This is a genomic window from Streptomyces sp. NPDC006309, from assembly GCF_040613095.1.
Lineage (GTDB): Bacteria > Actinomycetota > Actinomycetes > Streptomycetales > Streptomycetaceae > Streptomyces.
Map to the genome: position 1 here is coordinate 1 of NZ_JBEXRO010000037.1, position 44,265 is coordinate 44,265.

Here is a 44,265-nt window from a genome sequence, read left to right on the forward strand (position 1 = left end):
CACCGGGCCCCGACCCGAGTACGTCCAGTACGAGAGTCAGGACCCGGCACGCCGAGAGCACGCACCTGACGCCGCAGAGCCCGCCCTCCGGGCGAGGCGGGAGTCTGACGACACGACCTAGCCGGCCTCAGTTGAGCTTGGACCGCGCGATGCGCGCCTCCTGCCGTACCTTCTCGGCGGCCGGCTCGTCGACCACCTCGATCAGATCGGCGTAGGTGTCCAGTTCGTCGGCGCCCGCCGTGAACCGGCCGCGCTGCACGAGCAGTTGTCCACGTTCGTAGCGCAGCCGCGCCGGATGCGCGGGGATGAGCAGCCCCAGTTCCACGGCCCGCAGGGCGACGTCCGAGCGTTCCGGCCGGGCCGCGGCCCACGCCCGGATGTTGTTCAGGACGCGCTGCACGACCTCCAGGGGCGCCGCCGGCTCCAGCGCGGACGGTTGCAGCGACGCCCCCGTGGCGCCCGCCACCAGCAGCTCGGCATCCGCCCCGGTCAGCACCCGGCCCTCGTCGAACGGATCGGCCAGCACCTGTTCCCCCGCCGACCCGAACCCGACCACGAAGTGCCCCGGCAGCGCGACGCCGTACACCGGGGCCCCGGCCCGGCGCGCGACCTCCAGCCACACCACCGACAGCAGGATCGGCAGCCCGCGCCGCCGCCGCAGCACCTCGTGCAGCAGCGAGGACTCCAGCCGCTGGTAGTCGCCGGGCGTCCCGCGGAACCCGTGGCGGGCACCGAGCAGCCGTTGCACGGCCTGAGCCCACGCGTGCGGGCCGCCCGGCCGGTACGGCAGCTCGCCCGCGAGCCGGTCCAGCTCCGCCTGCGCGGCGTCGATGCCGGCCTCGTCCAGGGAGCCGTCCGCCTCCGCGCCGATCAGCAGGCACAGGGCGGACAGGTCCGGCCGCTCGGACCGGGCCTCCTCGGTGAACCGCTGCCGCAGTTCGGCGGAGCGCTCCGGCGGCGGTGGGTACGGGGGCGGCAGATACGGGTGATGCATGGCAGGCTCATGCCCTTCCCACGGCGGTTCTACGAGCGTCTTCCCACGGCAGTTCTAAGGCCGTCCGGGAGCGGAGTGCGGCCGGGGGTCCGACGGCTCCCGATAGTGGTGGTACGCGTGGTGCGGTGTGAAGCCGAGCGCGGCGTACAGCGCCCGCGCGCCCTCGTTGTCCGTCTCGACCTGGAGCCAGGCCGCCGACGCGCCCTCGTCCAGCGCGCGCCGGGCCAGCGCGGCCATCACCTCGGTGGCCAGCCCCTGCCGCCGCCGGCCGGGGGCCACCTCGACCGCGGCGAACCCGGCCCACCGTCCGTCCACGACACACCGCCCGATCGCCGCCGGGGGCTCACCGGCCGCCGTACCGGGGACGGACGCGAACCACACCGACGGCCCTCCGCCACGCTCGGCCTCGCTCGCGCGGGGGGATCCGGACCCCAGCACCCGCAGGGCCGCCTCGCCCGCCCCCGCGCGCCCGTACCGCGCGAGCCACGCCTGGTCCACCGTCCGGGACAGCACCACACCCGCGCCCTCCGCCCGGTCCGCGACCGGAGCCAGGGCGCCGGTCCACAGCTCGGCGGTCACCTCCCGGGTCCAGCCGCGCCGCTCCAGCTCGGCGCTCAGCAGCTCCTGCGTGCCCTCGGCGCCGGTCGCGGTCTGCACGTAGGCGGGCAGGCCGCGCTCGCCGTACCAGCGTCGTACGGCGGCCAGGGCGGCGTCGAGGGGGAGGCCGGGATCACCGAGCGGCAGCACACTGTTGGCCCGCCGGGTGAAGCCCGTCCGCGGCCCGGGCGCCGGGCCCGGCCCGCCCGGCACGTCGTCCGCCGCCGCCCGCAGCTCCCACTCGCCGAGCCGCTCGCTCTCCACCGGCCGCCACGCGCGCGCGGCGATGTGCGCCAGCTCCGGGTAGGAGGCGGCGGGCCCCCGGCGGCGCGCCGGCGCGGCCGGGACGACCTTGCCCGCCACCAGCGCGGATTGCGGGATTCCGACCCGTTCCCCGTCCCGTCGTGTGATCATGAGCACGCCATCGTCCCATGATGTGAGAACACCGACCGTGTCGGTGAACTTCTCGGGCGCCGCACCGGGTTCGCCCAGGCGCCTGACGGAGACTCGTTTTCCCACGTCAGCTGGGGTGATACGGACTTCGAGGCGTCCACTCGCCGAGATTTCCACTGGTCAGTTCACCCCTCCTGTTCGGATCATGCTCCGGAACGGAGATACTAGGGGCGGGCATCGACGACGCCGCGCTCCCGCGCGCCAGGCGGCGGAGCCTGAGGAGGCCCGCCGGCGCCCTACCGAGGAGGAACGACAGCGTGACATACGTCATCGCGCAGCCTTGTGTCGACGTCAAGGACAAGGCGTGCATCGAGGAGTGCCCGGTCGACTGCATCTACGAGGGCCAACGGTCCTTGTACATCCACCCGGACGAATGCGTCGACTGTGGTGCCTGTGAGCCGGTCTGCCCGGTCGAGGCGATCTTCTACGAGGACGACACTCCGGAGGAGTGGAAGGACTACTACAAGGCTAACGTCGAGTTCTTCGACGACCTGGGCTCGCCCGGCGGTGCCAGCAAGCTGGGGCTGATCGAGCGCGACCACCCCTTCGTCGCCGCGCTGCCGCCGCAGGGCGAGTGACCGTCTGAGCGCCTGGCGGCCCTCGGGGGACCCCCGGCGCCGCCCCGGTCCCGTACGGCCCGATCGTCCCGATCACCGCCGTACGGGACCGAGGCGTTCGGCCGCCCCGACGAAAGTGAGCCACCCATCGTGTCCGCAGTCACCGACCGCCTTCCCGACTTCCCGTGGGACCGGCTGGCCCCGTACAAGCAGACGGCCGCGGCCCACCCGGACGGCATCGTCGACCTCTCCGTCGGCACCCCCGTCGACCCGGTCCCCGAGCTGATCCAGAAGGCCCTCGTCGACGCGGCCGACTCCCCGGGCTATCCGACGGTCTGGGGCACCCCCGCGCTGCGCGACGCGATCACCGGCTGGCTGGAGCGCCGCCTGGGCGCCCGCGACCTCACCCACCGCCATGTACTGCCGGTCGTCGGCTCCAAGGAACTGGTCGCCTGGCTGCCCACCCAGCTCGGTCTGGGCCCCGGCGACACGGTCGGCTACCCGCGCCTGGCCTACCCGACATATGAGGTCGGTGCCCGCCTGGCCCGCGCGGACCACGAGGTCTACGACGACCCGACCGAGCTGGACCCGTCGCGGCTGCGGCTGCTGTGGCTCAACTCCCCGTCCAACCCGACCGGCAAGGTCATCCCCCGGCAGGAGCTGGCCCGGATCGTCGCCTGGGCCCGCGAGCACGGGGTCCTGCTGGTCGCGGACGAGTGCTACCTGGAACTGGGCTGGGAGGCCGACCCGGTCTCGGTGCTGCACCCCGACGTCAACGGCGGCTCCTACGACGGCATCCTCGCCGTCCACTCCCTGTCCAAGCGCTCCAACCTGGCGGGCTACCGCGCGGCGTTCGTCGCCGGCGACCCGGCCGTGCTCGGCCCGCTGCTGGAGATCCGCAAGCACGGCGGCATGATGACCTCCGCGCCGACGCAGGCGGCGGTCGTGGCCGCCCTCGGGGACGACGCCCACGTCCAGGAGCAGCGCGCCCGCTACGCGGCCCGCCGCGAGGTCCTCCGGGCGGCCCTGCTGTCCCACGGCTTCCGCATCGAACACAGCGAGGCGAGCCTCTACCTCTGGGCCACCCGGGACGAGTCCTGCTGGGCCACCGTGTCCCGTCTGGCCGACCTCGGCATCCTGGTCGCCCCGGGCGACTTCTACGGCACGGCGGGCGAGAACTTCGTCCGCGTGGCGCTGACGGCGACGGACGAACGCGTCCAGGCGGCGGCGACCCGCCTGATGGCGTAGCCGCCGTAGCCGCCGTAGCCGCCATAGCCGCCACAGCCGCCGCACAGGCCGAAGGGGCCCAGGAAGGACCCTGGACCCCTTCGGCGCCGAGCCGGACGCTCAGCCGAGCGGCAGGCCCTTGGTCGGCAGGGACGACGTCGGCAGGGACGAGGTCGGCAGGCCGCCCTTGGTGAGCGACTCCGTCGGCAGCCCGCCCTTCGTCGCGCCGGCCGCGGCGTCCCCGAGGACACCGCCCGCGCTCCCGGCCACGTCCCCCGCGGCCTGCTGCGCCGCGGGCGCCGCCTTCTTCACGGCACCGCCGCCGGTCCGGCCCGCGGCCGGCACCGCCTGCTTGACGGCCTTGCCGCCGGTCTCGCCCGCGAGCGAGGTGGCGCCCTGCGCGGCACCGTCGACGGTCTTGCCGACCTGCGCTCCGTCCAGGGCGGTGAGGCCGCCCAGGTTCGGGGTGGCCGGGAGGTCCGTGGCCGCACCGGCGGAGCCGGCCGCACCGACCCCGGCAGCCGCTCCCGCTGCGACAAGCAGCGCGACACGGGCGATCCGGCGGGTCAGAGGGAGGGACATGATGCTCCATTCGACGGGAGGAAAACGGTGTGTCCGGGGCGGAGGTGTCCGGGCCCGTACGCCGTGACTACCGCTCGAGGGCCGCGAAGGTTGCGGACGGCCCGGGTAAAGAATGGATAACGCATCGCATTATCAGGTGTGGATAAAAACGGGCAAACAGTGTGGTCCGCGCGGTCCGCAGAAAGCTTCCGCCCCTTGCGTCCCAAGGGTTCTCCCGCCCCGCACCTTCCCCGGCCGGGCCGCCGGACGGCCCGGCACCGCGCAACCCGCCGGAGTGACCCGCCGAACTACTGTCCGGTCTCGATCCGCACGGCCCCCACGGCCCGCTCCGCGCCGCCGGCCCCCTGCGAACGGGCCCTGCCCCACGCCTCACCACCGCTTCCCGCGGTCCACACCCGCCCCGCGTACGACACCCGCCGGATGTGCAGCGCCGAGGAGTTGGCGACCGCCCACTGCGCCAGCTGCCAGCCCCGCGCCAGCTCACCGCGGCCGTTCGCGTCCCGCTTCGCGCCCCTCGGCACCGGGACGGTCACCGTCCGCCCGTGGGCGCTCGCCGTCACGCTCGGCGAGGGGGACGGCGACGGCACGGGCGCCCCGCCCACCTCCGCCCCGGTCTCCTGGAGCGCGTCGCGCCCGAAGTCCCGTACCAGCGCCGCCCGCACCGCGTCCGGTCCGGTCGCCGACGCCGTGCGCTCCGGGTGCCCGTCACAGGTCAGCGTGGCCGCCGCCCGTCCGGTCAGGGCCGCCGCCAGCAGCGAGGCGTCCGCCTCGTGCTTGGCGTACGCCTCCGGGTAGCCGCTGCGCTGCACCCGCTGTGCGGCCACCGTCAGCGGCAGGCCGGTGTAGTCCGGCACCTTCGCCAGGTGCGCGTAGAAGATGCCCGCCGCGTAGGCGGGGTCCATGATCTGCCGCTCGGTCCCCCAGCCCTGCGAGGGCCGTTGCTGGAACAGGCCCAGCGAGTCCCGGTCGCCGTGCGCGATGTTGCGCAGCCCCGACTCCTGGAGGGCGGTCGCCAGCGCGATCGTCACGGCCCGCTCGGGCATCCCGCGCCCGGTGCCGACGGCGGCGATCGTCGCCGCGTTCACCGCCTGCTCCGGCGTGAACTCGTACGACGCCCCGTCACCCGCGGCCGGGACCACCTCGCAGCCGCGCGCCCCGCCACCGGTGACGTACTGCACGACGAGGTACGCGGCGACACCGCACAGGACCAACAGGGCCGCCGCGACACGCAGGAGGCGGCCGCGGCGCTGCGGACGGGTGGGGGACGGCTCTGACACGCGTACAAGGTACTGGAGCCCGCCACCGGCCCGATCAGCGGTCGGCTCCGCGCGTCCGGCCGGCCCGGCGGACGGCGCGCTAGGGTCGTGGCCATGGCCGACACCTCGCTTGACCTCACGCTGGACGCCGCCGCGCTCACCGCGCGGCTCGTGGACCTCCCCTCGGAGAGCGGCACCGAGAAGCCGCTCGCGGACGCGATCGAGGCCGCCCTGCGCGCGCTGCCGCACCTGACGGTCGACCGCCACGGCAACAACGTGATCGCCCGTACGGACCTGGGCCGGGCCGAGCGTGTCATCCTGGCCGGCCACATCGACACCGTCCCGATCGCCGGCAACGTGCCCTCGCGGCTCGACGAGGACGGCGTGCTGTGGGGCTGCGGCACCTGCGACATGAAGTCGGGCGTGGCGGTCCAGTTGCGCATCGCGGCCACGGTCCCCGCCCCCAACCGCGACCTGACCTTCGTCTTCTACGACAACGAGGAGGTCGCCGCCGACCTCAACGGCCTCAAGCACGTCGCCGAGGCCCGTCCCGAGTGGCTGGAGGGCGACTTCGCGGTCCTGCTGGAGCCCTCCGACGGGGAGGTCGAGGGCGGCTGCCAGGGCACACTGCGGGTGCTGCTGAGGACCACGGGCGAGCGGGCGCACTCGGCGCGCGGCTGGATGGGCTCCAACGCCATCCACGCGGCGGCCCCCGTCCTGGCCCGGCTGGCGTCCTACGAGCCGCGCCGGCCGGTGATCGACGGCCTGGAGTACCGCGAGGGCCTGAACGCGGTGGGGATCAGTGGGGGAGTGGCCGGCAACGTCATCCCCGACGAGTGCGTGGTCACCGTCAACTTCCGCTACGCCCCCGACCGCACCGAGGAGGAGGCGATCGCGCACGTCCGCGAGGTGTTCGCGGACTGCGGGATCGCGGAGTTCGTGGTGGACGACCACAGCGGCGGCGCGCTGCCCGGCCTGTCCCACCCGGCCGCGGCGGCCTTCATCGAGGCGGTGGGCGGCCTCCCGCGGCCCAAGTACGGCTGGACGGACGTGTCCCGCTTCTCCGCGCTCGGCATCCCCGCGGTCAACTACGGCCCCGGCAACCCGCACCTGGCCCACAAGCGCGACGAGCGGGTGGAGACGGCGAAGATCCTGGCGGGCGAGGAGCGCCTGCGCGCCTGGCTCACCGCGTAGCGGCGCGCACGGCGCACGCGCGGCGGACATGCGTACGTCCCCCCTCCGTAACCCGCCTGGATCTAGGCTGACATCGAACTACCGGCAAGCGGAGGGAGCGCACATGGCTACCGGAAACCCCGAGGGGAAGAAGCAGCCGCCGGACGAGCAACGGCTCGGACCGGTCCTCCGACGGCGGGGACAGGTGACGGCCAGTACGACCGACCAGCGGCTGCTGGACGAACGCGCCCCCACGGACTGGGTGCACACCGACCCCTGGCGGGTGCTGCGCATCCAGTCGGAGTTCATCGAGGGCTTCGGCACCCTCGCCGAACTCCCGCCCGCCATCAGCGTGTTCGGCTCGGCGCGGACGGCGGTGGACTCGCCGGAGTACGAGGCGGGCGTCCGGCTCGGCCGAGGGCTGGTGGAGGCCGGCTGGGCGGTCATCACCGGCGGCGGCCCGGGCGCGATGGAGGCGGCCAACAAGGGCGCGTGCGAGGCGGGCGGCATCTCGGTCGGCCTCGGCATCGAGCTTCCCTTCGAGCAGGGGCTGAACGCCTACGTCGACATCGGCCTGAACTTCCGCTACTTCTTCGTCCGCAAGATGATGTTCGTGAAGTACGCGCAGGGCTTCGTGGTCCTCCCCGGCGGCCTGGGCACCCTCGACGAACTCTTCGAGGCCCTCACCCTGGTCCAGACCCAGAAGGTCACCCGCTTCCCGATCGTCCTCTTCGGCAGCGCGTACTGGGGCGGCCTGCTCGACTGGCTGAGGAACACCCTGATCGCCCAGGGGAAGGCCGCGGAGAAGGACCTGCTGCTGTTCCACGTGACGGACGACGTGGAGGAAGCGGTGGCCCTGGTCTCGAAGGAGGCGGGCCGCTGAGGACGGCCCCCCGGCCGGCGCCCCGCCCCGGGCCCGCTCTTGCGGGCGGCCCCGGGGCGGGGCGGGGCCCCTGGGACTACGCCAGGCCCCGGCGGGCCACCGCCGGTGGCCGGTGGCCGGCGATGGACGCCACCATGTCCAGTACCTGACGGGTCTCGGCGACCTCGTGGACCCGGTACACCCGCGCCCCGAGCCACGCGGACACCGCGGTCGTCGCGAGGGTGCCGATCAGCCGCTCCTTCACCGGCCGGTCCAGCGACTCGCCGACGAAGTCCTTGTTGGACAGCGACACCAGCACCGGCCACCCCGTGGCGACCATCTCGTCCAGCCGTCGCGTCGCCTCCAGACTGTGCCGCGTGTTCTTGCCGAAGTCGTGCCCGGGATCGATCAGCACCGACTCCCGTGGCACCCCCAGCGCCACCGCCCGCTCGGCCAGCCCCAGCGTCACCGCCAGGATGTCGGCCACCACGTCGTCATAGGTCACCCGGTGCGGACGCGTCCGCGGCTCCGCCCCGCCCGCGTGTGTGCACACCAGCCCGGCCCCGTACCGCGCCGCCACCTCCGCGAGCCCCGGGTCGACCCCGCCCCAGGCGTCGTTCAGCAGATCCGCGCCCGCCTCGCACACCGCCTCGCCGACCTCGGCCCGCCAGGTGTCGACGCTGATGACCACGTCCGGGAAGCGGCGCCGTACCTCGGCCACGAAACCGACCGTGCGCCGCGCCTCCTCCTCGGCCGTGACCTCCTCGCCGGGTCCCGCCTTGACCCCGCCGATGTCGATGATCGCGGCGCCCTCGGCCACCGCCTGCTCCACGCGCGCGAGGGCCGGTTCGTCGCGGAAGGTGGCTCCGCGGTCGTAGAAGGAATCCGGTGTCCGGTTCACGATCGCCATGATCACCGGCTCGTGCGGTCCGAATTCCCGCCTGCCCAGCCTGAGCATCCGCTGTGCCCTCTCCTAGTACGTCCCGCAGTACGGCCGCCTGCGACCCTAACCGCCGGGCGCGCATGGCACGATCGGACCCTGACACATTCAGCTTCCGGCACAGCGTCCGGTAACGAGCGTGGGGACCCCTCGCGATGGTGATGTTCTTGTTCCTGGTCGTCGCGCTGGCCGTCGTGGTCGCCGCGGTGTCCCTGGCCGTGGTGGGCGGCGGAGAGAGCGGCCCGCTGCCCGAGGCTGCGCCGGAGCGGCTGTGGGACCCGCTGCCCGCGGACCGCCCGGTGGGCCGCGCGGACGTGGAGACGCTGCGCTTCCCGCTCACCCCGCGCGGCTACCGCATGGCGGACGTCGACGACGCGCTCGGCCGCCTCGCCGCCGAACTGGCCGAGCGGGACGCCCGTATCGCCGACCTGGAGTCCGCGCTGGCCGGCGCGAGAGCCGCCGCCGCGCACGCCCGCACCGACAAGAGCGGCGGGGGGGAGGAGCAGCGATGACCGCCTCAGCCGCCCTGGCCGGACCGGACGGCGCGCTGCGCTGCCCCTGGGCCCTGTCCACCGAGGACTACGTGGCGTACCACGACGAGGAGTGGGGCCGCCCGGTCCGCGGCGACGACGCGCTCTTCGAGCGGATCAGCCTGGAGGCCTTCCAGTCGGGCCTGTCCTGGATCACGATCCTGCGCCGCCGCCCGGGGTTCCGCGCGGCCTTCGCCGGCTTCCGCATCGAGAAGGTCGCCGCCTTCACCGACGAGGACCGCGCGCGGCTGCTGGCCGACCCCGGCATCATCCGCAACCGCGCCAAGGTCGACGCGACCCTCGCCAACGCGCGCGTCCTCGCCGACTGGCGGGAGGGCGAGCTGGACGACCTCGTGTGGTCCCACGCCCCCGACCCGGCGGACCGCCCGGCCCCCAGGACCCTCGCCGACGTCCCCGCGATCACCCCGGAGTCCACGGCCCTGTCCAAGGCGCTGAAGAAGCGCGGCCTCAGGTTCGTCGGCCCGACGACGGCGTACGCCCTGATGCAGGCGTGCGGCCTGGTCGACGACCACCTGGAGACGTGCGTGGCCAGGGGCGCCCGCTGAGGGGCGTGGGACCGCCTCCGGTTACCGGCCGAGGTACTTCGGGCGCTCCTTGTTCACGAACGCCTGTACGGCGATGGCGTGGTCCTCGGAGCGCCCGGCCCGGGTCTGGAGCTCGTCCTCCTTCTCCAGCGTCTCGGCCAGCGAGTGCGTCAGCCCGTACGCCACCGCCTCCTTGATCGCCGCGTACGCCACCGTCGGCCCCCCGGCCAGCGCCCGCGCCGTCCGCTCCGCCTCGGCGCGCAGCTCGGCGGCGGGGACGACCCGGTTGGCGATGCCCAGCTCCAGCGCCTCCTGGGCGCTGATGCTGCGCGGGAAGAGCAGCAGGTCGGCGGCGCGGCTCGGGCCGATCACCCGGGGCAGGGTCCAGGAGACGCCGGAGTCGGCGGTCAGCGCCACACCCGCGAACGACGTGTTGAACGTGGCCGTGTCGGCCACCACCCGGTGGTCCGCGGCGAGCGCGAAACCGAACCCGGCGCCGGCCGCGACGCCGTTCACCGCCGCGACCACCGGCTTCGGCGCCCCGGCGAGGGCCCGCACGATCGGGTTGTAGTGCTCCCTGACCGTGCTCATCGTCTGCCCCGACCCGGTCTCCCGGTCATCGGCCAGCAGACCGATGTGCTCCTTGAGGTCCTGGCCCACGCAGAACGCCCGGTCCCCGGCGGCGGTCAGCAGGATCGCCCGTACGGCCGTGTCCGAGGCCGCGGATTCCGCCGCCTCCCGGAGGGCGGTCTTCGTCGCGATGTTCAGCGCGTTCATCGCCTCCGGGCGGTTCAGCGTGATCGTCGCGAGTCCGTCGCTCACCTCGTAGAGCACGGTGTCGGCCATGGGGTCCCCTCCGGTGTCGCGGCTGGTGACGTACCGCTCAGTACGCCCGCGTATGAGGACAGCATGACGGAGATCGCCGCCCGGGAGCCGGACCGGACGTGTGACCTGCGTCAAAGAAAAACACGGCGGAGCCGGCTGGCGGAGGTCCGTGCGGTGGCGCAGTATCGCAGTCACATCGCCGAATTGAGTGGTTTTGCTCGCGCGCGTTGCCCAAGCGATGCCGACCGATGTTGGTCATCGGGTCCTGCGATGCGGGATAATGGCCTGGAAGCAATGTGTTCGATGCCGGTGTCGCGTGTCCGTTCCGGACGGCGGGTGCCTCCCTCCGGGAGGTATCGGCAGACGATGAGCTGGTTTCAGGAAGGGGAACGAGCATGGCGGCCATGAAGCCGCGGACGGGTGATGGCCCGCTCGAGGTGACCAAGGAGGGGCGGGGCATCGTCATGCGCGTTCCGCTCGAAGGCGGCGGTCGACTCGTCGTCGAGCTGACCCCTGACGAGGCCGAGGCGCTCGGAGACGCGCTCAAGAAGGTCGTCGTCTGAGGTCCCAGCGATCAGTCCTTCCGGCTGCCCCGGCATCGTACGCGGTGTCGGGGCAGCCGCGTTCCAAGGCTCCCACCTGCGGTTCACCGCCCGGGGCGGCTGCGGCGGCGCCCTACGCGGAAAGGCTCGGGAGCCGGAGCGTGCCGCTCACCGCTTGACCGCGCAGAGCAGCCCGTCGCCCACCGGCAGCAGCGAGGGGATCAGCTCCGGGCTCTCCCGCACCGCGCGCAGCAGTTCCCGCAGCCGCAGCACCTCGGTCGGCTGCGGCCCCGAGTCGACGGTACGGCCGTTGGCGAAGACGCCCTCGAAGACGACCAGGCCGCCGGGGCGCAGCAGACGCAACGATTCGGCGAGATAGTCCAGGTACTCCAGCCGGTCCCCGTCGCAGAAGACCAGGTCGTAGCCGGCGTCCGCGAGACGCGGCAGGACGTCCAGGGCGGGGCCGGGGATGAAGCGGGCCCGGTTGCTGGCGAAACCGCAGATGCGGAAGGCCTGCCGCGCGGACTGCTGGTGCTCCGGCTCCGGGTCCACCGTGGTGAGCACCCCGTCCGGCCGCATCCCGTGCAGCAGATGGAGCCCGGACACTCCGCAGCCCGTGCCGATCTCCGCGACCGCCTTCGCGTCCACCGAGGCGGCGAGCAGTCCGAGCGCGGCGCCCGTGGCCGGCGACACCGAGCGCAGCCCTGCCTCGCGGGCCCGGTCGCGGGCCCAGCGCAGCGCTTCGTCCTCGGCGACAAAGGCGTCGGCGAACGCCCAGCTCGTCTGCCGGTTGCCGGTAATGACCCTCTCCTGTCCCCTGGTTGCCTGGGCGTGACTGTATCCGTTGGCGTCGGGAACCCGCAGATGGGACCGGGCGTTTACAGGGAGGAGCCGGTGGCCGGGGATGTGACGGGGGGCAGAGATGGCACAGGAGGCGGAGCAACTGCTGACGCAGCAGTATGAGCCGTATCAGCGTGTATCAAATTCTCGTAAAACCGCTTATCCGGAGCTAACGGGCGAGGTGGCTATGGTAGGGGCTCCACTGGACACCACCAGAGCCGACAGGGGAGGTGCGGCCGCACCCGGGGACCGGGCCGGAGTGCTGCGGCGCTTCCTAGGGTCGGCGGGCAGGCCGAAATCCGTGACCGACACCGCTGACAGCCACGCCTCCGGTCCCGCCGCGGGCAGGACCCAGACCGCCACCTTCGCCACCGACGCGGACGGGCAGGCGTGGACCCCGCCCACGTGGGACGAGATCGTCAGCACGCACAGCGGCCGTGTCTACCGCCTGGCCTACCGCCTGACGGGTAATCAGCACGACGCCGAGGATCTCACCCAGGAGGTCTTCGTCCGCGTCTTCCGCTCCCTGTCGACGTACTCGCCGGGCACCTTCGAGGGCTGGCTGCACCGCATCACCACCAACCTCTTCCTGGACATGGTGCGGCGCAAGCAGCGCATCCGCTTCGACGCCCTCGGCGAGGACGCGGCCGAGCGCCTGCCCAGCCGCGAGCCCAGCCCGCAGCAGCTCTTCAACGACGCCCACTTCGACGCCGACGTCCAGCAGGCCCTGGACACCCTCGCACCGGAGTTCCGGGCCGCCGTCGTCCTGTGCGACATCGAGGGACTGTCCTACGAGGAGATCGCCGCCACCCTGGGCGTCAAGCTCGGCACGGTCCGCTCCCGTATCCACCGCGGCCGGTCCCAGCTCCGCAAGGCCCTCGCGCACCGTTCCCCGGAGGCGCGCGCGGCCGAGCGGCGCTCCTTCCGCGCCCGGGTCCCCGCTCTGGGAGGAGGGGGCGCGACCGCGTGAGTGGATCTCGGCCGAAGCCTGTCGGGGAGCCGCACCTCGCAGAGCAGCATTTGGGAGACCGGCTCTCCGCCCTGGTGGACGGCGAGCTGGGTCATGAGACGCGTGAGCGGGTCCTCGCCCACCTGGCCACCTGCGCCCGGTGCAAGGCGGAGGCGGACGCCCAGCGCGCCCTGAAGAACGTGTTCGCGGAGGCGGCCCCGCCCCCGCCCTCGGCGAGCTTCCTGGCCCGTCTCCAGGGCCTCCCCGGGGGAGGTGACGGCGACGGCGGCGGCACGCCGTCCCCCGGGGGCGGACGCCACACAGCGGGCCCCGGCGCCGGAGCCTTCGGTGCGAGGCGCGGCGAGCACCTCCCGTTCGGGTACGCCCCCGCCCGCGCCCACGGCCGGCTGCCCGCCCCCGAGGAGCGCGCCGCCTCCGTGGACCGCGGCTTCCGCATCCATCCCGTCGGCCGCCCCGACGACGGCCGTCCGGCCTCGCGCGGGCTGCGGTTCGCGTTCGCCGCCGCCGGCGCTGTGTCGCTGGCCGCCGTCGCCCTCGGCGGCGTGACCACCGCCGTCCCCGGCGACCTGACCGCGGACGCCCGCGGTGGCCCCGGCACCGGCAGCGTGACGCCGGCCCGCTCGGCGGGCACCGGTGCGGGCGCGGCCACGCCGGACGGCCAGCGCCGCCGCCCGGTGGGACCGCTCTTCGCCCAGGGCGGTGCCCTGCTCGCACCGGCCCCGGCGGCCCCGACCTCCCTGTCCGCGCCGCTGCTGCCCGGACTGCCGTCCCCCGGCCCGGCGCAGGCCCGGACCGGTACGGCGGGGGGCCTGACGGTGCCGGTGCTGGCCGGCATGACCGCCGTGTCCCCGCTGATACGCCCGCTGGACCGGATCACGTCCTTTCCCGGCCTCCCGCTCGTCGACCGGGCGGCACCGCTCGGGGTCACGGGTTCCGGCCCGCTGTCCGCCGCCGACGCCGCCGTTCCCGACGCCGCCGCCGCCACTCCCGCCACGCCGTCCGCCTTCCCCGTCGGGCCCCGCCCCTCGCCCTGACCGGTCTTCGTGCCCCGGCACGGAACTGACCGAAGTCTCACCTCGCCGCGGTACCGGTCCGGCAGGAACGCCGGGTACCGTTGAGCGACCGAGGACATCGCAAGGAGCGTCAGGTGTTCAATGACATAGGGCCACTCGAGCTGCTCACGATCATCGTGCTGGCCGTGCTCGTCTTCGGTCCGGACAAGCTCCCCAAGGTCATCCAGGACGTGACGCGCACGATCCGGAAGATCCGCGAGTTCTCGGAGAGCGCCAAGCACGACATCCGCCAGGAACTGGGCCCCGAGTTCAAGGACTTCGAGTTCGAGGACCTCAACCCCAAGACCTACCTCCGCAAGCAGCTGGACAACGAGGACCTGGGGCTGAAGGAGATCCGCAACGGCTTCGACCTGAAGAAGGAGATGGCCGAGGTCACGGACGCGGTCAACGGCCGCGACAGCGGCTCGTCCACCACGTCGTCGTCCTCGTCGTCCACCTCCGTGCCGTCCGGTGGGCGCATCGACATGACCAAGAAGCCCGAGGTGGCCGGCGCGGACGAACGCCCGGTCTTCGACGCGGACGCCACCTGACGACCGCCTCCCCGCGCCGACACGCGCATGCGGGGGCATCCCGCGCACGTGACGCGTGTCATAGAGCGCACCCGTCGCACACGGCCTGAACAGGCCGTTCAAGCGACCCACGCGGCCGGTGCCTGCCCTGCCGCCGTCAGCGGTGTGGATATGCTGCCGAGTTGTTGTGCGGACCGGACGCGTACGCCCGAAGGGGGGCGGGCGACCCCGGTCCGACGAGAGCGAGGAGGCGTCCGGGCAGATGGAGACGACGAGTCGGGTGGGCGCGCAGCCGCCGGCCGCGGAGGGCGGACAGCAGCTCCCCTCCGCCCGGCGCACGGTCGACGGTTACCTGCGGGCGCCCTTCCCGTGGTACGGCCTCGACGAGGCGTTCGCGGGGCCGCGCTGGCTGATGCAGGTCGGCACGGCGGCCGACGGCGCCGTCGAGCACGGTTCGATCGGGCACGGCGACGAGCCGTCCGTGCGCGGTGATTCCGGTTCCGCCGGTGAACCGCGGGAGAAGTTCGCGGTCGTGGTGACCGTCGCCGCGCAACCGTCCCGGCGCAGCGCCGACGGCACGGGGCTGCTGGAGGCGACGTCGGTGTCCTCGGCGGCGTGGCTGGCCGGGGTGGGGCTGCTGTCCTTCACCTGGCCCGGGCAGATGGACCACACCCTGCGGGACGACTGGCTCGACCAGCAGACCGAGACCGCGTGGGCTCTGGCCGACGACCTCGACGGACCGGAGTGGTCCAGACTCTCCCTGCCGGTGGACGGGGTCGCGGCCTCGTTCTGTTACCGGGAGTCGGAGTTCGGCTGGGTGCTGGCCGGCACGACCGGGGCGGGCGTCCATCTGGGCGCGTACGGGCGGGGGATGAGCGCGTACGGGCTCGGGTTCGCCGTGGTGAAGGACATCGGCGCCTACGCATGACGAAGGGGCGCCGGCCGGAACCGGCGCCCCTCAGGCCGTGGAACACACGGAAGCCCGCCGTCCGCCGGCGGGAGCCGTCAGAACTTGTTCTTCGGCGTGATCCCCAGGGACAGCCCCGACAGCCCTCGCTGCCTGCCGCCCAGCTTCCCGGCGATGGCCCGCAGCGCGCTGCCCGCCGGGGAGCCGGGGTCGGTCAGGACGACCGGCTTGCCCTCGTCGCCGCCCTCGCGGAGGCGGACGTCGATCGGGATGCTGCCGAGGACCGGCACGGCCGTACCCGTCGTCCGGGTGAGGCCGTCGGCGACCCGCTGGCCGCCGCCCGTGCCGAAGACGTCGACCATCTCGCCGCAGTGGGGGCAGGGCAGGCCGGACATGTTCTCGACCACGCCGACGATCTTCTGGTGGGTCTGCACGGCGATGGAGCCCGCGCGCTCGGCCACCTCGGCCGCCGCCTGCTGCGGGGTCGTCACCACCAGGATCTCGGCGTTGGGGACCAGCTGGGCCACGGAGATCGCGATGTCACCGGTGCCCGGCGGGAGGTCGAGCAGGAGCACGTCGAGGTCGCCCCAGTAGACGTCCGCGAGGAACTGCTGGAGCGCGCGGTGCAGCATCGGGCCGCGCCAGACGACGGGGGCGTTGCCCGGGGTGAACATGCCGATCGAGATGACCTTCACGCCGTGCGCGGACGGCGGCATGATCATGTTCTCGACCTGGGTGGGACGGCCGTCGGCGCCCAGCATGCGCGGCACGCTGTGGCCGTAGATGTCGGCGTCGACCACACCCACCTTGAGGCCGTCGGCTGCCATCGCCGCCGCCAGGTTGACCGTCACGGAGGACTTGCCGACGCCGCCCTTGCCGGAGGCGACCGCGTAGACCCGGGTGAGGCTGCCCGGCTTGGCGAAGGGCACCTCCCGCTCGGTCTGGCCGCCGCGCAGGGCGTTCGCCAGCTCCTTGCGCTGCTCGTCGCTCATCACATCGAGGGTGACGCCGACGCGGGTGACCCCCTCGACCCGGGAGACCGCCTCGGTGACGCGCTGCGTGATGGTGTCGCGCATCGGGCAGCCGGACACGGTCAGGTACACGGTGACCGCGACCGCTCCGTCCGCGCCGATCTCCACCGACTTGACCATCCCCAGTTCGGTGATCGGGCGGTTGATCTCGGGGTCGTTCACCGTCGCCAGTGCCTCGCGCACCGCGTCTTCCGTAGCCATAGGACGATGGTACGGCGCGCCGAGGGGCCCGCGGGTAGCCCCTCAGCGGTCGTCTGCGTCACGTCCCGGCGACCGTTCCGCCCGCTCTGCCGGGAATACGACATGACTGTCGTGGCGTCTGCGCTCCTCCAGCTCCTTCACCAGGTCCTGGAGCTCCGAGCGGATCCAGTCCCGGGTGGCGACCTCGCCGAGGCCCATGCGCAGCGCGGCCACCTCCCGGGTCAGGTACTCGGTGTCGGCGATGGACCGCTCGTTCTGCTTGCGGTCCTGCTCCAGGTTGACCCGGTCGCGGTCGTCCTGCCTGTTCTGCGCCAGCAGGATCAGCGGGGCCGCGTAGGACGCCTGGAGCGACAGCATCAGCGTCAGGAAGATGAACGGGTAGTTGTCGAAACGCAGATGGGCGGGCGCGGAGATGTTCCACACCACCCACGCGATGATGACGATCGTCATCCAGACGATGAAGCGTCCCGTGCCCAGGAACCGGGCGATCCGCTCCGACAGCCGGCCGAAGGCCTCCGGGTCCCACTCGGGCAGCACCCGGTGGCGCGGCGTGCGCGGCTGGTCCAGCCGGGCACCGCGGGGCCGGCCGGCGGCCGTGGCGCCCGCCGGATGACGCTCCCGGGTCCCGGTCTCGCGCTCAGGAGCCATGCGTGGGCGCCTCCTCTCCCTCGTCCAGGTGGAACTCCGTCTCCCGCCAGTCGTCGGGCAGCATGTGGTCCAGTACGTCGTCGACGGTCACCGCGCCGAGCAGCGAGCCGGACTCGTCCACGACGGGCGCGGCCACCATGTCGTACGTGGCGAAGAACCCGGCGATGACCGGCAGCGCGGCACCCGGGGCCAGCGGCTGGAGGTCGTCGTCGACCAGCGAGCTGACCAGCGTGTACGGGGGGTCGCGCAGCAACCGCTGGAAGTGCACCGTACCCAGGTACTTGCCGGTCGGGGTCTCGTCCGGCGGGCGGCAGACGTAGACCTGGGCGGCGAGGGCGGGGGAGAGGTCCGGGTTGCGGACCCGGGCGAGCGCGTCGGCGACGGTGGCGTCCGGGCGCAGCACGATCGGTTCGGTGGTCATCAGACCGCCGGCCGTGTGCTCCTCGTACGCCATCAGGCGCCGCACGTCGGCCGCGTCGGCGGGCTTCATCAGGCTCAGCAGCCGTTCCTTGTCCTCCTCGGGCAGTTCCGAGAGCAGGTCGGCCGCGTCGTCGGGGTCCATCGCCTCCAGCACGTCCGCCGCGCGCTCCTCCTTCAGCTTGCCGAGGATCTCGATCTGGTCGTCCTCGGGCAGCTCCTCCAGGACGTCCGCGAGCCGGTCGTCGTCGAGGGCGGCCGCGACCTCGGCGCGCCGCTTGGACGACAGATGGTGCAGGACGTTGGCGAGGTCGGCGGGGCGCAGCTGCTCGAAGGTGGCGAGCAGGCTCTCGGCGCCCTGCCCGTGCTCCTCCAGGGAGAACCCGGTGACGGCCGACCATTCGGCGGTCAGCGTCTCGCCCTTGGCCCGCCGGAACGCCCCGGCCTTGCGTCCCTTGCGCAGGAAGACCCGGTCGACCTCCCAGTCCCGGCGGGCGGGCAGCTGCTGCACGGACACGTCGAGGACGGTGACCTCCTCACCGGTCTCCACCAGGGTCACGCGCCGGTCCAGCAGCTCGCCGAAGACCAGCCGCTCGGTGGGCCGCTGCTCGAAGCGGCGGACGTTGAGCACGCCGGTGGTGATGACCTGGCCGGACTCGACGCCGGTGATCCGGGTCATGGGCAGGAAGATGCGGCGCCGGGTGGACAGCTCGACGACCAGCCCGAGGACGCGCGGGGGCCGTCTGCCGACGCGCAGCATGACGACCAGGTCGCGGACGCGGCCCACCTGGTCGCCGGCCGGATCGAAGACGGGGACCCCGGCGATGTGCGAGACGAAGATCCGGGGGGCGCCGGCTGCCATGGCTCTGCTTCCTTTGCCTGGGAGTCGCGGGGGGACTGCTGGGGGTGTGATCTGCTCGGATCTACCCGCTCGGGTGCGCTTCAGGCTAGCTCGTACCGGTCGGAGACGCCCTGGTGGGCGGTCCGGACGATCCGGCTCCGTGGGGTGGACGGGGCACCGGTACGCTGCCGTACGCCGCTCAGGAACCGTCAGAAAGGCAGCTCCACCTGTGACTGCGATTCCCCGGGGCCGTACCCGCCGCACCGCGCTGGTGACCGCGACCTGGGCCCTGGCCGTGACCGGGGCGATGGCGCTGACGGGATGCGGCGGCGGTGACGATCCGGACGCGGGGACCAACGGGGTGGGCAAGCTGCCCGCCGCCCGGATCGAGTCCAGGACGCGGGCCGCGGCGGACGGTGCGGCGGCGGTACGGCTGTCGGGGACCGTGGTGACCAGCGGCCGCACGTACCGGCTGGACATGCGGCTCAAGGCCGACGGCGGGACCGGGTCGGTGACCTCGCAGGGGGTGGCCTTCCGGCTGCTGCGGATCGGGCAGGAGCTGTATCTGAAGGCCGGCGCGGACTTCTGGGACCACGCCGACGGCAACGGCAACGGCGGCGGCGACGGCGCGGTCGGCAAGCTCGGCGGCAAGTACGTGAAGGTGCCGCAGGGGGACCCCGCGTACAAGAAGTTCAGTGGCTTCACGGACAAGGACGTCCTCCTCGACGGTCTGCTGACGCTGCACGGCACGCTGGCGACGGAGGGCCACCACGACCAGGCGGGCGTCCCCACGATCCGCATCACCGGCGACAAGGGCTCCGGCGGCACGCTCGACGTGTCCCTCCGGGGCACGCCGTACCCGCTGCGCCTGGTCCGGGCCGGCGGCGCGGGCACGCTCCGCTTCTCCGACTGGGGCCGGAACTTCGCCCTCACCGAGCCGGCCACGTCGGACACGGTGGACTACGGCAAGCAGCTGCCGGCGTCCTGAACGAGCGGTCCCGGTCTCATGTCCGGGCCGGACGAGCCCCCGCGGCACCGGTGGCCACCGGCGCCCGGCCGCCCCCGGGCGGGCCCGGGCCGAGCAGCGGCGCACCTGGGACCCGTCCCCCGGAGCCTGCCGGGGCCCCGGGCGCGGCCGGCCGGATCCGGCCTGATCCACGAGAACGGCCCCCGGCGTGGCGCCGGCCGCACGGACCCGCGGTGCCGGACCAGGCCCGGCTCGTGGTGCGCACGGGCCGCCGCCCGTGCCTCACTTCCTCTTCCGTCGCTTGAACAGCAGCTTCGGCAGGGCCGCCGGGACCGGTCTGCGGGTCGTCGCCGGGGTCGGGACCGGACGTTCCGCCAGGCTGCCGGAGGGCAACGGCTCCCCGGCCCCCGCCGGCACCAGGCGCAGCACCCGGCATTCGCGGGCCCAGCGGGCCGGCATCCGCTCGCCGTCGGCGGCGTTCAGCCGCTTGCCCTTCAGCTCGGCGACGGCCGCCTCCCACTCCGGGGACCCGGACGCCAGTTCGGTCACGGCCGCCGGGAACGTCACGAGCCGGCCGCCCTTGTCCTTGCTGCGCACGGTCACCTCGGCGGAGCCGCCGTCGGCCAGCGCCTCCAGCGGCTGCTCACCGGGCCCGTCGCCGACCAGGCACACCGCGCCCTCGTGCCACACATGCCACAGCGCTCGCGCGGCCGGCGCACCGGCGCCCCTGACCCAGACGAGGCCGGACTTCTTCACGGCCTCCTCGATGAGGGCCCGGTCGAGCAGCTCACTAGTCATGCGCCCCAGCCTATCCAGGCCGCCCGGCCCCGCTCACAGCCAGCCGTTGCGCTTCAACGTGCGGTGGATGCCCAGACACAGGACGACCGTGACGCCCATGATCACCGGGTAGCCGTACTTCCAGTGCAGCTCTGGCATGTGGTCGAAGTTCATGCCGTAGACGCCGCACACCATCGTCGGTACGGCGATGATGGCCGCCCACGCGGTGATCTTGCGCATGTCCTCGTTCTGCGCGACGGACGCCTGGGCGAGGTTGGCCTGGAGGATGGAGTTGAGCAGTTCGTCGAAGCCCATGACCTGCTCCTGGACCCGGGCCAGGTGGTCGGCGACGTCCCGGAAGTACTTCTGGATGTCGGGGTCGATCAGCCGCATGGGCCGTTCGCTCAGCAGCTGCATCGGCCGCAGCAGCGGCGCCACCGCCCGCTTGAACTCCAGCACCTCGCGCTTGAGTTGGTAGATCCGCGCCGAGTCCACACCGCGCGAGACGCCGCCCTTGCGGCCCGGTGAGAAGACCTCGGTCTCGACCTCGTCGATGTCGTCCTGCACCGCGTCGGCGACGGCGATGTAACCGTCCACGACATGGTCGGCGATGGCGTGCAGCACGGCCGAGGGGCCTTTGGCGAGCAGCTCGGGGTCGTCCTGGAGCCGGTGCCGCAGGGCCCGCAGGGAGCCCTGGCCGCCGTGCCGGACGGTGATGAAGAAGTCCCGGCCGGTGAAGCACATGACCTCGCCGGTCTCGACGACCTCGCTGTTGGCGGTGAGCCGGTCGTGCTCCACGTAGTGGATGGTCTTGAAGACGGTGAACAGTGAGTCGTCGTACCGCTCCAGCTTGGGCCGCTGGTGGGCCTGCACGGCGTCCTCGACGGCCAGCGGGTGCAGCCCGAACTCGCCCGCGATACCCGCGAATTCGGCCTCGGTCGGCTCGTGCAGGCCGATCCAGACGAAGCCGCCGTCACGGCGCACCAGCCGCATCGCCTCGTGCGGGGTCAGCGGCGTGGGGGTCGGCACCCGGGCACCGTCGCGGTAGACCGCGCAGTCGACCACGGCCGAGGGCGTGCCCGGGTCGCGCGTGGTGTCGTACGAGGTGCCCGCGTCCTTGCGCAGCGAGACACGGGACGACGGGCGGACCACGGCGCGCAGGTCGCGGATCATCGACATGGGCGGGCTCCTTCGCAGGCGGGCAGCGAAAGCGCGCGGCGACGGGTGGAACTACCCGGAATGGGGACGTCCTGACTGCGGATGTTTGGCACGTCCACAAAGCGGGGAGCACCGCACCGTCGCGGTGGCGGCTTCGCTACTGATGCAGAACTGATTTCAGGTCAGACAGATCAGGCAAAGCGAGACGAAGTGCTCTTCCGAACGACGACGCGACAGGGAAGGCGACGGCCAGCCGGTAATAAGATCAGCAGCCGGAAGAGCGAGTGGTACTGCACGGTCGACTTCGATCCATGACAGCCCCACCTCCTCCGGCCGGTCCCTCGTAAGGGAGTCTCAACGGCGCCGGGACTCGACAGCGAGTCCGCCGGCGCCTGGAGGGCCTGGGGACACCCCTGACGGCGTGCTGCCCCGAACCACCGGCTCAGAGTACCAGCCGCCCGTACTGTCAAGGCGCCGCTTTGCCCGCAGCTGACGAGTTCTATGCTCGGCACATGGCTGACGTTCTTCCTCTCGTCGAGGCCCGGTTGAGCAGCGCGCTGGGCGAGCCGGACGCCCGGGCCGCGGTCACCTTCCTCGGCACGGACCGCATCGAGGTGCTCCGCTTCCGCGAGGGGGACGTCGTCCGGTACGCCACCTGCGGCATGTCCGCGCACCCCATGACGGATCCCACGGCGGTGCTCGCCGACCCGGTCGCGGGGCCCCGCGCCGAGCTGGTCCTGTCCGTCCGCGCGGGCCGCGCCGACACGGACAAGGTGCTCCGCCCGCTCGCCGTGCTGGCGGCCTCCCCCCAGGTGGAGGGGCTGGTGGTGGCGCCGGGCGCCTCGCTGGACGTGGGCGGGCCGCTGTGGCCCGGCGCCCCCTTCACCTCGGTGCTGGTGGGCGAGTCCGGCGGGCTGGTCGAGGACCTGGAGCTGGACGCCCCGATGGATCCCGTACGGTTCCTGCCGCTGCTGCCGATGACCCCGAACGAAGCCGCCTGGAAGAGGGTGCACGGCGCCCAGGCCCTTCAGGAGCGCTGGCTCACGCACGGGGCGGACCTGAGGGATCCCGTCCGCCGGTCCGTCCCGCTCGACTGACGCCGCGTGCGCCGGTGCCGCCGGCGCAAGGGCGGATCCGGTCAGTCGGCGAAGACGGTGACGCCGTCCTCGGTGGCGTGTTCCGGCACCAGTTCCGCGGCCTCGTGGGTGAGCGCCCGGCGCCGTACGACGACCACGAGCGCGCCCAGCACCGCGGTGACCGCCGCGACGGTGAACGGCGTGTGGACGTCGCTCCACTCCTCGATCTTCGGCGCGAAATAGGGCGCCGCGGCGGCGGCGAACCAGCGCACGAAGTTGTAGCCCGCGCTCGCCACCGGGCGTGGCGCGTCCGACACCCCGAGGGCCAGTTCGGTGTAGACGGTGTTGTTCACGCCGATGAAGGCGCCGGACAGGACGGTGCAGACGACGGCCGCGGTGTGGCTGCCGTAGCCGAGCACGAGGACGTCCGCGGCGAGCAGCACCAGCGAGCCGCCGAGCACCCTGAGTGAGCCGAACCGTGCCTGCATGCGCGGGGCGACGATCACCGAGAAGACGGCGAGCAGCACGCCCCAGGCGAAGAACACCGCGCCCGAGCGGTACGGCGTCATGTTCAGCACGAACGGCGTGAAGGCCAGCACCGTGAAGAACGTGTAGTTGTAGAAGAACGCCGAGACCGCCGCCGAGGCCAGGCCGCCGTGGCCGAGCGCCCTGAGCGGGTCCAGGACCGACGTCTTGCGGGCCGGCCGGGGCTGCTCCTTCAGGAACGCGGTGATGCACAGGAAGCCGACCGCCATCAGCGTGGCCGTGCCGAAGAAGGGGTAGCGCCAGCTGAGGTTGCCGAGGACCGCGCCGAGCAGCGGTCCGCAGGCCATGCCGAGGCCGAGCGCGGACTCGTACAGCAGGATCGCCGCCGCGCTGCCGCCCGCCGCCGCGCCGACGATGACCGCGAGGGCGGTGGAGACGAAGAGCGCGTTGCCGAGGCCCCAGCCGGCCCGGTACCCGACGAGCTGGCCGACGGTGTCCGAGGTGCCGGCGAGGCCCGCGAAGACGATCACGAGTGCCAGGCCGAGCAGCAGGGTCTTCCGGCCGCCGATGCGGCTGGAGACGAAGCCGGTCAGCAGCATCGCGACGGCCGTGATCAGGAAGTACGAGGTGAAGAGCAGGGACACCTGGCCGGCGGTGGCGTGCAGGCCCTGGGCGATGGAGGGCAGGATCGGGTCGACGAGGCCGATGCCCATGAAGGCGACGACCGAGGCGCCGGCCGTGGCCCAGACCGCCTTGGGCTGCCGCAGTAGGCCGCCGGCTCCCGCGTCGAAGGGGTCCATGTGCTTCTCCCGTTCTCGGGCGCAGGTGGTTGGTATATACACATAGTAAGTTAGCGCATCTAATTAATGCAAGCTGCATCTATGTCGTCCCGGCCGGGCTCCGGCCGGCACTTCCGTCCGGACGGGTGATCGTCCTTGACGCGGGCGGGCAGGGGTAGGACCGTGGAGCCCTATGAGGGGCGAACCCAGTTGCCCGAGGTGTGGTGGCCGGGTCAGGGCTCCCGGCCTCTTCGCCGATTCGTGGCAGTGCGACGTGCACGGCACGGTCCATCCGCTACAGCCCGTGATCCCGCCCAGCGTCGAGGCGCTCAACGTCGTGGTGCACCGCACCCAGGTGCCGGTCTGGATGCCGTGGCCGCTGCCGGTCGGATGGCTGTTCACCGGCGTCACCTATGCCGGGGACGACCGCAGCGGCGGCCGTGCGACCGCCGTGGCCTGTTCCGGCCCCGGCCCGCTCGGCGGCCCGGGCGAGATGATCCTGATCGCCGAGGAGCTCGGCGTCGGCCTCGGCGCGCGCTACGCGGGCATCGACGGCCCGGACCCGGGGTCGTACATGAACGTGGAGAAGCCGCCCCAGGCCAAGGTCCTGGCGGCGGGCCGCCCCACCCCCCTCTGGCATGTCTTCCGCACCCCGGACGACCGTGCCGTCTTCGCCGGCGAGGCGCTCGGGATGTGGCTGTGGGCGGTGATGTGGCCCGAGCAGTCGGGCCTGCTCATGTACGACGAACTGGTGCTGACCGATCTGCGGGACGCGGGGGCGGAGATCGACCTGGTGCCGTGCGGAGCGTTGTCGCCGCGCTTGCTCCAGCCGTAGCGTCCGCCGGTCCGGGCGGGTTTCCGGTCGAGGGCGGCCGCGGGTCCGGGGCGGGCCGGTCGCGCGGCTCGCGCCCCGCACGGAGTCGGCGCAGCGTCCCCGAAGGGAATGCCGTAGGGGGCGCGGGGGGTCTGCGGGTGTGACAGGTGGGCTCGGAAACCCCGGTATCCTTAGGCGTCCCGTTCCCTTCCGTCCCCTGCCTGGAGTCGTCGTGCGCATCGATCTGCACTGCCACTCCACGGCCTCCGACGGTACGGACACGCCGGCCGAGCTGGTGCGGGGCGCCGCCGCGGCCGGCCTCGACGTCGTCGCGCTGACCGATCACGACACCACGCGTGGGTACGGCGAGGCGATCGCCGCGCTGCCCGAGGGGCTCACCCTGGTCACCGGCGCCGAGCTGTCCTGCCGGGTCGACGGCGTCTCGATGCACCTGCTGGCCTACCTCTTCGACCCCGAGGAGCCCGCCCTGCTCGCCGAGCGCGAGCTGGTCCGGGACGACCGGGTACCGCGCGCGCAGGGCATGGTCGCCAAGCTGAACGCGCTGGGCGTGCCGGTCACCTGGGAACACGTCGAGCGGATAGCCGCCGGCGGCTCGGTGGGCCGTCCGCACGTGGCGTCCGCGCTCGTCGAGCTGGGAGTCGTACCGACGGTGAGCGACGCGTTCACCGAGGAGTGGCTGGCCGACGGCGGGCGGGCGTTCGTGGCGAAGCACGAGACCGACCCGTTCGAGGCGATCCGGCTGGTCAAGGCCGCGGGCGGGGTCTGCGTGTTCGCGCACCCGGCCGCCGCCAAGCGCGGCCGTACCGTGCCGGAGGCCCGCATCGCGGAGCTGGCCGAGGCCGGTCTGGACGGCCTCGAGGTCGACCACATGGACCACGACCCGGACACCCGGGTCCGGCTGCGGGGCCTCGCCAAGGACCTGGGACTGCTGGTCACGGGTTCCTCGGACTACCACGGCAGCCGCAAGACCGTGACGCTCGGCGCGTACACGACCGACCCCGAGGTGTACGGGGAGATCACCCGGCGGGCGACGGGCGCCTTCCCGGTGCCGGGCACCGGCGGAGCCTGACGGCCCCGAGGGCCGGCCCGCAGCACCTCACGCCCGTACTTCCTCTTCCGGCAAGGCCTGTACTTCCCCCATGTTCGACATCGCCGTCTTCGGCTCCCTGTTCCTGACCCTTTTTGTCATCATGGATCCCCCTGGGATCACTCCGATCTTCCTCGCCCTGACCGCCGGCCGGCCGGCCAAGGTGCAGAAGCGGATGGCCTTCCAGGCCGTCTGCGTGGCGGGCGGGGTCATCGCCGTCTTCGGCGTCCTCGGCCATCAGATCCTGAACTACCTGCACGTCTCCGTCCCCGCGCTGATGATCGCGGGCGGGCTGCTGCTCCTGCTGATCGCGCTCGACCTGCTCACCGGCAAGACCGACGAGCCGAAGCAGACCAAGGACGTGAACGTCGCGCTCGTACCGCTGGGCATGCCGCTGCTGGCGGGGCCCGGTGCCATCGTGTCCGTGATCCTGGCCGTGCAGAAGGCCGGCAGTGTGGCCACGCAGGTCTCGGTGTGGTCCGCGATCCTCGCGATCCACGTCGTGCTGTGGCTGGTGATGCGTTACTCGCTGCTGATCATCCGGGTCATCAAGGACGGCGGTGTGGTCCTCGTGACGCGGCTCGCCGGCATGATGCTGTCCGCGATCGCCGTGCAGCAGATCATCAACGGGGTCACTCAGGTGATCCGGGGGAGCTGAGCCGTCGTCGGCTCGGCTCCCCCGGAAAGCTTGAGTGGCGAACGCCCGCCGATCCTGGCGGACGCCGGCGCCCGGGCTACGAGGCCTGGGTCCCGGCCGGGCGGATCCAGAGGCGCTGCCCGATGGCGGCGGCCTGCTGCACGATCCGGTTGACGGAGGCGGCATCCACGACGGTGCTGTCCACGGTGGTGCCGTCGACCTCGTCGAGACGCCTGATTTCGAAGCGCATGGGCTTCTCCCTTCGTCTGGTCATCCTCCTGCGGAGAACTACTTGAGAGCACCGGGCGTGTATCCGGTCTCATGCAGAGTCAACGTGCTCCGTGTTACAAACATTCCCTACGCTAAAGAAATTTTTCGAACAACTAATTACTGACCGGTAAGCGGCACTCGTGGGACCGACCGGGACCGGTTGTGTTCGCAGCGTGACCACCGGGACAATGGGTGGCGATGAACGACGACCTGGCTGCCCTCGGCGCCCGCATCAACCGCACGAACGAGCTGCTGGAACGCATGCTCGCCGAAGTGGCCAAGACACCCTCCACCCACGCGATCTTCGTGGACGCCGGCTATCTCTACGCCGCCGCCGGCCGGCTGGTCGCCGGCACCGAGGACCGCCGGGCCTTCGACGTGGACGCCGAGGGCCTGATCGACGCGCTGATCGACAAGGCCCGCACGATCTTCGCGGACAGCCGGCTGCTGCGCGTGTACTGGTACGACGGCGCCCGCCGCCGCATCCACACCGCCGAGCAGCAGACCATCGCCGAACTGCCCGACGTCAAGATCCGGCTCGGCAACCTCAACGCCAACAACCAGCAGAAGGGCGTCGACTCCCTGATCCGCACGGACCTGGAGTCACTGGCCCGGCACCGCGCGATCAGCGACGCGGCCCTCCTCGGCGGCGACGAGGACCTGGTCTCGGCGGTCGAGGCGGCCCAGGGCTACGGCGCCCGCGTGCACCTGTGGGGCATCGAGGCCCCCGAAGGACGCAACCAGGCCGAGCCGCTGCTCTGGGAGGTCGACAGCCAGCGCACGTTCGACCTGGAGTTCTTCAAGCCGTACGTCTCCCGGCGCACGGCCGCCGCCTACGACGCCACCGCCGGCAACCGCCCCACCCGCGAGGACGTCCGCTTCGTCGGCGCCCAGATCGCGGCCAAGTGGCTCGTCTCCCGGGGCCGCGAAGCACTGGTCGAACTGTTCCCCGGCCATCCCTACCTGCCGGGCTCCGTCGACCAGGACCTGCTGGTCGAGGCCGAGGCACTGCTCCAGTACTCCATGCGCGGCCAGGCCGACCTCCGCCGCGCCCTGCGGGACGGCTTCTGGGACCACCTCCAGGGACAGTACTGACCCCGCGCGGCCCCACCGCCACCGGAGCGCGCGGGTCCTACCGCGGCCGGCGCGCGCTCGCGGTGCCGTCCCAGAAACCGGCGATCGCGCGGGCCGTCTCCAGCGGACGGTCGGTGTTGGGGGAGTGCTCGGCGCCCTCGACGACCGTGCGTCGGGCCCCCAGCCGCACCGCCATGTCGTCGAGCAGCGGCAGCGGCCAGGTGTCGTCCCGCGAACCCGACAGGACGTGGAACGGCAGCCCGACGGCCGCGAGTTCCGCGACCCGGTCCGGTTCCGTGCACAACTGGCGGCCGGTGGCGAGCAACTGGGCCGGTTTGGTGCCCAGCCAGCGGCGCCGCAGGTCGTCACGGTCGTCCAGCCCGTCGTCGAGCGAGGGCGTCCCGGTCTCCTCCGGAGCTTCCATCCCCTGGATCGCCTGCCACACCTCCGGCATGCCCAGCACGGCCAGCGCGTCCCGCAGCAGCTTCACCCGGTCCTGCTGGGCGGCCGAGATCTGCGCCGGGCCGGAGGCCATCAGGGTGAGCGACAGGAAGGGCGTGTGGTCGAGCAGAACGGCCGCGCGCGCGATCTGGCCGCCGAGGGAGTGCCCCAGCAGATGCACCGGGCCGCCGATCGCCTCCGCCTGCGCCAGCACGTCCCGCGCCAACTCCTCCTGCGCGTAGGCGGACTCGTCCGTCCCGGGGCCGTCCGACTCGAACTGGCCCCGCCCGTCCACGGCGACGGTCCGGTACCCGCGCGCGGCGAGCGGCACGTGCAGCGGGTTGAAGTCCTCCTTGCTGCCGGTGAACCCCGGCAGCAGCAGCGCCACGCCCCTGGGCTCGACGCCGCCGGCCACGGGCGCGTCCACCACGGCGAAGTCACCACGAGCCGTGCGAAGCGAGTACGCGCGTGCCCCGGGAGGCGGCACGAAGGAGGGAGGCCTGCTCATGGGGAGAGGTTATGCGGAACGCCGGCGGGGTGGGGCAGTGGGCCCGGCGTGTGGGCGGGAACGCCGATGGCCGGGTCCACCATGGTGAACCCGGCCATCGGACCGGCTGACGCTGCCGCTGGGGACGCGGCGCCCGGGTCAGGCCTCGGGGGCCTCCACGGACGCCGTGGCCTTGCGGGTCCGGCGCGGCTTGGGCGTCGTACCGGCGCTCTCCCCGGCCGCCTCGGCAGTGGACGCCGCGGTCTTGCGGGTCCGGCGCGGCTTGCCCCCCGGCTCCTCGGTGGCCTGCGCCGGAATCTCCGGAGCGGCCGCCTCGGCAACGGCCTTGCGGGTGCGGCGGGCCTTGGGGGCGGTGGCCTCGGCCGTGTCGGCGCTCGCGTCGGCGGTGGTGGCTGCCGTCTTGCGGGTGCGGCGCGGCTTGGGCTCGGCCTCGGTTTCGGCCTGGGGTGCTTCCGGGGCGGCTGCGGCGGTCTTGCGGGTCCGGCGCGGCTTGGCCTCGGTGGCTTCGGCGGTGTCGACGGCGCCCTCGGCGGCAGCCGCGGCCTTGCGGGTGCGGCGGGCCTTGGGGGCGGTGGCTTCGGCCGTGTCGGCGCTCGCGTCGGCGGCGGTGGCTGCCGTCTTGCGGGTGCGGCGCGGCTTGGGCTCGGCCTCGGTTTCGGCCTGGGGTGCTTCCGGGGCGGCTGCGGCGGTCTTGCGGGTCCGGCGCGGCTTGGCCTCGGTGGCTTCGGCGGTGTCGACGGCGCCCTCGGCGGCAGCCGCGGCCTTGCGGGTGCGGCGGGCCTTCGGGGCGGTGGCCTCGGCCTCAGGGGCGTCCGGCGTGACGACCGGCTCCGCGGCCTTGCGGGTACGGCGGCGCGGCTTGGCCTCCTCGGTGGCCTCGGCCGTCTCCGCCACGGTCTCCGCAGCGACCGCGGTCTTGCGGGTGCGGCGGGGCTTGGCTTCGGCGGCCTCGACGGCCGGGTCGGCGGATGCCTCGGCGGCGACCGCGCTCTTGCGGGTCCGGCGGGGCTTCGCCTCGACGGGCTCCGCGGTGGCCTGCGTCGGCTCCGTCGCGGCGGCCGGCTCGGCCGTCTTGCGGGTGCGGCGGCGCGGCTTGGTCTCCGCGGTCGGAGCGGCCTCGGGCGTCGGCTCCGCCACCGGGCCGACGGCGACCACGGGCTCGGTCACCGGCGCGGCCGCGTCGGCGGTCACCGGTGCCGGCTCGGTCACCGACTCGGACGTCACCGCGTCCGTCGTCGCCGACTTGCGGGTGCGGCGGCGGCGCGGCTTGTCCGTGGCCGAGCTGTCCAGGACGGCGGTGCCTTCCGCCGCGGCCACCGTCTCGGCGACGACATCGGCGATGCCGGTCACGTCAGCGGCCTCGGCGGCCGACGCGGACGCCGCGGTGGACGCCACCGGCTCCGGCGCCGCTCCGCCGCGGGTACGGCGACGGCGGCGCGGGGTACGGGCTCCCGCCGGGATCTCCTCCGCGGGCCCGGCCGTGGCCGCGGGTGCGGCCGTGGACGTGGGCTCGGTCACCGGGGTGCTCGGGGCGCCCTGGGCGGTGTCCAGCGGTGCGCCGTTGCGCGTGCGGCGGCGACGGCGCGGCGTACGGGCCGGACGCTCGCGCTCGGCCGGGGCCGGGGCCGACTCGGCACGGCCACCGCGGTCGGGGCGGTCGGTACTGCCACCGCGGTCGGGACGGCCGCGGCCGCGCGCGCCCCGCCCGCCGGTCTCGCCGAGGTCCTCCAGGACCTCGGCTCCCAGACCGGCACGGGTCTGCTCCGAGCGCGGCAGGGTGCCCTTCGTGCCCGCGGGGATGCCGAGCTCCGCGAACAGGTGCGGGGAGCTGGAGTACGTCTCCACCGGGTCGTTGAAGTCCAGCTCCAGCGCCTTGTTGATGAGCTGCCAGCGCGGGATGTCGTCCCAGTCGACGAACGTGATCGCCGTACCCTTGGCGCCCGCGCGGCCCGTGCGGCCGACGCGGTGCAGGTACGTCTTCTCGTCCTCGGGGGACTGGTAGTTGATGACGTGGGTCACGCCCTCGACGTCGATGCCGCGCGCGGCCACGTCGGTGCAGACGAGCACGTCGACCTTGCCGTTGCGGAAGGCCCGCAGGGCCTGCTCGCGCGCGCCCTGGCCGAGGTCGCCGTGGACCGCGCCGGAGGCGAACCCGCGGCGCTGGAGCTGCTCGGCGATGTCGGCGGCCGTGCGCTTCGTACGACAGAAGATCATCGCCAGTCCGCGGCCATCGGCCTGGAGGATGCGGGCGATCATCTCCGGCTTGTCCATGGAGTGCGCGCGGTAGACGAACTGCTTGATGTTCGCGACCGTCACGCCCTCGTCGTCCGGCGAGGTGGCGCGGATGTGCGTGGGCTGCTTCATGTAGCGGCGAGCGAGGCCGATGACCGCGCCGGGCATGGTCGCGGAGAACAGCATGGTCTGGCGCTTGGCCGGCAGCAGCTTGATGATCTTCTCGACGTCGGGCAGGAAGCCCAGGTCGAGCATCTCGTCGGCCTCGTCCAGGACCAGGCTCTTGATGTGGCCCAGGTCGAGCTTCTTCTGGCCCGCGAGGTCCAGCAGCCGGCCCGGGGTGCCGACGATGACGTCGACGCCCTTCTTCAGGGCCTCGACCTGCGGCTCGTACGCCCGGCCGCCGTAGATCGCCAGGACGCGCACGTTGCGGACCTTGCCGGCCGTCAGCAGGTCGTTGGTGACCTGCGTGCACAGCTCGCGCGTGGGGACGACGACGAGGGCCTGGGGCGCGTCGGTGAGGGCGTCGGGGGTGGCGCGTCCGGCCTCCACGTCGGCGGGGACGGTGACGCGATCGAGGAGCGGCAGACCGAAGCCCAGCGTCTTGCCGGTGCCCGTCTTGGCCTGGCCGATGACGTCCGTGCCGGTCAGGGCTACGGGGAGCGTCATCTCCTGGATGGGGAAGGGGGTGATGATACCGACGGCTTCGAGGGCCTCGGCGGTCTCGGGAAGGATTCCGAGATCTCGGAAGGTCGTAGTCAGGGTTATGCCTCTTCTGTGTGCGCGGTGCGAGGCGAGCGCGGGGGTCATGTCTGACCGTGCCGGGGACGTCGGCTGCCGTACGGGCGAACCACTCGGGCAAGCCGTAAGGCACGGGACCTCTGCCGACGCTCTAGCGCTCGTACCGCTGAGGGTGTCCCTCCTGTCGTCGTACGATCACTGCCGTACGGCCAGGGAGGGCTGTCGGGTCGGAGCCGATCGGGCCACCGACCGGGCATCCTCATGCGTGCAGCCTGTCGGGACACGTCGAGAACCGTCGACGCACTCAGCAGGCGCATTACCACCATACCCCGGATTGCCGCACATGCGATGGCCGATTCGGTCACGTAGTTGTGGCCACCGTGATCGACCAGGGCTCGAGTGCCGCGACGAGCGGGTTATTGTGCGCCTCATGACTAGCCCTGACAAGCCTGAGAACGCGTCCGCCGCACCCGCCGGGCCCACCGGTGTCGCCGCCCAGGACTGGGCGCAGGCGTCCGCCGACCCCCAGTACCGCGCCGCGGTCGTGGACCTGCTCGGCGCCCTCGCGTACGGAGAGCTGGCGGCGTTCGAACGCCTCGCGGAGGACGCCAAACTGGCGCCGACCCTCGCGGACAAGGCGGAGCTGGCGAAGATGGCCTCGGCCGAGTTCCACCACTTCGAGCGGCTGCGCAACCGGCTGACCGAGGTCGGCGAGGAGCCGACGGCCGCCATGGACCCGTTCGTCGCCGCGCTGGACGGCTTCCACCGCCAGACCGCGCCGTCGGACTGGCTGGAGGGCCTGGTCAAGGCATATGTCGGCGACTCGATCGCGAGTGACTTCTACCGCGAGGTCGCGGCCCGGCTCGACTCCGACACCCGTGAACTCGTGCTCGCCGTCCTCGACGACACCGGGCACGCCGGGTTCGCGGTGGAGAAGGTGCGCGCCGCCATCGACGCCGACCCGCGCGTCGGCGGACGGCTGGCGCTGTGGGCACGGCGGCTGATGGGGGAGGCGCTGTCGCAGTCCCAGCGGGTCGTCGCCGACCGGGACGCGCTGTCCACGATGCTCGTGGGCGGGGTGGCCGACGGGTTCGACCTCGCCGAGGTCGGGCGGATGTTCTCGCGGATCACGGAGGCCCACACGAAGCGGATGGCCGCGCTGGGACTGGCCGCCTAGCACTCCGTGGACGCGTGGTGCCCGCCGTCCCGTGGCCGCGCGTGCGGTGTGGTCGTCCGCGCGGCTCCGCGCCCCTGCCGGCTCGGCCGCGCGGCCTTCCTCACGCCGGTGCCGAGCGCCGGCCGAGGCGGCCCGCGGGGCGCAGCAGCAGGGACAGCGACGCCACCGCGATGATCGCGGCGCCCAGGAGGCTGAGCGGGCCGGTGCCCGGGCCCAGGGCGGTGTGGGTCACGAAGTCGCCGAAAAGGGCGCCGGCCACGCCCGTCGAGTACACCAGCGGGCGGTTGGGCAGCCGGTGGGCGAGGCGGTGGACCGCCGCCCAGGCGAGGATCAGACCGAGTGCGGCGGAGCCGAGTACTTCCAGGATCATGTCGGGGGTCCCTCCCACGGCCGGTCTGGCTCGACGGTCGTAGCCCGTCATACCCCTGACCTGCGGACGGCAATCATCGGCTGTGGCGGACGTGTGCCCCCTCTGTGCGCGTCCCACGGAGAAGGGCCCGGCGGGTGTGCACACGGCCGCCGGGCCCTTCTCACGACTTCGGCCCTACAGCGTGCCGAATCCCACCTTGCGCACGGTGGGCTCGCCGATCTCTACGTAAGCCAGACGTTCCGTCGGCACCAGGACCTTGCGGCCCTTCTCGTCCTGGAGGCTCAGCAGCTGCGTCTTCCCGGACAGCGCGTCGCTCACGAGGCGCTCGACCTCCTCGACGCTCTGACCGCTCTCCAGAACGATCTCGCGGGGCGCGTGCTGCACGCCGATCTTGACCTCCACGGCTATGTCCCTCCGACGGTCAGTGATTGCGCGATCTTCCGCGCCGTACCCAGCACACATTAGCCCGGTGAGGGGACGTACACGCTCCGGGCCGGAACGCCAGGAGCGAACACCGGACGGGAACCGACCGGCGTCAGCGGAGCAGTGCTGGGCAGTGGTGTCAGTGGTGATCGGTGCCGTGCAGCGGGAAACCGGCGATGCCCCGCCAGGCCAGCGAGGCCAGCAGCTGCACCGCCTGGTCGCGCGGGACGCTGCGGTCGCTGTGCAGCCAGGACCGGGCCACCACCTGGGCGAGCCCGCCGAGGCCGGAGGCGAGGAGCATCGACTCCGCGCGCGAGAGACCCGTGTCCTCGGCGATGACGTCGCAGATGGCCTCGGCGCACTCGTTGGTGACCTTGTCGACGCGCTCGCGCACCGCGGGCTCGTTCGTCAGGTCCGACTCGAAGACCAGCCGGAACGCGCCGCCGTCGTCCTCCACGTACGCGAAGTAGGCGTCCATGGTCGCCCGTACGCGCTGCTTGTTGTCGCTCGTCGACGCCAGCGCGCCGCGCACGGACTGGATCAGCGACTCGCAGTGCTGGTCCAGCAGGGCGAGGTAGAGGTCCAGCTTGCCGGGGAAGTGCTGGTAGAGCACCGGCTTGCTCACGCCGGCCCGCTCGGCGATGTCGTCCATCGCCGCCGCGTGGTACCCCTGCGCGACGAAAACCTCCTGGGCGGCGCCCAGCAACTGGTTCCGCCGGGCGCGGCGCGGCAGACGGGTGCCACGCGGGCGTACCGCCTCAGTTTGCTCGATGGCTGTCACGCCGCCTCCCAAAGTCGTCCACATGCGGTGTCGGCCGCGCGGCCATCGTACTTTTCGGTAACCCTGGTGTGCGCGGTGCGAGCGCAGAATTTCACGTACCGGACGACGGCGAAAGCCGTGCGGCACCCCCGGAGCGGCCCGGCGGCTCCCGTGAGGTCAGCGGTAGTCGTCCTCGTCGAGTGTGACCACGCGCGCCTGTTCGACCAGATCGGCCTCGTTCGCACGGTCCGGGTCGAGCGCCGTCAGCGGGTCGTCGCGGTCCGGCCTGACGGGGGCGTGCTGCTCGACGGCGTCCGCGTCGGGCGCCTCGACATCGATCTCCGGCCCGGCGTCGGCCTCCAGGTCGTCGACCGCGTCGGGTTCGGTGGGGTCATAGGCCATGGTGGGCTCCCTTCCTACGAACGTCCCTGGAAAATGCAGGGGCCACACGAGGGTGCCCTCTGTACGAGCCTAGGAGACACCTGATGGGGACGCCATGCCATCAGGCCGGCCCGCTGTCCGGTTCTCCGGCCGCCCGTGGTTCACGCTGTGACGGCGAACACACGGATCCGGACGTGATCACCTCGTAACATTGCCGCATGTCTTCGACCGAGTCGCCGACCGTATCGGCCGCCAGTGTGCTTCCGAGGGTGGCGCCCGTCCGGGTCGGCGAGGGCGAGCGGCTGCGGTCCGTGTGCCTGCCCGGCGTCACCCTGACGGTCCGTTCCCGGCCCGCCACGCGCCAAGGCCTGGCACCCGCGCTGTACGTCCACGGGCTCGGCGGTTCCTCGCAGAACTGGTCGTCCCTCATGGCCGAGCTGGACGGTGTCGTCGACAGCGAGGCGGTGGACCTGCCGGGCTTCGGCGACTCCCCGCCCCCGGACGACGGCGACTACTCCGTCACCGGGCACGCGCGCGCGGTGATCCGCCACCTCGACGCGGCCGGCCGCGGCCCGGTCCACCTCTTCGGCAACTCGCTCGGCGGCGCGGTCGCCACGCGCGTGGCCGCCGTACGGCCCGACCTCGTCCGCACGCTCACCCTCGTCTCGCCCGCCCTGCCCGAGCTGCGTGTGCAGCGCTCGGCGGTGCCGACGGGACTCCTCGGCGTGCCCGGCGTCGCCGCCCTCTTCACCCGGCTCACCCAGGAGTGGACGGCCGAGCAGCGGGTGCGCGGCGTCATGGCGCTCTGCTACGGCGACCCCGGGCGGGTCGGGCCCGAGGCGTTCCAGCAGGCCGTCGAGGAGCTGGAGCGGCGGCAGCGGCTGCCGTACTTCTGGGACGCGATGGCTCGCTCCGCGCGGGGGATCGTCAACGCCTACACGCTCAGCGGGCAGCACGGGCTGTGGCGGCAGGCCGAGCGGGTGCTCGCCCCCACGCTGCTGGTCTACGGCGCCCGGGACCAGCTGGTCGGCTTCCGCATGGCCCGAAAGGCCGCCCGTGCCTTCCGCGACTCGCGTCTGCTGACCCTGCCCGACGCCGGCCATGTCGCGATGATGGAGTACCCGGACATCGTCGCCGGCGCCTTCCGTGACCTCCTGGCGGACTCGGGCACGTCCGCCGGGGCCGCCGGCCCGGCCCCGCGCGGCGACACCGGCGACGCGGGAAACACCGACGGCGGCGGTACTGCCGCCGTGGACGCGAGGAGCTGAGGGGCAGGGTGGGACGCCACAGCCGCCGAGGACCGGTCCCGAGGGACGAGTCCGCGGACATAGCCGCCCGGCCGGAGCCCCGGCGCAACGACCGCCGGGACCGTGTCCCCGGCGACGGCGGGGACGCAGGTCCCGACGGCCGGCGGGCCCCGGACGCCGGCGACCGCCGGGACGAGCGCTCCGACGGCCGGCGGGCCTCTGACTCCGGCGACCGCCGGGACGAGCACTCCGACGGCCGGTGGGTCCCTGACTCCGACGATCGGCGGGACGGGCGCTCCGACGATCGGCGGGGCGGATACTCCGGCGGCCGGCGGGTCCCTGACTCCGACGACCGGCGGGACGGGTACTCCGACGACCGCCGGGACGGATACAGCGACGGCCGCTGGGAAGTGTCCTCCGGCGACCGGCGGGCCTCTGACTCCGGCGACCGGCGGGACGTGCGCTCCGATGACCGGCGGGCCCCTGACTCTGGCGACCGGCGGGACGGATACTCCGGCGACCGGCGGGCCCCGGACGCCGACGACCGGCGGGGTGAGCACTTCGGCGACCGGCGGACCCCTGACTCCGGCGACCCCCGGGGCGAGCACTCCGTCGACCGGCGGGACGGATACTCCGACGACCGCCGGGACGTGCGCTCCGATGACCGGCGGGCCCCTGACTCTGGCGACCGGCGGGACGGATACTCCGGCGACCGGCGGGCCCCGGACACCGACGGCCGGCGGGGTGAGCACTTCGACGACCGGCGGACCCCTGACTCCGGCGACCCCCGGGGCGAGCACTCCGACGGCCGGCGGGACGGGCGCTCCGACGACCGCCGGGACGGGCACTCCGACGACCGGCGGAGTGCGCAGCCGGACGCGTCTGTCGGCGGCCGTCGGAACGTACAGCCGGACGGCCGTCGGGGCGATGCGTCGCACCCCTGGGCCGGAACGCCCGCACGGGATGCGTCCGGTCCGCCCGACGGCACGCCCGCGCGCGCTGTGCTCCGGCGTCCGGACGCCGCTTCCGCGCAGGGCGTGCCGGGACGGGCGGACGGTGGTGAGGAGCGCGGCACCCCGGCGCAGGGGACGCCGCGACTCCGGGACGGCGCCGCGGCGCAGGGCGTGCCCCTGCTGCCCGACGGCACCACCGCGGGCGGTGTGCCCCGGTCGAGGGAGGGCGCGTCCGCGCGGGGCGGGCACCCCGAGCAGCGGGAAGCCGGGGGTGGCTGGGGCGAGTTCGGGGGCCGGGCGGCCGGTGCCGGCGGGCCCGGCGGGCCCGGCGTGATGCTGCCGCGGCAGCGGCAGGCGGGACCGGACGGCCCGGGACGCGGCTCCGGGCCCCGGCAGGAGTACCTCCAGGCCTTCGAGAGACAGGCCGGCGCCACCGGGGACGCGGAGGACGACGGCGGCTCCGCCGCACGCGCGGGACGGACCCGCCGTACGGGCCCGCGGCACCCGGCCGACGAGCCGCAGGCCGTCTCCCCCACGGGCGACGGCGTCGTGGTGCCCGCCCAGCGCGGCGGGAACAGGGGACGGGCCTTCACCGGCATCGCGGCGGCGGCCGTCACCACCGTGCTCGCGGTCGTCGTCGCCGGGCAGGTCACCAGGGGCCGGGAAGACGGCGGCGTGAAGTCCCCTGCCGCCGGGCGGGCCGCCGGGGCGAACGCGTCCGGCGCGCCCGCGCCGTCCACCGCGCCGGACCTGACTGCGCTGTCGTACGACCAGAAGATGAACCGGACGTACCCGCTCGGCGCCGAGCAGAAGGGCCCCGGGAAGTTCGACGCCGTGCCCGGCTCCGCCAAGGCGCCCGGTGCCGGCCGGAAATACCGGTACCGAGTGGACGTGGAGCGGGGACTGGGGCTGGACGGCGAGCTGTTCGCCGAGGCCGTGCAGAAGACCCTGAACGACGACCGCAGCTGGGCCCACGGCGGTGCCCGTACCTTCGAGCGCGTGTCGTCCGGCAAGCCCGACTTCGTGATCACGCTGGCCAGCCCCGGCACCACCGCCACCTGGTGCGCCAAGTCCGGCCTGGACACCACGGAGGACAACGTCTCCTGCGACTCGGCCGCCACCGAACGAGTGATGATCAACGCGTACCGCTGGGCTCAGGGAAGCCGGACGTACGGCAGTTCCGCCATCCACGCGTACCGGCAGATGCTGATCAACCACGAAGTCGGCCACCGGCTCGGACACGGGCACGTGAGCTGCCAGAAGAACAACGAGTTGGCGCCGGTCATGCAGCAGCAGACCAAGTTCCTGGACCACGACGGGATCCACTGCCGGCCCAACCCGTGGCCTTATCCCAGGAGTTGACTCCACTCACTTATGTCACATTGACATGAGTCGCAAGTTCGTTCATATTTCTGCCCATGTGGTCCCGTCATGCCGTCTCTCACAGCGCCGCCATCGAGCTGGCGCTGATCGGCGTGACCGCGCTCTGCGTGGCCGACATCGACTGTCGCTGACGCCGCCTCCCCGGGCGCTCGCGTCGCGACTCTTCTCCCCCCTTTCGTCCGTGACCGTGACCGTGTCACGGACGTTTCGACGACCCGGCGCCGGGGCCGACGACTGTCCGCAGCCGTCTCATTCCTCGTCCGTATGTCTCACTCTTCGAGAAATCCTCGATCAGTTCCCGAGAGGTCGTCATTCCGATGCATCAACCGTCCGTCATAGCGCGCCGCGTGGCAGCGGCATCCGTCAGCCTGGTCGTGGCAGCGGGCGCCGCCGCCTGCGGCCCGAAGGACAGCGATGCCAAGGGCTCCGGCGGCGACTCCACGCCCCACAAGGGCGGCACGCTCACGGTTCTGAACTCCCAGCCGCAGAGCGACTTCGACCCCGCGCGCCTGTACACCTCCGGCGGCGGAAACGTCCCCTCGCTCGTCTTCCGCACGCTGACCACGCGCAACCGTGAGAACGGCGCGGCCGGCGCCAAGGTCGTCCCGGACCTCGCCACCGACACCGGGCGCCCCAACAAGGACGCGACCGTGTGGACGTACACCCTGAAGAAGGGCCTGCGCTACGAGGACGGCACGCCGATCACCTCGGCCGACATCAAGTACGGCGTCGAGCGCTCCTTCGCCCCCGAACTCTCCGGCGGAGCCCCCTATCTGCGCGACTGGCTCGTCGGCGCCTCCGGCTACCAGGGCCCGTACAAGGACAAGAAGGGCCTGTCCGCGATCGCGACGCCGGACTCCCGGACCATCGTCTTCCACCTGAACAAGCCCGAGGGCGAGTTCCCGTACCTCGCCACACAGACGCAGTTCACCCCCGTGCCCAAGGGCAAGGACACGGGCACCAAGTACGAGTCGCACCCCGTCTCCTCCGGCCCCTACAAGGTGGTCCGCAACGAGAACGACGGCGAGCACCTCGTCCTGGCGCGCAACACCCACTGGTCGGCGGCGACGGACCCCGAGCGCAAGGCCTACCCGGACCGGATCGACGTCCGCTCCGGCCTCGACTCCTCGGTGATCAACCAGCGCCTGTCCGCGTCCCAGGGGACGGACTCCGCCGCCGTCACCACCGACACCAACCTCGGCCCGGCCGAACTCGCCAAGGTGACCGGCGACAAGAAGCTGGCCGCGCGCGTGGGCACCGGCCACTTCGGTTACACGGACTACATCGCGTTCAACCCGCGGGTGAAGCCGTTCGACGACCCCAGGGTGCGCCAGGCGATCTCGTACGCCATCGACCGGTCTTCGGTGGTCAACGCGGCCGGCGGCAGCGCCCTCGCCGAGCCCGCCACCACCTTCCTGCCGAACCAGAAGTCCTTCGGCTACACGCCGTACGACCCGTTCCCGGCCGGCCGGACCGGCAATCCGGCCAAGGCCAGGCAGCTGCTCGCGCAGGCGGGTCACAAGAACGGACTCACGGTCACCCTGACCCACTCCAACAACAAGGACTTCGAGACCAGCCCGGAGATCGCCACCGCCCTCCAGGACGCGCTCAAGAAGGCCGGCATCACGGTCAGGTTGCAGGGTCTGGAGGACAACGACTACCGGGACAAGATCCACAGCGTGAAGACCGAGCCCGGGTTCTTCCTCGCCCACTGGGGTGCCGACTGGCCCTCCGGCGGGCCGTTCCTCGCCCCGATCTTCGACGGTCGGCAGATCGTCGAGGACGGAGCGAACTTCAACACGGGGCTGCTGGACGACAAGTCGGTCAATGACGAGATCGACCGGATCAACAAGCTGACCGACCTCACCGCCGCCGCCGCGCGGTGGGGCGCTCTGGACAAGAAGATCGGCGGGAAGGCCCTCATCGTGCCGCTGTTCCACCCGGTCTACAAGCGTCTGTACGGCTCGGACGTCAAGAACATCGTCATCAGCGACTGGACCGGCGTCCTGGACATCTCCCAGGTCGCGGTGAAGTAGCACCGTGAGCGAGGCACTTGCCGCCGTCGGTGCCGCCGGGACGGACACCTCCGTCCCGGCGGTCCCGGGGGCCCATCAGTTCTGGCGGCGGCTGCGGGCGCAGCGCGCCGCCCTGGTCGCCGCGGCCGTCGTCGCGCTGCTCGTCCTGGTGGCGCTCGCCGCGCCCCTGCTCACCGCCCTGGAGGGCCAGGACCCCACCACGTACCACCCCTCGCTGATCGACTCCGCGCGCGGAGGCGTGCCCCTGGGCTCCTTCGGCGGCGCCGGCGCCGGCCACTGGCTGGGCGTCGAACCGCAGACCGGACGCGACATGTTCGCCCGGCTCGTGTACGGGGCGCGGGTGTCGCTCGGCGTGTCGCTGGGCGCCACGGTGGTGCAATTGGCCCTCGGCGTCGCCATGGGCGTGGCCGCCGGGCTCGGCAACCGCCGGGTCGACGCGGTCCTGAGCCACGTCACCGACATCTTCCTCTCGCTGCCGCTGATGGTCATGGCGCTCGCGCTGCTGGCCGTCGTGCCCAGCGGCTTCCCGCGGCCCGTCCTCGTCGCGCTGATCATCGCCCTGGTCTCCGGCTGGAGCACCACGGCGAAGACGGTGCGCGCGCAGACGCTCGCCCTGAAGAACCTCGACTACGTCGCCGCGTCCCGGCTCAGCGGCTGGAGCATCGGGCGGACCGCCGTACGCGAACTCCTCCCGGGCCTCGCCGCACCCGTCATCACGTACGCCGCGCTGCTGGTCCCGCAGAACATCAGCGCCGAGGCGGCCCTGTCCTTCCTCGGCGTCGGCGTGAAGCCGCCCACGCCGTCCTGGGGGCAGATGCTCACCTCCGCCGACGTCTGGTACCAGGCGGCCCCGCAGTACCTGCTGCTGCCGGCCCTCGCCCTGTTCGTCACCGTGTTCGGGATGACCGTCCTCGGCGACGGCGTCCGCGTGGCCCTCGACCCGCGCGCGGCCTCGCGCCTGCGCGTCGGCACCGGCCGCAAGCGGGAGGCCCGCGCGCAGACGACCGCGCCGGGCACCGTACCGGGCACCGGTGTGGGCACCGCCGTACCCGACCCCGCTCCGGACGCTGTACCGGCTCCCGCAGCGAAGAAGGAGGGGCGCGCGTGAACGGCTTCGCCGGCTTCGTCCTGCGCCGGGTCGTCGGCGCACTGATCACCCTGTTCGTGCTCTCGGTGATCATCTACGTCGTCTTCTACGTCACCCCCGGCAACGTCGCCCAGATCACCTGCGGCCCGCGCTGCTCCCCGGCCCAGGTCCACCAGGTCGCCGGACAACTCCACCTCGACGACCCGCTGTACGTGCGCTACTGGCACTTCCTGCAAGGACTCCTCGCGGGCCAGGACTTCTCCACCGGCACCTCCGTGGAGCACTGCCCGGCGCCCTGCCTCGGCCAGTCGTACCAGACCGACCAGCAGGTCACCGACATCATCCTGACCAAGCTGCCCGTGAGCTTCTCCCTCGTGTCGGGGGCGATGGTGATCTGGCTGCTGCTCGGCGTCGGCACCGGTGTGCTGTCCGCCTGGCGGCGCGGCCGGTTCTCCGAGCGCGTCCTGACCGCGGTCACCCTGGCGGGCACGGCCACCCCCGTCTTCGTCATCGGCCTCGTCCTGATGATCGTCGTCTGCGGCGAGCTGCAACTGCTGCCCTTCCCGCAGTACGTGCACTTCACCGACGACCCCGAACAGTGGGCCTGGAACCTGCTGCTGCCCTGGTTCTCCCTCGCCCTCGTCGAGGCGGCCAACTTCGCCCGGCTGACCCGGGCGTCGATGCTGGAGACGCTGGCCGAGGACCACATCCGCACGTTCCGCGCCTACGGCGTGAGCGAGCGGGCGGTGATCACCCGGCACGCGCTGCGCGGGGCGACGGCGTCCGTCATCGCGCTCAACGCGGTCACCTTCGGCTCCGCCGTCGGCGGCGCCGTCCTCACCGAGACCCTCTTCGGCCTGCCGGGCATCGGCCAGGAGCTGGTGCACGCGGTGAAGGTCGTCGACCTGCCGGTGGTCGTCGGCATGGTGCTGGTCACCGGCTTCTTCGTGATCCTCGCCAATGCCGTCGCGGACGTGCTCTACGCGGTGGCCGACCGACGGGTGGTGCTCGCATGAGCCTGGTGGACGTCAGGGACCTGACCGTGGACTTCGGCTCCCTGCGAGCCGTCGACGGGCTCTCCTTCAGCCTGGCCGAGGGTGCCGCCCTGGCTCTCGTCGGCGAATCGGGCTCCGGCAAGTCCACGGTCGCGGGCGCCCTGCTGGGCCTGCACCGGGACACCGGGGCCCGCGTCGGCGGCTCGGTCCGGGTGGCCGGCACCGACGTACAGGCCGGCTCCGACGAGGAGCTGCGTCGGCTGCGCGGCGCCAAGGCCGCCATGGTCTTCCAGGACCCGCTGTCCTCGCTCGACCCGTACTACGCCATCGGCGACCAGATCGCCGAGGTGTACCGCGTCCACGCGCGCGTGCCGCGCCGCGCCGCACGCGCGCGGGCCGTGGAGGTGCTGGACCGGGTGGGCATCCCGGACGCGGTCCGCCGGTCCCGGTCCCGCCCGCACGAGTTCAGCGGCGGCATGCGCCAGCGTGCCCTCATCGCCATGGCCCTCGCCTGTGAGCCGAGCCTGCTCATCGCCGACGAGCCGACCACCGCACTCGATGTCACCGTCCAGGCCCAGATCCTCGACCTGCTGCACACGCTGCGCGAGGAGACCGGCATGGGTCTGCTGCTCGTCACCCACGACGTCGGCGTCGCCGCCGAGAGCGTGGACGACGTCCTCGTCATGCGGCACGGCAGGGCGGTCGAGCACGGACCCGTCGGGGCGGTCCTCGCGGCACCCGCCGAGGCGTACACCCGCGCGCTCCTCGACGCCGTCCCGCGCCTGGACGCCCGCCGGACCGGCTCCCCGGCCACCGACGAGGTCGTGCTGGAAGCCACCGGCGTGCGGCGCGAGTTCGGGCGCGGCAAGGGCGCATTCGCGGCCGTCGACGACGTCTCGCTGACCGTGCGCCGCGGGGAGACCCTCGGCGTCGTCGGCGAGAGCGGGAGCGGCAAGACCACGCTCGGCCGCATGCTCGTCGGGCTGCTGGAGCCGACAGCCGGCACGATCCGCTACGGAGGACGGCCGCACACCGGCGTGAACCCGTCCGTCCAGATGGTTTTCCAGGACCCCGTCTCCTCCCTCAACCCCCGCCGCAGCGTGGGCGAGTCGATCGCCGATCCGCTCCGCGCGCGCGGGACGGGCGGCCGAGACCGGGGGAGGGACGAGGCGCGCATCCGGGGGCGGGTGACGGAACTCCTGGAGCGCGTGGGCCTCGAAGGGGCGCACTACGACCGCTACCCGCACGAGTTCAGCGGCGGACAGCGCCAGCGCATCGGCATCGCCCGGGCGCTCGCCGCCGAGCCGCGCGTCATCGTCTGCGACGAACCGGTCTCCGCGCTGGACGTCACCACGCAGGCCCAGGTGGTCGCCCTCCTCGGCGAACTCCAGCGGGAACTGGGGCTCGCCCTGGTCTTCATCGCGCACGACCTCGCCGTGGTCCGCCAGGTGAGCGACCGGGTCGCGGTGATGCGGCGCGGCCGGCTCATCGAGTACGGGCCCGCCGACGAGGTGTACGACACCCCGCGCGAGTCGTACACCAGGCAGCTCCTGGCCGCCGTACCCGCCCTCGACCCCGAACTCGCGGCCCGGCGCCGCGCGGCCCGGCGCGAACCGGCGGCGGCGTAGCGCCGGCCCGCGCGGCTGCTCCCCGGTGATCAGCGGTGATCACCGAGGACCACTCGGTGATCGCACGGGGGCTTCCTTAGCGTGACGTAACGCGACCCGCACGCGAAAGTCACGACCGTTCACCCCTTCTGGTGGTGCGACGGACAACCGTCCGTCCGTCTCGCCGCCCACCAGTGCCTCGGACAGTTCGCCCATGGAGCGCAGGGGGTCGCGGAGTTCGGGCGTCATGCCGTCGGG

Annotated in this window: 45 protein-coding genes; 25 read left to right on the top strand and 20 right to left on the bottom strand. The window is 73.0% G+C overall.

The genetic code is table 11. The features are described 5' to 3' along the window. Window positions 1-127 precede the first annotated feature (127 nt). Both ABZ117_RS31735 and ABZ117_RS31740 read right to left on the bottom strand, forming a co-directional pair. The gene (locus ABZ117_RS31735; RefSeq protein WP_356825795.1) at window positions 128-994 is read right to left on the bottom strand and encodes a transglutaminase-like domain-containing protein; all 867 of its coding nucleotides are present in this window, start codon (window positions 992-994) and stop codon (window positions 128-130) included. 54 nt (window positions 995-1,048) lie between these two features. Then, entirely contained in the window at window positions 1,049-2,161 is a 1,113-nt protein-coding gene (locus ABZ117_RS31740) for a GNAT family N-acetyltransferase (protein ID WP_356825797.1), read from the bottom strand. A gap of 140 nt (window positions 2,162-2,301) precedes the next feature. Between ABZ117_RS31740 and fdxA the strand changes: the two genes are divergently transcribed. Then, complete coding sequence (fdxA, locus tag ABZ117_RS31745) at window positions 2,302-2,622, top strand: ferredoxin (RefSeq protein WP_121787075.1); 321 nt, start codon at window positions 2,302-2,304, stop codon at window positions 2,620-2,622. 129 nt (window positions 2,623-2,751) lie between these two features. Next, window positions 2,752-3,849 carry a bifunctional succinyldiaminopimelate transaminase/glutamate-prephenate aminotransferase gene (locus tag ABZ117_RS31750; RefSeq protein WP_356825799.1) on the top strand — a complete coding sequence of 366 codons (1,098 nt, stop codon included), beginning with the start codon at window positions 2,752-2,754 and terminating at the stop codon, window positions 3,847-3,849. A 99-nt stretch (window positions 3,850-3,948) separates the two neighbouring features. On the opposite strand, the gene ABZ117_RS31755 is transcribed toward ABZ117_RS31750, so the two are convergent. Together ABZ117_RS31755 and ABZ117_RS31760 are read right to left on the bottom strand one after the other, a co-directional pair. Beyond that, entirely contained in the window at window positions 3,949-4,410 is a 462-nt protein-coding gene (locus ABZ117_RS31755) for an ATP-binding protein (RefSeq protein WP_356825801.1), read from the bottom strand. Window positions 4,411-4,697: 287 nt separating this feature from the next. Beyond that, a complete protein-coding gene (locus ABZ117_RS31760) occupies window positions 4,698-5,687 on the bottom strand; it encodes a heavy metal transporter (protein WP_356825803.1) in 990 nt (329 codons plus the stop codon). Between the two features lie 93 nt (window positions 5,688-5,780). Here ABZ117_RS31760 and dapE point away from each other — a divergent pair, with 93 nt between their 5' ends. Further along, window positions 5,781-6,860 (top strand): succinyl-diaminopimelate desuccinylase, encoded by a 1,080-nt coding sequence (gene dapE / locus ABZ117_RS31765; RefSeq protein ID WP_356825805.1) that lies wholly within the window; start codon window positions 5,781-5,783, stop codon window positions 6,858-6,860. Window positions 6,861-6,963: 103 nt separating this feature from the next. After that, the gene (locus ABZ117_RS31770) at window positions 6,964-7,722 is read left to right on the top strand and encodes a TIGR00730 family Rossman fold protein (RefSeq protein ID WP_356825807.1); all 759 of its coding nucleotides are present in this window, start codon (window positions 6,964-6,966) and stop codon (window positions 7,720-7,722) included. Window positions 7,723-7,798: 76 nt separating this feature from the next. Here the strand turns inward: ABZ117_RS31770 and folP are convergent, their stop codons facing one another. Further along, window positions 7,799-8,659 (bottom strand): dihydropteroate synthase, encoded by an 861-nt coding sequence (gene folP, locus ABZ117_RS31775; RefSeq protein WP_356825809.1) that lies wholly within the window; start codon window positions 8,657-8,659, stop codon window positions 7,799-7,801. 137 nt (window positions 8,660-8,796) lie between these two features. On the opposite strand from folP, the gene ABZ117_RS31780 reads away from it, so the two are divergent. Then, window positions 8,797-9,153, top strand: a complete 357-nt coding sequence (locus tag ABZ117_RS31780; protein WP_356825811.1) for a DivIVA domain-containing protein — start codon at window positions 8,797-8,799, stop codon at window positions 9,151-9,153. Continuing rightward, a complete protein-coding gene (locus ABZ117_RS31785) occupies window positions 9,150-9,737 on the top strand; it encodes a DNA-3-methyladenine glycosylase I (RefSeq protein ID WP_356825813.1) in 588 nt (195 codons plus the stop codon). Before ABZ117_RS31780 ends, ABZ117_RS31785 begins: the two co-directional genes overlap by 4 nt. Window positions 9,738-9,758: 21 nt before the next feature. Here the strand turns inward: ABZ117_RS31785 and ABZ117_RS31790 are convergent, their stop codons facing one another. Beyond that, the gene (locus tag ABZ117_RS31790; protein ID WP_356825815.1) at window positions 9,759-10,562 is read right to left on the bottom strand and encodes an enoyl-CoA hydratase-related protein; all 804 of its coding nucleotides are present in this window, start codon (window positions 10,560-10,562) and stop codon (window positions 9,759-9,761) included. 374 nt (window positions 10,563-10,936) lie between these two features. Between ABZ117_RS31790 and ABZ117_RS31795 the strand changes: the two genes are divergently transcribed. Continuing rightward, window positions 10,937-11,104 (top strand): DUF3117 domain-containing protein, encoded by a 168-nt coding sequence (locus ABZ117_RS31795; RefSeq protein WP_018544333.1) that lies wholly within the window; start codon window positions 10,937-10,939, stop codon window positions 11,102-11,104. Between the two features lie 147 nt (window positions 11,105-11,251). Here the strand turns inward: ABZ117_RS31795 and ABZ117_RS31800 are convergent, their stop codons facing one another. Next, on the bottom strand, window positions 11,252-11,947 hold the full coding sequence (locus ABZ117_RS31800; protein WP_356825875.1) for an O-methyltransferase: 696 nt from the start codon (window positions 11,945-11,947) through the stop codon (window positions 11,252-11,254). Between the two features lie 235 nt (window positions 11,948-12,182). On the opposite strand from ABZ117_RS31800, the gene sigE reads away from it, so the two are divergent. From sigE to ABZ117_RS31820, 4 genes are all read left to right on the top strand, one after another. Further along, entirely contained in the window at window positions 12,183-12,893 is a 711-nt protein-coding gene (gene sigE, locus ABZ117_RS31805) for an RNA polymerase sigma factor SigE (protein ID WP_356825877.1), read from the top strand. Next, window positions 12,890-13,927 carry a zf-HC2 domain-containing protein gene (locus ABZ117_RS31810; RefSeq protein WP_356825817.1) on the top strand — a complete coding sequence of 346 codons (1,038 nt, stop codon included), beginning with the start codon at window positions 12,890-12,892 and terminating at the stop codon, window positions 13,925-13,927. The genes sigE and ABZ117_RS31810 overlap by 4 nt, the downstream gene beginning before the upstream one ends. 113 nt (window positions 13,928-14,040) lie before the next feature. Continuing rightward, entirely contained in the window at window positions 14,041-14,496 is a 456-nt protein-coding gene (locus tag ABZ117_RS31815) for a sec-independent translocase (protein ID WP_356825819.1), read from the top strand. 241 nt (window positions 14,497-14,737) lie between these two features. Continuing rightward, on the top strand, window positions 14,738-15,403 hold the full coding sequence (locus ABZ117_RS31820) for a hypothetical protein (protein WP_356825821.1): 666 nt from the start codon (window positions 14,738-14,740) through the stop codon (window positions 15,401-15,403). A 77-nt stretch (window positions 15,404-15,480) separates the two neighbouring features. On the opposite strand, the gene ABZ117_RS31825 is transcribed toward ABZ117_RS31820, so the two are convergent. The 3 genes from ABZ117_RS31825 to ABZ117_RS31835 are packed head-to-tail and all read right to left on the bottom strand — an operon-like array spanning window position 15,481 to window position 18,541. Then, window positions 15,481-16,614, bottom strand: coding sequence for an Mrp/NBP35 family ATP-binding protein (locus tag ABZ117_RS31825; RefSeq protein ID WP_356825823.1), 1,134 nt, complete (start codon window positions 16,612-16,614; stop codon window positions 15,481-15,483). 42 nt (window positions 16,615-16,656) lie between these two features. Next, complete coding sequence (locus tag ABZ117_RS31830) at window positions 16,657-17,262, bottom strand: DUF1003 domain-containing protein (RefSeq protein ID WP_356825825.1); 606 nt, start codon at window positions 17,260-17,262, stop codon at window positions 16,657-16,659. After that, the gene (locus ABZ117_RS31835; RefSeq protein ID WP_356825827.1) at window positions 17,252-18,541 is read right to left on the bottom strand and encodes a CBS domain-containing protein; all 1,290 of its coding nucleotides are present in this window, start codon (window positions 18,539-18,541) and stop codon (window positions 17,252-17,254) included. Before ABZ117_RS31835 ends, ABZ117_RS31830 begins: the two co-directional genes overlap by 11 nt. 208 nt (window positions 18,542-18,749) lie before the next feature. On the opposite strand from ABZ117_RS31835, the gene ABZ117_RS31840 reads away from it, so the two are divergent. Further along, complete coding sequence (locus tag ABZ117_RS31840; protein ID WP_356825829.1) at window positions 18,750-19,508, top strand: hypothetical protein; 759 nt, start codon at window positions 18,750-18,752, stop codon at window positions 19,506-19,508. A gap of 261 nt (window positions 19,509-19,769) precedes the next feature. On the opposite strand, the gene ABZ117_RS31845 is transcribed toward ABZ117_RS31840, so the two are convergent. Both ABZ117_RS31845 and ABZ117_RS31850 read right to left on the bottom strand, forming a co-directional pair. After that, window positions 19,770-20,285, bottom strand: coding sequence for a hypothetical protein (locus ABZ117_RS31845; RefSeq protein ID WP_356825831.1), 516 nt, complete (start codon window positions 20,283-20,285; stop codon window positions 19,770-19,772). Between the two features lie 33 nt (window positions 20,286-20,318). Beyond that, a complete protein-coding gene (locus tag ABZ117_RS31850; RefSeq protein ID WP_356825833.1) occupies window positions 20,319-21,443 on the bottom strand; it encodes a magnesium and cobalt transport protein CorA in 1,125 nt (374 codons plus the stop codon). A gap of 491 nt (window positions 21,444-21,934) precedes the next feature. Here ABZ117_RS31850 and ABZ117_RS31855 point away from each other — a divergent pair, with 491 nt between their 5' ends. Then, window positions 21,935-22,519, top strand: a complete 585-nt coding sequence (locus ABZ117_RS31855) for a suppressor of fused domain protein (RefSeq protein ID WP_356825835.1) — start codon at window positions 21,935-21,937, stop codon at window positions 22,517-22,519. Between the two features lie 41 nt (window positions 22,520-22,560). Here the strand turns inward: ABZ117_RS31855 and ABZ117_RS31860 are convergent, their stop codons facing one another. After that, the gene (locus ABZ117_RS31860; protein ID WP_356825837.1) at window positions 22,561-23,784 is read right to left on the bottom strand and encodes an MFS transporter; all 1,224 of its coding nucleotides are present in this window, start codon (window positions 23,782-23,784) and stop codon (window positions 22,561-22,563) included. Window positions 23,785-23,956: 172 nt separating this feature from the next. Between ABZ117_RS31860 and ABZ117_RS31865 the strand changes: the two genes are divergently transcribed. The 3 genes from ABZ117_RS31865 (at window position 23,957) to ABZ117_RS31875 (ending at window position 26,343) form a co-directional block, all read left to right on the top strand. Continuing rightward, window positions 23,957-24,598: a DUF6758 family protein gene (locus ABZ117_RS31865; protein WP_356825839.1), complete on the top strand. Its 642-nt coding sequence runs from the start codon at window positions 23,957-23,959 to the stop codon at window positions 24,596-24,598. Window positions 24,599-24,809: 211 nt separating this feature from the next. Continuing rightward, entirely contained in the window at window positions 24,810-25,667 is an 858-nt protein-coding gene (locus ABZ117_RS31870) for a PHP domain-containing protein (RefSeq protein WP_356825841.1), read from the top strand. A gap of 70 nt (window positions 25,668-25,737) precedes the next feature. After that, the gene (locus ABZ117_RS31875) at window positions 25,738-26,343 is read left to right on the top strand and encodes a MarC family protein (protein ID WP_356825843.1); all 606 of its coding nucleotides are present in this window, start codon (window positions 25,738-25,740) and stop codon (window positions 26,341-26,343) included. 76 nt (window positions 26,344-26,419) lie between these two features. Here ABZ117_RS31875 and ABZ117_RS31880 read toward each other — a convergent pair whose 3' ends face one another. Further along, a complete protein-coding gene (locus tag ABZ117_RS31880) occupies window positions 26,420-26,572 on the bottom strand; it encodes a hypothetical protein (protein ID WP_356825845.1) in 153 nt (50 codons plus the stop codon). 218 nt (window positions 26,573-26,790) lie between these two features. Here ABZ117_RS31880 and ABZ117_RS31885 point away from each other — a divergent pair, with 218 nt between their 5' ends. Next, a complete protein-coding gene (locus ABZ117_RS31885; protein WP_356825847.1) occupies window positions 26,791-27,687 on the top strand; it encodes an NYN domain-containing protein in 897 nt (298 codons plus the stop codon). Window positions 27,688-27,724: 37 nt separating this feature from the next. On the opposite strand, the gene ABZ117_RS31890 is transcribed toward ABZ117_RS31885, so the two are convergent. Next, complete coding sequence (locus tag ABZ117_RS31890; protein WP_356825849.1) at window positions 27,725-28,615, bottom strand: alpha/beta hydrolase; 891 nt, start codon at window positions 28,613-28,615, stop codon at window positions 27,725-27,727. Window positions 28,616-28,753: 138 nt separating this feature from the next. Further along, a complete protein-coding gene (locus ABZ117_RS31895; protein WP_356825851.1) occupies window positions 28,754-31,516 on the bottom strand; it encodes a DEAD/DEAH box helicase in 2,763 nt (920 codons plus the stop codon). 502 nt (window positions 31,517-32,018) lie between these two features. Between ABZ117_RS31895 and ABZ117_RS31900 the strand changes: the two genes are divergently transcribed. Next, a complete protein-coding gene (locus ABZ117_RS31900; protein ID WP_356825853.1) occupies window positions 32,019-32,765 on the top strand; it encodes a ferritin-like fold-containing protein in 747 nt (248 codons plus the stop codon). 100 nt (window positions 32,766-32,865) lie between these two features. Here ABZ117_RS31900 and ABZ117_RS31905 read toward each other — a convergent pair whose 3' ends face one another. The 4 genes from ABZ117_RS31905 to ABZ117_RS31920 all read right to left on the bottom strand — a co-directional run bounded on the left by ABZ117_RS31905 (window position 32,866) and on the right by ABZ117_RS31920 (window position 34,720). Next, a complete protein-coding gene (locus ABZ117_RS31905) occupies window positions 32,866-33,135 on the bottom strand; it encodes a hypothetical protein (protein WP_356825855.1) in 270 nt (89 codons plus the stop codon). Window positions 33,136-33,309: 174 nt separating this feature from the next. Beyond that, a complete protein-coding gene (locus ABZ117_RS31910; protein ID WP_353602052.1) occupies window positions 33,310-33,537 on the bottom strand; it encodes a DUF3107 domain-containing protein in 228 nt (75 codons plus the stop codon). Window positions 33,538-33,697: 160 nt separating this feature from the next. After that, entirely contained in the window at window positions 33,698-34,339 is a 642-nt protein-coding gene (locus ABZ117_RS31915; RefSeq protein ID WP_356825857.1) for a TetR/AcrR family transcriptional regulator, read from the bottom strand. A 156-nt stretch (window positions 34,340-34,495) separates the two neighbouring features. Further along, window positions 34,496-34,720 (bottom strand): hypothetical protein, encoded by a 225-nt coding sequence (locus tag ABZ117_RS31920; RefSeq protein WP_356825859.1) that lies wholly within the window; start codon window positions 34,718-34,720, stop codon window positions 34,496-34,498. Window positions 34,721-34,917: 197 nt separating this feature from the next. Here ABZ117_RS31920 and ABZ117_RS31925 point away from each other — a divergent pair, with 197 nt between their 5' ends. The 7 genes from ABZ117_RS31925 to ABZ117_RS31955 all read left to right on the top strand — a co-directional run bounded on the left by ABZ117_RS31925 (window position 34,918) and on the right by ABZ117_RS31955 (window position 44,028). Continuing rightward, window positions 34,918-35,967, top strand: a complete 1,050-nt coding sequence (locus tag ABZ117_RS31925; RefSeq protein ID WP_356825861.1) for an alpha/beta hydrolase — start codon at window positions 34,918-34,920, stop codon at window positions 35,965-35,967. Between the two features lie 1,016 nt (window positions 35,968-36,983). Then, window positions 36,984-38,261 carry a DUF3152 domain-containing protein gene (locus ABZ117_RS31930; protein WP_356825863.1) on the top strand — a complete coding sequence of 426 codons (1,278 nt, stop codon included), beginning with the start codon at window positions 36,984-36,986 and terminating at the stop codon, window positions 38,259-38,261. A 56-nt stretch (window positions 38,262-38,317) separates the two neighbouring features. After that, complete coding sequence (locus ABZ117_RS31935; RefSeq protein WP_356825865.1) at window positions 38,318-38,413, top strand: Ms4533A family Cys-rich leader peptide; 96 nt, start codon at window positions 38,318-38,320, stop codon at window positions 38,411-38,413. 186 nt (window positions 38,414-38,599) lie between these two features. Beyond that, complete coding sequence (locus tag ABZ117_RS31940) at window positions 38,600-40,318, top strand: ABC transporter substrate-binding protein (protein WP_356825867.1); 1,719 nt, start codon at window positions 38,600-38,602, stop codon at window positions 40,316-40,318. A 4-nt stretch (window positions 40,319-40,322) separates the two neighbouring features. Beyond that, on the top strand, window positions 40,323-41,426 hold the full coding sequence (locus tag ABZ117_RS31945; protein WP_356825869.1) for an ABC transporter permease: 1,104 nt from the start codon (window positions 40,323-40,325) through the stop codon (window positions 41,424-41,426). Further along, entirely contained in the window at window positions 41,423-42,421 is a 999-nt protein-coding gene (locus tag ABZ117_RS31950; RefSeq protein WP_356825871.1) for an ABC transporter permease, read from the top strand. The genes ABZ117_RS31945 and ABZ117_RS31950 overlap by 4 nt, the downstream gene beginning before the upstream one ends. Continuing rightward, window positions 42,418-44,028, top strand: coding sequence for an ABC transporter ATP-binding protein (locus tag ABZ117_RS31955; RefSeq protein ID WP_356825873.1), 1,611 nt, complete (start codon window positions 42,418-42,420; stop codon window positions 44,026-44,028). Before ABZ117_RS31950 ends, ABZ117_RS31955 begins: the two co-directional genes overlap by 4 nt. The last annotated feature ends 237 nt before the right edge of the window (window positions 44,029-44,265 follow it).

What these genes read in the sequence shown, in the direction of transcription:
- ABZ117_RS31900 (WP_356825853.1), top strand. Translation starts at nt 32,019, where the DNA reads ATGACTAGCCCTGACAAGCCTGAGAACGCGTCCGCCGCACCCGCCGGG.
- ABZ117_RS31770 (WP_356825807.1), top strand. Translation starts at nt 6,964, where the DNA reads ATGGCTACCGGAAACCCCGAGGGGAAGAAGCAGCCGCCGGACGAGCAA.
- ABZ117_RS31825 (WP_356825823.1), bottom strand. Translation starts at nt 16,614, where the DNA reads ATGGCTACGGAAGACGCGGTGCGCGAGGCACTGGCGACGGTGAACGAC.
- ABZ117_RS31955 (WP_356825873.1), top strand. Translation starts at nt 42,418, where the DNA reads ATGAGCCTGGTGGACGTCAGGGACCTGACCGTGGACTTCGGCTCCCTG.
- ABZ117_RS31780 (WP_356825811.1), top strand. Translation starts at nt 8,797, where the DNA reads ATGGTGATGTTCTTGTTCCTGGTCGTCGCGCTGGCCGTCGTGGTCGCC.
- ABZ117_RS31875 (WP_356825843.1), top strand. Translation starts at nt 25,738, where the DNA reads ATGTTCGACATCGCCGTCTTCGGCTCCCTGTTCCTGACCCTTTTTGTC.
- dapE (WP_356825805.1), top strand. Translation starts at nt 5,781, where the DNA reads ATGGCCGACACCTCGCTTGACCTCACGCTGGACGCCGCCGCGCTCACC.
- ABZ117_RS31935 (WP_356825865.1), top strand. Translation starts at nt 38,318, where the DNA reads ATGTGGTCCCGTCATGCCGTCTCTCACAGCGCCGCCATCGAGCTGGCG.
- ABZ117_RS31830 (WP_356825825.1), bottom strand. Translation starts at nt 17,262, where the DNA reads ATGGCTCCTGAGCGCGAGACCGGGACCCGGGAGCGTCATCCGGCGGGC.
- ABZ117_RS31925 (WP_356825861.1), top strand. Translation starts at nt 34,918, where the DNA reads ATGTCTTCGACCGAGTCGCCGACCGTATCGGCCGCCAGTGTGCTTCCG.
- ABZ117_RS31820 (WP_356825821.1), top strand. Translation starts at nt 14,738, where the DNA reads ATGGAGACGACGAGTCGGGTGGGCGCGCAGCCGCCGGCCGCGGAGGGC.
- ABZ117_RS31835 (WP_356825827.1), bottom strand. Translation starts at nt 18,541, where the DNA reads ATGGCAGCCGGCGCCCCCCGGATCTTCGTCTCGCACATCGCCGGGGTC.
- ABZ117_RS31865 (WP_356825839.1), top strand. Translation starts at nt 23,957, where the DNA reads ATGAGGGGCGAACCCAGTTGCCCGAGGTGTGGTGGCCGGGTCAGGGCT.
- ABZ117_RS31735 (WP_356825795.1), bottom strand. Translation starts at nt 994, where the DNA reads ATGCATCACCCGTATCTGCCGCCCCCGTACCCACCGCCGCCGGAGCGC.
- ABZ117_RS31895 (WP_356825851.1), bottom strand. Translation starts at nt 31,516, where the DNA reads ATGACGCTCCCCGTAGCCCTGACCGGCACGGACGTCATCGGCCAGGCC.
- ABZ117_RS31845 (WP_356825831.1), bottom strand. Translation starts at nt 20,285, where the DNA reads ATGACTAGTGAGCTGCTCGACCGGGCCCTCATCGAGGAGGCCGTGAAG.
- ABZ117_RS31755 (WP_356825801.1), bottom strand. Translation starts at nt 4,410, where the DNA reads ATGTCCCTCCCTCTGACCCGCCGGATCGCCCGTGTCGCGCTGCTTGTC.
- ABZ117_RS31880 (WP_356825845.1), bottom strand. Translation starts at nt 26,572, where the DNA reads ATGCGCTTCGAAATCAGGCGTCTCGACGAGGTCGACGGCACCACCGTG.
- folP (WP_356825809.1), bottom strand. Translation starts at nt 8,659, where the DNA reads ATGCTCAGGCTGGGCAGGCGGGAATTCGGACCGCACGAGCCGGTGATC.
- ABZ117_RS31890 (WP_356825849.1), bottom strand. Translation starts at nt 28,615, where the DNA reads ATGAGCAGGCCTCCCTCCTTCGTGCCGCCTCCCGGGGCACGCGCGTAC.
- ABZ117_RS31860 (WP_356825837.1), bottom strand. Translation starts at nt 23,784, where the DNA reads ATGGACCCCTTCGACGCGGGAGCCGGCGGCCTACTGCGGCAGCCCAAG.
- ABZ117_RS31855 (WP_356825835.1), top strand. Translation starts at nt 21,935, where the DNA reads ATGGCTGACGTTCTTCCTCTCGTCGAGGCCCGGTTGAGCAGCGCGCTG.
- ABZ117_RS31940 (WP_356825867.1), top strand. Translation starts at nt 38,600, where the DNA reads ATGCATCAACCGTCCGTCATAGCGCGCCGCGTGGCAGCGGCATCCGTC.
- ABZ117_RS31795 (WP_018544333.1), top strand. Translation starts at nt 10,937, where the DNA reads ATGGCGGCCATGAAGCCGCGGACGGGTGATGGCCCGCTCGAGGTGACC.
- ABZ117_RS31905 (WP_356825855.1), bottom strand. Translation starts at nt 33,135, where the DNA reads ATGATCCTGGAAGTACTCGGCTCCGCCGCACTCGGTCTGATCCTCGCC.
- ABZ117_RS31790 (WP_356825815.1), bottom strand. Translation starts at nt 10,562, where the DNA reads ATGGCCGACACCGTGCTCTACGAGGTGAGCGACGGACTCGCGACGATC.
- ABZ117_RS31850 (WP_356825833.1), bottom strand. Translation starts at nt 21,443, where the DNA reads ATGTCGATGATCCGCGACCTGCGCGCCGTGGTCCGCCCGTCGTCCCGT.
- ABZ117_RS31885 (WP_356825847.1), top strand. Translation starts at nt 26,791, where the DNA reads ATGAACGACGACCTGGCTGCCCTCGGCGCCCGCATCAACCGCACGAAC.
- ABZ117_RS31920 (WP_356825859.1), bottom strand. Translation starts at nt 34,720, where the DNA reads ATGGCCTATGACCCCACCGAACCCGACGCGGTCGACGACCTGGAGGCC.
- ABZ117_RS31785 (WP_356825813.1), top strand. Translation starts at nt 9,150, where the DNA reads ATGACCGCCTCAGCCGCCCTGGCCGGACCGGACGGCGCGCTGCGCTGC.